The sequence below is a fragment of the Pantoea sp. sgz302252 genome, from assembly GCF_047713085.1.
Classification (GTDB): domain Bacteria; phylum Pseudomonadota; class Gammaproteobacteria; order Enterobacterales; family Enterobacteriaceae; genus Scandinavium.
Genome location: NZ_JBLFJW010000038.1, coordinates 1 through 44731 on the forward strand (window position 1 = coordinate 1; position 44731 = coordinate 44731).

At 49.3% G+C, this 44731-nt stretch carries 62 protein-coding genes and 1 rRNA gene; 45 read left to right on the forward strand and 18 right to left on the reverse strand.

Annotation, left to right across the window (positions count from 1 at the left end; translation table 11 throughout):
• The 4 genes from tuf to bfr all read left to right on the forward strand — a co-directional run.
• Positions 1-933: elongation factor Tu (tuf, locus tag ACLW56_RS21765; RefSeq protein WP_330985784.1), on the forward strand; the 933-nt coding region annotated here is incomplete at its 5' end.
• A gap of 903 nt (positions 934-1836) precedes the next feature.
• Complete coding sequence (locus ACLW56_RS21770) at positions 1837-4176, forward strand: glycoside hydrolase family 18 protein (RefSeq protein WP_330985785.1); 2340 nt, start codon at positions 1837-1839, stop codon at positions 4174-4176.
• Positions 4177-4369: 193 nt separating this feature from the next.
• Complete coding sequence (bfd, locus tag ACLW56_RS21775) at positions 4370-4585, forward strand: bacterioferritin-associated ferredoxin (protein WP_330985824.1); 216 nt, start codon at positions 4370-4372, stop codon at positions 4583-4585.
• Positions 4586-4647: 62 nt separating this feature from the next.
• Positions 4648-5127 carry a bacterioferritin gene (bfr, locus tag ACLW56_RS21780; RefSeq protein WP_330985786.1) on the forward strand — a complete coding sequence of 160 codons (480 nt, stop codon included), beginning with the start codon at positions 4648-4650 and terminating at the stop codon, positions 5125-5127.
• A gap of 11 nt (positions 5128-5138) precedes the next feature.
• On the opposite strand, the gene ACLW56_RS21785 is transcribed toward bfr, so the two are convergent.
• From ACLW56_RS21785 to gspC, 12 genes are read right to left on the reverse strand one after another with little or no spacing between them, the layout of a single operon-like run.
• Positions 5139-5951, reverse strand: coding sequence for an A24 family peptidase (locus ACLW56_RS21785; protein ID WP_330985787.1), 813 nt, complete (start codon positions 5949-5951; stop codon positions 5139-5141).
• A gap of 54 nt (positions 5952-6005) precedes the next feature.
• Positions 6006-6458, reverse strand: coding sequence for a type II secretion system protein GspM (gspM, locus tag ACLW56_RS21790; RefSeq protein ID WP_330985788.1), 453 nt, complete (start codon positions 6456-6458; stop codon positions 6006-6008).
• On the reverse strand, positions 6455-7630 hold the full coding sequence (gene gspL, locus ACLW56_RS21795) for a type II secretion system protein GspL (protein ID WP_330985789.1): 1176 nt from the start codon (positions 7628-7630) through the stop codon (positions 6455-6457). The genes gspM and gspL overlap by 4 nt, the downstream gene beginning before the upstream one ends.
• Entirely contained in the window at positions 7631-8617 is a 987-nt protein-coding gene (gspK, locus tag ACLW56_RS21800) for a type II secretion system minor pseudopilin GspK (protein ID WP_330985790.1), read from the reverse strand.
• Complete coding sequence (gene gspJ / locus ACLW56_RS21805; protein WP_330985791.1) at positions 8617-9285, reverse strand: type II secretion system minor pseudopilin GspJ; 669 nt, start codon at positions 9283-9285, stop codon at positions 8617-8619. The genes gspK and gspJ overlap by 1 nt, the downstream gene beginning before the upstream one ends.
• Positions 9282-9671 (reverse strand): type II secretion system minor pseudopilin GspI, encoded by a 390-nt coding sequence (gene gspI / locus ACLW56_RS21810; RefSeq protein WP_330985792.1) that lies wholly within the window; start codon positions 9669-9671, stop codon positions 9282-9284. The genes gspJ and gspI overlap by 4 nt, the downstream gene beginning before the upstream one ends.
• The gene (gene gspH / locus ACLW56_RS21815) at positions 9671-10192 is read right to left on the reverse strand and encodes a type II secretion system minor pseudopilin GspH (RefSeq protein ID WP_330985793.1); all 522 of its coding nucleotides are present in this window, start codon (positions 10190-10192) and stop codon (positions 9671-9673) included. Before gspH ends, gspI begins: the two co-directional genes overlap by 1 nt.
• Before the next feature lie 2 nt (positions 10193-10194).
• Positions 10195-10650 carry a type II secretion system major pseudopilin GspG gene (gene gspG, locus ACLW56_RS21820; RefSeq protein ID WP_330985794.1) on the reverse strand — a complete coding sequence of 152 codons (456 nt, stop codon included), beginning with the start codon at positions 10648-10650 and terminating at the stop codon, positions 10195-10197.
• A gap of 12 nt (positions 10651-10662) precedes the next feature.
• Positions 10663-11880, reverse strand: a complete 1218-nt coding sequence (gspF, locus tag ACLW56_RS21825; RefSeq protein WP_330985795.1) for a type II secretion system inner membrane protein GspF — start codon at positions 11878-11880, stop codon at positions 10663-10665.
• The gene (gspE, locus tag ACLW56_RS21830) at positions 11877-13403 is read right to left on the reverse strand and encodes a type II secretion system ATPase GspE (protein WP_330985796.1); all 1527 of its coding nucleotides are present in this window, start codon (positions 13401-13403) and stop codon (positions 11877-11879) included. Before gspE ends, gspF begins: the two co-directional genes overlap by 4 nt.
• A 3-nt stretch (positions 13404-13406) precedes the next feature.
• Positions 13407-15386: a type II secretion system secretin GspD gene (gspD, locus tag ACLW56_RS21835; protein WP_330985797.1), complete on the reverse strand. Its 1980-nt coding sequence runs from the start codon at positions 15384-15386 to the stop codon at positions 13407-13409.
• Positions 15370-16203 carry a type II secretion system protein GspC gene (gspC, locus tag ACLW56_RS21840; RefSeq protein ID WP_330985798.1) on the reverse strand — a complete coding sequence of 278 codons (834 nt, stop codon included), beginning with the start codon at positions 16201-16203 and terminating at the stop codon, positions 15370-15372. The genes gspD and gspC overlap by 17 nt, the downstream gene beginning before the upstream one ends.
• A 179-nt stretch (positions 16204-16382) precedes the next feature.
• Here gspC and ACLW56_RS21845 point away from each other — a divergent pair, with 179 nt between their 5' ends.
• The 33 genes from ACLW56_RS21845 (at position 16383) to ACLW56_RS22005 (ending at position 33496) form a co-directional block, all read left to right on the forward strand.
• Positions 16383-17936, forward strand: coding sequence for an ExeA family protein (locus ACLW56_RS21845; RefSeq protein ID WP_330985799.1), 1554 nt, complete (start codon positions 16383-16385; stop codon positions 17934-17936).
• A 7-nt stretch (positions 17937-17943) separates the two neighbouring features.
• The gene (locus ACLW56_RS21850; RefSeq protein WP_330985800.1) at positions 17944-18429 is read left to right on the forward strand and encodes a hypothetical protein; all 486 of its coding nucleotides are present in this window, start codon (positions 17944-17946) and stop codon (positions 18427-18429) included.
• 236 nt (positions 18430-18665) lie between these two features.
• Positions 18666-18977 carry a 30S ribosomal protein S10 gene (gene rpsJ / locus ACLW56_RS21855; RefSeq protein ID WP_001181005.1) on the forward strand — a complete coding sequence of 104 codons (312 nt, stop codon included), beginning with the start codon at positions 18666-18668 and terminating at the stop codon, positions 18975-18977.
• 32 nt (positions 18978-19009) lie between these two features.
• Positions 19010-19639, forward strand: a complete 630-nt coding sequence (rplC, locus tag ACLW56_RS21860) for a 50S ribosomal protein L3 (protein ID WP_330985801.1) — start codon at positions 19010-19012, stop codon at positions 19637-19639.
• Positions 19640-19649: 10 nt separating this feature from the next.
• Positions 19650-20255 carry a 50S ribosomal protein L4 gene (rplD, locus tag ACLW56_RS21865; RefSeq protein WP_319629234.1) on the forward strand — a complete coding sequence of 202 codons (606 nt, stop codon included), beginning with the start codon at positions 19650-19652 and terminating at the stop codon, positions 20253-20255.
• The gene (gene rplW / locus ACLW56_RS21870; RefSeq protein WP_330985802.1) at positions 20252-20554 is read left to right on the forward strand and encodes a 50S ribosomal protein L23; all 303 of its coding nucleotides are present in this window, start codon (positions 20252-20254) and stop codon (positions 20552-20554) included. Before rplD ends, rplW begins: the two co-directional genes overlap by 4 nt.
• A 17-nt stretch (positions 20555-20571) precedes the next feature.
• Positions 20572-21393: a 50S ribosomal protein L2 gene (gene rplB / locus ACLW56_RS21875; RefSeq protein ID WP_023479412.1), complete on the forward strand. Its 822-nt coding sequence runs from the start codon at positions 20572-20574 to the stop codon at positions 21391-21393.
• A 16-nt stretch (positions 21394-21409) separates the two neighbouring features.
• Complete coding sequence (gene rpsS, locus ACLW56_RS21880; RefSeq protein ID WP_001138115.1) at positions 21410-21688, forward strand: 30S ribosomal protein S19; 279 nt, start codon at positions 21410-21412, stop codon at positions 21686-21688.
• A gap of 14 nt (positions 21689-21702) precedes the next feature.
• Positions 21703-22035, forward strand: coding sequence for a 50S ribosomal protein L22 (rplV, locus tag ACLW56_RS21885; RefSeq protein ID WP_002919773.1), 333 nt, complete (start codon positions 21703-21705; stop codon positions 22033-22035).
• 17 nt (positions 22036-22052) lie between these two features.
• Positions 22053-22751 carry a 30S ribosomal protein S3 gene (gene rpsC / locus ACLW56_RS21890; protein WP_006817277.1) on the forward strand — a complete coding sequence of 233 codons (699 nt, stop codon included), beginning with the start codon at positions 22053-22055 and terminating at the stop codon, positions 22749-22751.
• A gap of 12 nt (positions 22752-22763) precedes the next feature.
• Positions 22764-23174 carry a 50S ribosomal protein L16 gene (gene rplP / locus ACLW56_RS21895; protein WP_002919759.1) on the forward strand — a complete coding sequence of 137 codons (411 nt, stop codon included), beginning with the start codon at positions 22764-22766 and terminating at the stop codon, positions 23172-23174.
• Positions 23174-23365 (forward strand): 50S ribosomal protein L29, encoded by a 192-nt coding sequence (gene rpmC, locus ACLW56_RS21900; protein WP_330985803.1) that lies wholly within the window; start codon positions 23174-23176, stop codon positions 23363-23365. The genes rplP and rpmC overlap by 1 nt, the downstream gene beginning before the upstream one ends.
• On the forward strand, positions 23365-23619 hold the full coding sequence (gene rpsQ / locus ACLW56_RS21905) for a 30S ribosomal protein S17 (protein ID WP_097164998.1): 255 nt from the start codon (positions 23365-23367) through the stop codon (positions 23617-23619). The genes rpmC and rpsQ overlap by 1 nt, the downstream gene beginning before the upstream one ends.
• Before the next feature lie 165 nt (positions 23620-23784).
• Complete coding sequence (gene rplN, locus ACLW56_RS21910; protein ID WP_000613954.1) at positions 23785-24156, forward strand: 50S ribosomal protein L14; 372 nt, start codon at positions 23785-23787, stop codon at positions 24154-24156.
• 10 nt (positions 24157-24166) lie between these two features.
• Positions 24167-24481 carry a 50S ribosomal protein L24 gene (rplX, locus tag ACLW56_RS21915; protein WP_007724317.1) on the forward strand — a complete coding sequence of 105 codons (315 nt, stop codon included), beginning with the start codon at positions 24167-24169 and terminating at the stop codon, positions 24479-24481.
• 14 nt (positions 24482-24495) lie between these two features.
• On the forward strand, positions 24496-25035 hold the full coding sequence (gene rplE, locus ACLW56_RS21920) for a 50S ribosomal protein L5 (protein ID WP_031523907.1): 540 nt from the start codon (positions 24496-24498) through the stop codon (positions 25033-25035).
• Between the two features lie 14 nt (positions 25036-25049).
• A complete protein-coding gene (rpsN, locus tag ACLW56_RS21925; protein ID WP_074780832.1) occupies positions 25050-25355 on the forward strand; it encodes a 30S ribosomal protein S14 in 306 nt (101 codons plus the stop codon).
• A 33-nt stretch (positions 25356-25388) separates the two neighbouring features.
• On the forward strand, positions 25389-25781 hold the full coding sequence (rpsH, locus tag ACLW56_RS21930; RefSeq protein ID WP_042396027.1) for a 30S ribosomal protein S8: 393 nt from the start codon (positions 25389-25391) through the stop codon (positions 25779-25781).
• A 12-nt stretch (positions 25782-25793) separates the two neighbouring features.
• Entirely contained in the window at positions 25794-26327 is a 534-nt protein-coding gene (gene rplF, locus ACLW56_RS21935; protein WP_330985805.1) for a 50S ribosomal protein L6, read from the forward strand.
• Between the two features lie 9 nt (positions 26328-26336).
• Positions 26337-26690 carry a 50S ribosomal protein L18 gene (gene rplR / locus ACLW56_RS21940; protein ID WP_039076817.1) on the forward strand — a complete coding sequence of 118 codons (354 nt, stop codon included), beginning with the start codon at positions 26337-26339 and terminating at the stop codon, positions 26688-26690.
• 14 nt (positions 26691-26704) lie between these two features.
• On the forward strand, positions 26705-27205 hold the full coding sequence (gene rpsE / locus ACLW56_RS21945) for a 30S ribosomal protein S5 (RefSeq protein ID WP_002438697.1): 501 nt from the start codon (positions 26705-26707) through the stop codon (positions 27203-27205).
• A 6-nt stretch (positions 27206-27211) separates the two neighbouring features.
• A complete protein-coding gene (gene rpmD, locus ACLW56_RS21950; RefSeq protein WP_004846568.1) occupies positions 27212-27391 on the forward strand; it encodes a 50S ribosomal protein L30 in 180 nt (59 codons plus the stop codon).
• Between the two features lie 3 nt (positions 27392-27394).
• Positions 27395-27829: a 50S ribosomal protein L15 gene (gene rplO / locus ACLW56_RS21955; RefSeq protein WP_097165004.1), complete on the forward strand. Its 435-nt coding sequence runs from the start codon at positions 27395-27397 to the stop codon at positions 27827-27829.
• 7 nt (positions 27830-27836) lie between these two features.
• Entirely contained in the window at positions 27837-29168 is a 1332-nt protein-coding gene (secY, locus tag ACLW56_RS21960; protein WP_097165005.1) for a preprotein translocase subunit SecY, read from the forward strand.
• Positions 29169-29198: 30 nt separating this feature from the next.
• Complete coding sequence (gene rpmJ, locus ACLW56_RS21965) at positions 29199-29315, forward strand: 50S ribosomal protein L36 (protein WP_000868187.1); 117 nt, start codon at positions 29199-29201, stop codon at positions 29313-29315.
• Positions 29316-29462: 147 nt separating this feature from the next.
• Positions 29463-29819 carry a 30S ribosomal protein S13 gene (gene rpsM / locus ACLW56_RS21970; RefSeq protein WP_003031135.1) on the forward strand — a complete coding sequence of 119 codons (357 nt, stop codon included), beginning with the start codon at positions 29463-29465 and terminating at the stop codon, positions 29817-29819.
• A 16-nt stretch (positions 29820-29835) separates the two neighbouring features.
• Positions 29836-30225 (forward strand): 30S ribosomal protein S11, encoded by a 390-nt coding sequence (rpsK, locus tag ACLW56_RS21975; protein ID WP_043081126.1) that lies wholly within the window; start codon positions 29836-29838, stop codon positions 30223-30225.
• Positions 30226-30259: 34 nt separating this feature from the next.
• Positions 30260-30880, forward strand: coding sequence for a 30S ribosomal protein S4 (gene rpsD, locus ACLW56_RS21980; RefSeq protein ID WP_097165007.1), 621 nt, complete (start codon positions 30260-30262; stop codon positions 30878-30880).
• Between the two features lie 25 nt (positions 30881-30905).
• Positions 30906-31895, forward strand: coding sequence for a DNA-directed RNA polymerase subunit alpha (locus ACLW56_RS21985; protein ID WP_002438685.1), 990 nt, complete (start codon positions 30906-30908; stop codon positions 31893-31895).
• A 40-nt stretch (positions 31896-31935) separates the two neighbouring features.
• Positions 31936-32322: a 50S ribosomal protein L17 gene (gene rplQ / locus ACLW56_RS21990; protein ID WP_330985807.1), complete on the forward strand. Its 387-nt coding sequence runs from the start codon at positions 31936-31938 to the stop codon at positions 32320-32322.
• 104 nt (positions 32323-32426) lie between these two features.
• A complete protein-coding gene (locus ACLW56_RS21995; RefSeq protein WP_330985808.1) occupies positions 32427-32798 on the forward strand; it encodes a DUF1992 domain-containing protein in 372 nt (123 codons plus the stop codon).
• Positions 32798-33223, forward strand: coding sequence for a Zn(2+)-responsive transcriptional regulator (gene zntR, locus ACLW56_RS22000; RefSeq protein WP_330985809.1), 426 nt, complete (start codon positions 32798-32800; stop codon positions 33221-33223). Before ACLW56_RS21995 ends, zntR begins: the two co-directional genes overlap by 1 nt.
• Before the next feature lie 57 nt (positions 33224-33280).
• Positions 33281-33496 (forward strand): alternative ribosome-rescue factor A, encoded by a 216-nt coding sequence (locus ACLW56_RS22005; protein WP_330985810.1) that lies wholly within the window; start codon positions 33281-33283, stop codon positions 33494-33496.
• Here ACLW56_RS22005 and mscL read toward each other — a convergent pair whose 3' ends face one another.
• The 5 genes from mscL to def form a co-directional block, all read right to left on the reverse strand.
• Positions 33497-33907: a large-conductance mechanosensitive channel protein MscL gene (gene mscL / locus ACLW56_RS22010; protein WP_330985811.1), complete on the reverse strand. Its 411-nt coding sequence runs from the start codon at positions 33905-33907 to the stop codon at positions 33497-33499.
• Between the two features lie 147 nt (positions 33908-34054).
• Positions 34055-35431: a Trk system potassium transporter TrkA gene (gene trkA / locus ACLW56_RS22015; RefSeq protein WP_330985812.1), complete on the reverse strand. Its 1377-nt coding sequence runs from the start codon at positions 35429-35431 to the stop codon at positions 34055-34057.
• A 21-nt stretch (positions 35432-35452) separates the two neighbouring features.
• On the reverse strand, positions 35453-36742 hold the full coding sequence (gene rsmB, locus ACLW56_RS22020; protein ID WP_330985813.1) for a 16S rRNA (cytosine(967)-C(5))-methyltransferase RsmB: 1290 nt from the start codon (positions 36740-36742) through the stop codon (positions 35453-35455).
• A gap of 50 nt (positions 36743-36792) precedes the next feature.
• Positions 36793-37740, reverse strand: coding sequence for a methionyl-tRNA formyltransferase (fmt, locus tag ACLW56_RS22025; RefSeq protein ID WP_330985814.1), 948 nt, complete (start codon positions 37738-37740; stop codon positions 36793-36795).
• 14 nt (positions 37741-37754) lie between these two features.
• The gene (gene def, locus ACLW56_RS22030; protein ID WP_330985815.1) at positions 37755-38264 is read right to left on the reverse strand and encodes a peptide deformylase; all 510 of its coding nucleotides are present in this window, start codon (positions 38262-38264) and stop codon (positions 37755-37757) included.
• Positions 38265-38395: 131 nt separating this feature from the next.
• Between def and dprA the strand changes: the two genes are divergently transcribed.
• The 6 genes from dprA to ACLW56_RS22060 are packed head-to-tail and all read left to right on the forward strand — an operon-like array spanning position 38396 to position 42187.
• Positions 38396-39520, forward strand: coding sequence for a DNA-protecting protein DprA (gene dprA, locus ACLW56_RS22035; RefSeq protein ID WP_330985816.1), 1125 nt, complete (start codon positions 38396-38398; stop codon positions 39518-39520).
• Positions 39492-39965, forward strand: coding sequence for a DUF494 family protein Smg (gene smg / locus ACLW56_RS22040; protein WP_330985817.1), 474 nt, complete (start codon positions 39492-39494; stop codon positions 39963-39965). Before dprA ends, smg begins: the two co-directional genes overlap by 29 nt.
• Positions 39966-39992: 27 nt before the next feature.
• Positions 39993-40541: a type I DNA topoisomerase gene (locus ACLW56_RS22045; protein WP_330985818.1), complete on the forward strand. Its 549-nt coding sequence runs from the start codon at positions 39993-39995 to the stop codon at positions 40539-40541.
• Positions 40538-41110 carry an L-threonylcarbamoyladenylate synthase type 1 TsaC gene (tsaC, locus tag ACLW56_RS22050; RefSeq protein WP_330985819.1) on the forward strand — a complete coding sequence of 191 codons (573 nt, stop codon included), beginning with the start codon at positions 40538-40540 and terminating at the stop codon, positions 41108-41110. Before ACLW56_RS22045 ends, tsaC begins: the two co-directional genes overlap by 4 nt.
• A gap of 4 nt (positions 41111-41114) precedes the next feature.
• A complete protein-coding gene (aroE, locus tag ACLW56_RS22055; RefSeq protein WP_330985820.1) occupies positions 41115-41933 on the forward strand; it encodes a shikimate dehydrogenase in 819 nt (272 codons plus the stop codon).
• Complete coding sequence (locus ACLW56_RS22060) at positions 41930-42187, forward strand: DUF1488 domain-containing protein (protein ID WP_330985821.1); 258 nt, start codon at positions 41930-41932, stop codon at positions 42185-42187. The genes aroE and ACLW56_RS22060 overlap by 4 nt, the downstream gene beginning before the upstream one ends.
• On the opposite strand, the gene ACLW56_RS22065 is transcribed toward ACLW56_RS22060, so the two are convergent.
• Positions 42163-42717, reverse strand: a complete 555-nt coding sequence (locus tag ACLW56_RS22065) for a gamma carbonic anhydrase family protein (RefSeq protein WP_330985822.1) — start codon at positions 42715-42717, stop codon at positions 42163-42165. The genes ACLW56_RS22060 and ACLW56_RS22065 overlap by 25 nt on opposite strands.
• Before the next feature lie 31 nt (positions 42718-42748).
• Here ACLW56_RS22065 and ACLW56_RS22070 point away from each other — a divergent pair, with 31 nt between their 5' ends.
• Together ACLW56_RS22070 and ACLW56_RS22075 are read left to right on the forward strand one after the other, a co-directional pair.
• Positions 42749-42979, forward strand: a complete 231-nt coding sequence (locus ACLW56_RS22070) for a hypothetical protein (RefSeq protein ID WP_330985823.1) — start codon at positions 42749-42751, stop codon at positions 42977-42979.
• 207 nt (positions 42980-43186) lie between these two features.
• Positions 43187-44728: ribosomal RNA gene (locus ACLW56_RS22075) — 16S ribosomal RNA — on the forward strand.
• The last annotated feature ends 3 nt before the right edge of the window (positions 44729-44731 follow it).

A 44731-nucleotide genomic window follows, 5' to 3' on the forward strand; every position in this document is an offset into this window, starting at 1 on the left:
CACGCCGACTATGTTAAAAACATGATCACCGGTGCGGCTCAGATGGATGGCGCGATCCTGGTTGTTGCTGCGACTGACGGCCCTATGCCTCAGACTCGTGAGCACATCCTGCTGGGTCGCCAGGTAGGCGTTCCGTTCATCATCGTGTTCCTGAACAAATGCGACATGGTTGATGACGAAGAGCTGCTGGAACTGGTAGAAATGGAAGTTCGTGAACTTCTGTCTCAGTACGATTTCCCAGGTGACGACACTCCGATCGTTCGTGGTTCTGCGCTGAAAGCGCTGGAAGGCGAAGCAGAGTGGGAAGCGAAAATCATCGAACTGGCTGGCTTCCTGGATTCTTACATCCCGGAACCAGAGCGTGCGATTGACAAGCCGTTCCTGCTGCCAATCGAAGACGTATTCTCCATCTCCGGCCGTGGTACTGTAGTTACCGGTCGTGTAGAGCGCGGTATCGTTAAAGTTGGCGAAGAAGTAGAAATCGTGGGTATCAAAGAAACCGCGAAAACGACCTGTACTGGCGTTGAAATGTTCCGCAAACTGCTGGACGAAGGCCGTGCTGGTGAGAACGTTGGTGTTCTGCTGCGTGGTATCAAACGTGAAGAAATCGAACGTGGTCAGGTACTGGCGAAGCCAGGCTCAATCAAGCCACACACCAAGTTCGAATCTGAAGTGTACATCCTGTCCAAAGACGAAGGCGGCCGTCATACTCCGTTCTTCAAAGGCTACCGTCCACAGTTCTACTTCCGTACAACTGACGTGACCGGTACCATCGAACTGCCAGAAGGCGTAGAGATGGTCATGCCAGGCGACAACATCAAAATGGTTGTTACCCTGATCCACCCAATCGCGATGGATGACGGTCTGCGTTTCGCAATCCGTGAAGGCGGCCGTACCGTTGGCGCGGGCGTTGTTGCTAAAGTTATCAGCTAATTATTGATATTTTTTGCAGAAAAAGGGTGCTTCGGCACCCTTGAGATCGCTGACGAACCCCATGTTTTTTGTGGGGTTCTATTTTATCAGTAACCGCAGGTCGCGAACGCGATATTCTCTCTTCCCTGTCCTTACAGGCTATTACATAGCCTTTCCTGTCTGACATATTGTCCATAAACTGCTCTGACGTTAAAAAACTAACAAAAAGCGCCCGCAGCGCCATCTTTTTCAGGTTCTGCACGTCGTTGCAAGTTGGCACTTAATGTCGCGTGCATACCGGTACTCGTGATGTTGCTTCGCATCCGTATAGCTATGCTCCACTATTTATTTGCGCTCGTACACCTTTTCGCCCCATTTCGACTACCGCGGGTTATTCGCCTGCTTTATCGCCTCGTCCCATAATTGCCGCTTATAGCCCGGTGCCAGCGCGATGCTCATCTCCTGCTTCAGGTCCATCCGCATAGGCATTATTCGCCACAGGCTGCCCATATGATCTTCGGGGAGTCGTACATCGGACGGGGGATTTCAACTTGGTGTTGCTGTGGGGAGGGGCGCTGAACATAGCGGTCAGTCCATTAATAGTTCTGACCTTATTAGATCAACGCCTCGACCTTTCGACCAGGACTTTGCCAGTAGTCTGAAGCGGGCTTCGGCACCCTTTTTGTTGTCACCTTTTGCCCCTCCGGAGGAGGCGATAATTATCGGAATTCATTATTATTTTGTATGTTAAATGAAAAGGCATTCATTTTTTTCTCTAAATTAAAAATTAAATATATATTATTATTGTATATAACAAAGTTTTGCATTGAATATTAGCATTTTTATATCTAATTATTATCGATTACATTACCCATCACATTTACTTAATGTATTGCGTATTAATTATATAAATAAGGAATGTTTATGAAGATAAAATTAGTTTCAATAATGATTGGATTGTCACTGTCGACTTGCTTAATCTCCGCAAATGCGATGGCGACATTAGTCGCAAATGATGATGAGAACCGTATGGAGGGAACCAATGGTATAACCATGATGCGTACGACAGATAATGGCGAAGAGTGGCTTGGGTTTGATACTACTGCTGACGGCGTAGATGCTGGTGTAGGTAATAATTTCCCGGGGACCACCACAGTCATTGTGGCTAACATGGATTCTAAAGTTATCCAAACTCCCCTTTATGACGCTAACAGTACCTACAGCACGCCTCAAACAACGGTCCGTTATAACGATTACTACTGGACAAATCAATGGTGGGCTAACCCAGGTGAAATCCCCGGTGAAAATTCAGTTTGGTTAAAGGGTGAGCCGACAAACCTACGAGAAAATATACTCGGCACTTTTTACTTTACTCCCTGGACTGGCCAGAAAGCATTAGATTATCAAGCTTCTCAAAAAAAGTCAGTCGCACAGCAACGTAAAGTTATTGGCTATTTCCCTGAATGGGGGGTTTATGATGCTCATAACAATTTTACACCGGATAAAATTGATTATTCACAAATCTCACATTTGAATTATGGTTTTGCTGTCATTGAAAATGGTGTTGTTACAGCTCACGATACTGCTCAAGCACCTACGTTGATGAAACAAATTGCGAAGGATTCGAACCACCAGGGCATTACCAATATGCTATCGGTAGGCGGATGGGATAATTCACAAGAAGGGGCATTCGAGGCCGCTACCGTAACACCAGAAGCCACAGAGCGCTTAGCGCAAAGTATCGTAGATTACATGTTGAAATGGAAATTCCGCGGTGTCGATATCGACTGGGAGTATCCAGATAATGATCAGGAGAAAAACCAGTTTACCAACCTGATTACTTTGTTGCGTAGCAAACTGGATGCTGCTGGTTTACAAGACGACTGGTATTATCAGTTATCTGCAGCAGTGACCACTAATTATAAGAATATAGAGTTTATCAATCCTGTCGTTACCGCACCGCTTTTGGATTCAGTAAATGTGATGGCCTATGACATACACGGTGCATTTGAGCCAGTCACGGGCCATAACGCGCCATTATATGCCAACAGCAAGGATACCGATCCTAAGCTTAACGCCTCATCTGCAATGCAGGAATATGTGACTACCTGGCAGGTGCCAAAAAATAAGCTGATGATGGGAATCCCATTCTATGGTCGTGGTTGGGGCGATGTGGCTCCTACTGAAATCGTTCCTGATCTGCCGGGGTTATTTGCTACTGGCTCCGCGACAGTTCATGGTGCATGGGATGACGTGGGCGAATTTACCGGAACTAACCCGTGGTATGTTCTTAAAGACAAAGCGGCCAGTGCCGATTACACTCGTTACTGGGATAGTGAATCTGGAGTACCTTATCTCTATAATGCCAAAACGAAAGAATTCCTGACTTACGATGACCCGCAATCTGTTCAGGAAAAAGTAGATTACATTAATACCCAAAGCTTTGGTGGGGCAATAATATGGGATCTGAGCGGTGATACATCGCAGCATGAATTAGGTAGCATTGTTAAAACAATTCTTACTTCGGCAGCTGATCAACCACATATCACAGATTTTCAGGCGGCGCGTGACGATGTCAATGATTCTCCGGTAGCGGTATTGAAATGGAAGATTGATCGCACCAGTTTCAATAATAAAGAGTTCAAGTTGTTGGTACCGAGCCCTACAACCGGTAAGGTTGGAGATTATACTTTTGGCAACGGTAAAGGATTCGGTGGTGCTGGTGATTGTACTGAAGGAGATACAGGTGGTGAGGAAGTCAGCGTTTGTATCTCGATGAGTGTTTTTCTTGAACCCAACGTGCAGGTTAGCATTGCTGATGCTGCAGATGAAAGCAAGGTTTATACCAGTTTAACTGTCACACAGGCTATGCTGAATACTGCAGAGAGCCGGGACGTAAAACAAACTTATTTCGATAAGGTTAATGGGCAACTCCACTTTAACGTTGAAGTTGATCCATCACTTCAGCAGACAAGGCAATATTTAAATATGGTTATTGACCATAAAGACAGTAATGGAAACATCACCAGCTCAGAACTTTCAGGTTCAGTTTATATGATGAACGGTGTGGCCCATCATACCAGTCAAAATAGCTATATGGTCGCGGATTTAATGAAGTCCCGCTACTATTCAACATATGATCTTTCAAAGGTAAAAGTCGGTGATGAGTATTTATTTGTCGTTGCTGATGGAAGCGAACCAAACTCAAAACGTTTGAAAGTCTTGTCTCAACTGGCCATTACGCCGGAAGTATTGGCAAAATGATATCTTACTTTTTCTGAGATATTGATCTTCGAGGATTGAGAGTGAAGTGAATGCAAGGGCTGGTTTCCCTAAAGGATTACCGGCCCTTTTTGCACAGAGAAATAACATGCTTTGAAAATAATTGTCCCTGACATTGCAATAATAACCATTCTCATTTAAAGTTAATTCAGGATTTGTTCAATGCGTGGTTTCTATGTACGTGTGTCTATGCCACAGTGTCAGTGATAAAGCGATACGGCAGGCCGTTCGCCGCTATCAGCCTAGGACATTTCAGCAGCTCAGAACGTTTGTTCCGCTGGGTATGCAATGCGGTAAGTGCATTCGAGTTGCGCGCCAGATAATGAAAGATGAATTACAGCAGATAACACAGTTTGGCAATATTGCCGAAAAATCATCGCTAAAAAGTTAGTGTTTCTTTGACTTACTCTGAACCGGATCTACGCTTTAGATACCGGAACGGAGGGGTTATGTATGAAAGGCGATAAAAAAGTCATTGCTCATCTCAATAAACTTCTTGGAAATGAACTGGTTGCTATCAATCAGTACTTTTTGCATGCCCGTATGTTTAAAAACTGGGGGCTAATGCGTCTCAATGGTATCGAATACCACGAATCCATTGATGAAATGAAACATGCGGATCTCTACATTGAACGGATCCTCTTCCTGGAAGGTCTCCCAAACTTGCAGGATCTTGGTAAGCTTAGTATTGGTGAAGATGTTGAGGAGATGCTTAAGTCTGATTTGCTGTTGGAACTTGAAGGGGCGAAAGATTTACGCGCTGGCATTGCTCACGCCAACGCGGCTCATGATTATGTGAGCCGTGACTTAATGATCAACATCCTGGCAGATGAAGAGCATCACATCGACTGGCTCGAAACTGAACTGGCACTCATAGGACGTATTGGCATTCAGAATTATATCCAGTCCCAGTTAAAGGAAGAATCCCAATAGTCTTTGCAGACTTAGCTAAACATCAGCCAGATTATTCTGCTTTGCTGGCTGATGTAAACCAGTGCACCGGCCAGCGACAGGCAAGGGCCAAAAGGAATTTGCACTAACATTTTATAACGCCCAACCCGTACCAGAGCGAAAACGATACCCGCCATCGCGGCGAGAATGCACAAGTATGGCAACATCTGCCAACCCATCCAGGCACCCAGTGCCGCGAGCAGTTTAAAATCACCGTATCCCATTCCTTCTTTGCCGCTGATTAACTTGACTCCCCAGTACAAGATCCACAACATCAGATAGCCTGCGACAGCACCATACACTGCATCCTGAAGTGTCACCTCGCTGGAAATGGAATGCATGAGTAATCCCGTCCAGAGCAGTGGCAGGGTCAGGCTGTCAGGAAGCAGGTAAGTTGCGAGGTCAATCAGGCTGAGTGCCAGAAGAAACCAAAAAAGCAGCAATGCACTCACTAAACTCAGCGGTGTTGTAAACAGGAATGAGAGGCCAAGGAACATAGTGGCACAACCCACTTCGGTAAGGGTATACCGTTTGGGGATTGTTACGCTGCAATAGTGGCATTTTCCATGTAACAGCAGCCAGCTCAGCAAGGGGATATTTTGCCAGTATTTCAGCGAGTGTTTACAGGACGGGCAATGCGATGCCGGAACACTCAGGTTAAAATTATGCGCGGACTGGGTATCATCATTCTGAATCATCAACGGCAAGCGATAGACGACGACGTTGAGAAAACTACCCATCAGCAAGCCTAAAATAGTAATACAGGTGTGATAAAACCCTGCGGGTAATGATGTGATATACGCCATTTACTGCCATCCTTCGTTCATATGAAGTATATTCCTTGTTATTTCATTGACTCGTTAATGGAGTGTAAGTTGTTGAACACTGACACTACCTACTTGCCCGGAGACTATCGTTATTGCTACGACCTGAATGCCGTAGTCGTTGTTGAGAACTTCAAGCCAGCGCAAGAGTGTGGAATAAGAAATTTGTTCCAGGCTAACAGTGACTCCTCGTTCATCAGCGAGGATTTTAGAGAATTGCAGAGATAAGCGAATGGCTGAGGCATTAATGACTTCCGTCAATTTTTCTTTCTCGGTCCTTTGCCTGGAGGGGACACCAGGGCGTTGTGTCTGCTTAACCATCCATTCCAGTTGGTTGCGTTGCGCATTGACCTGGATCCGCGATTTGGCGATCTGATTGTTGAGCGGTGTTAAAATCCCGAACCAGACAACGATCACTGCCAACATAAATGCGGCAATCAGTATCATCCGTCTCTCTCGTTCATTTTTCAGCATCAGCCACTGTTTCATGATTTATCCCGCTGAATCAGCGTTGCGGTGATACCTGATGAAGATGGGGCTAAATTAGAAATGGCAAAGTGAAAATCATTGGCTGTTAATTCGACAAAAGCATCAATCGCCGCACGATCGCCGGCAGTAATCTGCAAAGTGAACTGTTCCATTTTCTGCTGAAACGCTAATTTATCGATGGCAATTTGTGGGTTCTTCTCTTGATAAGCGGTTAGCTTTGCTAGCTCAGGAAGAAAGGTGGTTGGTGCATTTTTCATATTTTGTTCAAAATAAAACTTCAGGTTATGGGTATGTTTGTCCTGCGGGAACCAACTTTGGTACAGCGCCAGGATCTCGTGTTTTAGCAATGATTCTTGCTGTGAAAGCTGCCACCAGTTGAAAAGTTTGGCACTGATAATCAATATCAGCGTGAATATCACCATACCTGATGCCACCCGCTGCAGATGGCGGCCCCATGCCGGATCTTCTTCGCGTACCGTGAACTCGCCTTGTAGCAGGTTCACTGCGGACTGGCTGCTATTTTTCATCATAATCAGAGGATGGAAGGGCAAATCTGCGCGAATCCAGTCGGAAGGAATATTTTGTTCATGCCCGTAATAGTGCAATGCCACGGGCTTTGCGATGTCCAGCAATGTGTCGAGTAATACCTGTTCTACCAGACAACCTGAGTGTGCTGATTGTCGAAGTAGCCACTGATTATCAAGGCGAGTTATCGACCAGCCTTCATCAGGCAGAGGTAGCAGTAGCGCATCTATGTAAACGTGCCTTGCAGTCAGACCGGCATCGTTAAGTCGCTGCAGCCAATCTCTTAAAAAAGCGCCTTCCACACCAGCCACGAACAGCGTCTGCTCCTGACGATAAAGTTCAATCCAGTGCAGCGTATCAACATCGCTGGCAATGCTTTCTTCTGTCAGATACCCAATAGTCTGCCGGGTATTCTTACCCGCGCGCGCAGGCAGAATGATCTCTCGAAAAATCACTTCACTGGCTGGGATGAACAAACAGGCATTTTGTGCACCAGGTTGTGTGGACAGTTCTGATAAGTGCTTAGTATCAGGCAGGTAATGAATATATTCATCACATTCGACGGTTTCAGTTAACCAATAGAGCGGGTGATCTGGCGTTGAGCCTACTCTGATAAACAGCCTGTTGGCCGGATGATATTTTTCCATTTACTCAATTACCCGATAACGTCGCTGATAAATTTTGATTTTTGAATCCTTTGGGTTGAATTGCACAAAGCTGCTCATGGCATTTTGCTGCTCTTCAATTCTGCCCAGCGTATAGAGAACAAAGTATTGGCTTCGTACTGTCAGTAATGGTTTTAATTCATCGGTTCTAATTTCCAGACTAAATCGCTGTCTTTTAACCTCTTCCAGAAATGTATCAACGGAGGCCCATCCTTTACGCGGCCGCAGTGAAATTAATCGTGTTGCAGTCTCCTGATTGATACCGCCAAGAAATAAAGCACTTAAAAGAGGAGCTTGTTCTTCGGTAAGCGTATTCACATTAATTTGCTGGGACTCTTCGGGGAGTGTGCAAAGCTGATGACGGATCTGTTTAAGCGGCAGAAGAGGAAGGTCTGGTAGCAACGCCAGTTCATTCAAAGAAAAAAGACGCTGGTTAGCTGCGGAGCGGGGCGGTATCAGCTTTTCGTAATACTCTGATTCAGCACCAGAAGTTCGAACATTGTTATCAGCATCAAGATAATCGCTGAGGGTATCGGTGAAGCGGTCGGCTTGAACTGAGGTTGCCCGCGCATTGAGCAGCAGCTGCTTCAGTACCTGCGTATTGTATGGTTCACCCTCCATCTTCGTGTCAGGCTGGTTATTACGCAGGCTATTAAGGTTAAAGCAGTTTTGGCCATCCGTAACAATATAGTCTACTGAAAACCCGTCCTGTCCGGCGAAATGTCCTGCCTGAGCGGAAAACTGATCAAGACTATTGTAGTTAGGGTTTTCGGTCAGTTCGTTGCGCAGTTGAGGTAGGGCAATTTCTTCGGCAGCAAAGGTCAGCCAGCGTAATTGCTGTTGATTGAGTAACCAGCTTTGACGCTGCTGGCTGACCTGAAATTGCAGCGTCATTTTTGCCGCTAATGCGGCCATAATGGCAAGGATCATTAAAACGATCAGCAGTGCGACACCTTGTTGTTTACTCATTATTGAAACATTCCCCCGCTAACAGGATTTTGGGGCACGGGTTCAGGCTTTGTAACGGATGTTTTGTCAGCTATGTCCGTTTTCGTTGCTTCAAGCGTTTCGGGCAGGAGGAACAACCGGCGTATTTCGCCCATGTCTTCCAGCGTGACAACCAGTTCGATGACTTTGGGGAAAGCATCCGTTTTGCTCCAACTGTCGGTCCATTCGCTGGAGTAGAATCGCCAGTGCAGGGAATTTACCCCTGTCAGCAGGATAAAGGGAGTTATTCGCGATGCATTTGGTCGGGAAGGCAAAGATTGGGCGCTACGAGTCAGAGTATTGTCGGTAAATGTCCAGGTTGCCCGGGCAAGATCGCTGGCAGATAAAGGCGCTGCCGCAGAGTAACTGCCAATGGTAGTAAAGCTCAGTGATGTTTTAGTTGTTGATAAAAAGGCTTTTTCATCATCTGTTTGTCGTGGCAATATCTGGATAAAATCCCGTTCCAATAAAGAAAATGCAGTCTGAATTTCGGCCAGTCGTGCAGTGTGTTCTTGTGCTATTTCACTGCTTTTAACTGACGCAGAAAGGATGTGATAGGCCAGCAGGCTTAGCAGCGAAAATATCGCCATTGCAATCATAACTTCTATCAGCGTGAAACCGTGTTGTTTCGCTGCCAGTTGGCGTCTCATGGTTTACCTGCCGTTATCTGAGTCCAACTGCTGACTGAAAGGATTGACGCACGGGCATCTTCAGATTGAAGAACGAGTACCAGGTTTTGGAGCATGTTGCTCTCTTTATCAAGGGTATGATGTTGTTCAACAAACCACTGCTGTTCAGCCAGCACCACTTGCTCTTTTTCTTTCTTCCCGGGTGTAAACTGCATTTCTATTAGCGTATTTTCGGCAACCCAACTGGCAAAGAGGGAGGTTCGAAAATGATCTACTGCGCTCATTTGTGAACTCATACTGTTAAGTAGCGCCAGAGCCGCCGTGGCAAAGATTGCGAGGGCAATGATCACTTCAAGCAGGGTCATACCATGTTGATTTTGAGCTCCAGGCTTTGATGAGGTATGCATTATTTCTCAAGCCTCCTGACATTGAATATCAGTGGTAACCGTCCTTCAGAAATGATGCTGCAACAAGGTGGTTCAGATGCAGAAGATGAAAAGCTGAGTTCAAATACTGAAAGCGTTCCGTCGGGCATAAATACAATTTGCGGTGGATGATTGATATATTTATTGAGCGACAGCGGAGCAAGCGAGAGTGCTTCTTCTTCCGTAAATACACCACTGACAGGCATACGGGCAGATTCAATTTTTGCCCACTGCGGCTCACGCTTCTGCGGTATTAACGACAAAGTTGCTCCCAAAACGACAAGCTGATAAGCGTTGGGTGTTAAAGAAAGCCCGAGTGGCTTTCCTTCCAGTACTGCGCGCTTAGCAGCATATTCCATCACTTCCTTCATTTGCTCCGCGCGTTGGACTTGTGAGTTGTCGGACGGTAAAACCATGACGACAATTCCGGTGGCAATGGCGAAGATTGCCAGCACCATCAGTATCTCCAGTAGCGTAAAACCTGATTGTTTGGCCGAAGACAAGGTTATTTATCCTTCTGAGCCCAGTTCTTTATATCGTCCGCTGTATCCGGTTCACTGTCTGGCCCGGCAGAAAAGATATCAATGTCCCCATGATCACCAGGGCTGAGCAACATGTAGTCGTTGCCCCAGGGATCGACCGGTAAACGTTTTATGTAGCCGTTACTACGGTAATTAGTCGGCACTGGGTCGATAGTGGGTAAGGTGACAAGAGCTTCAAGCGTCTGTTCGGTTGTTGGATAGCGATGGTTATCCAGCTTATACATGTCCAGGGCGTTCTCGAGAGCGACGATGTCGCTGACTGCTTTTTGAGTATCAGCCCGTTCTTTGTTGCCCATCACATTGGGAACAACGAGTGCAGCCAGCACGCCTAGAATGACGATGACGACCATCAGCTCAATTAACGTGAATCCTTGTTGTCTTTTAGCGATAACTTGATGTTTTTTTTGCATGTTTAACATTGAGTTGTTCCTTTAGCTGACCAGGTTATTAAGCTGGAGAATGGGTTGTAGGATCGACATGATGATGAACAAAACGATGCTGGCCATAACGACTATCAAAAGCGGTTCAAACAGTGCCAATGCCATAGAAAGCCGGTGTTGCATCAGCTTGTCCTGGTTGTCTGCCGCGTGAGCCATGAGTTCGCCAAGGCGTCCGCTTTGTTCACCTGAGGCAATCATGTACAGCATCATGGGTGAGAAGAGACGGGTTTGTTCCAGCACCGAAAAAAGTGAGTTCCCCTGACGAACATTTTCTGCCGCCTGGGCAAGCAAATAATGGATCCGCAGATTGGTTACGCCTTCAATCGAGATTTTCATTGCGTCGAGTAAAGGGACGCCACTTGACTGTAAAATACTGAGCGTACGGGCATAACGTGCACTGTTTATCGCCTTGATCAGTGGCCCGAGAACGACAACATTGAGCAATGCCGTATGAAAACGCATGAGATGACTTTTACGGCGCAGAGCAAGCCTGAAGGTGCCAATAACCGCCCCGATCCCCAGTGCAATCAGCCACCAGGCATGCTCTAAGAAACCACTGATACCGATTAAAATACGAGTTGTGATCGGCAGCGTATGTTTCATATGCACAAACTGTTCGATGATTTGCGGGACGACGGCAACCAGCAAAATAACAATGACCAGGATGGCGACGACTGTGAGCATGGTCGGATAGATCATGGCCTGCGACAGTTTGCTTTTAATTTGCTGACGGATTTCATAGTAATCCGCCATTTTTTCCAGCACGCTGCCGAGCTGACCGGTTCTTTCACCCGCCGTAACCAGCGTTCTGAACATTGGGTCAAAAATACGCGGGAAATCGGCCAAAGCATGGGCAAGTGTATGCCCCTCCACTACTTTATTGCGTATGGCTGTAAGCACTTGCGCGAGTCCTCTGTGCTCGGTTTGCCGGGCAATAACGGCCAGCGCGGCTTCTACGGGCAGGGCCGCATTCGTCAATGTGGCGAGCTGTCGGGAGAACAATGAGACTACATGTGAAGGTACGCGGGTTTTTAATCCTTTGTTTTTAATACTGCTGGCGGTCAGCGTGTTACCGATTTGTTTTATTTCAAGGAGGGTTAAACCCTGTTCACGCACAATCTGGCGTGCCTGGCGGACAGACTCGGCGTCAATAACGCCGCGCTGCGGCTTGCCTGTCAAGGAGATGGCATGAAAGGAGAAACGGCTCATGGGGTAACTCCCCCCGTGGCTATCTCTTGTACTGCAGTGACCCTGATGACTTCTTCCAGTGAAGTTTCACCGCTAATGGCTTTCAGCAGGCCATTCTCCCGCAGACTACAGGCTGTTTTACGATGGATATTTTCAATGAAAAATTCATCCTTATTTTCATGAATAGCCTGGCGGATAGCGTTATCAACAACCATGCATTCATGAATAGCGGTCCTGCCTTTATAGCCGGTGAAGCGGCATTGTGAGCATCCGACAGCTTTAAAAACGAACGTCGGTGGTTCAGATAAAAAGTGGAACAAAGGCGTGTGGGATTCGTCTAAGGGTGACGGCTGGGCGCATTGCGGACACAAACGCCGCACAAGCCTTTGTGCCACCACGCCTAATAATGAAGAGGCTAAAAGGAAAGGTTCAAGACCCATATCACGTAAACGGGTGATGGCGCCGACCGCACTGTTGGTATGTAACGTTGACATCACCAGATGGCCGGTCAGTGAAGCTTGTACCGCGATTTGCGCTGTTTCACTGTCGCGAATCTCTCCCACCATCACGACATCCGGGTCCTGACGTAAAATTGCCCGTAACCCGAGAGCAAATGTCATTTCGACGCGTGGATTAACCTGGGTCTGACCCACGCCTTCCAGTTCATATTCAATCGGGTCTTCTACGGTAAGAATGTTACGTTCGTTATTGTTAAGTGCAGAGAGCATCGCATACAAGGTCGTGCTTTTACCTGAGCCTGTCGGCCCGGTGACCAAAATGATCCCATGAGGCTTACGGATTAATGCCGATAGCTGTTGCTCATCGTGAACGGACAGGCCCAGTTGAGGGATATCGAGGCACAAATTGTTTTTATCCAGCAGACGCATTACCACTCGTTCGCCATATTGAGCGGGAATGGTAGACACACGAATATCAATCGCCCGGTGCCCAATGCGCAGCGAAATTCGTCCATCCTGAGGTAAGCGTTTTTCGGCGATATCCAGTTTTGCCATGACCTTGATACGAGATACCAGGAATGGAGCCAGCTTGCGGGCCGGTTGCAGGATTTGTCGTAAGACACCATCGATTCGAAAGCGGATACTGAGAATGCGTTCGAAGGTTTCGATATGAATATCTGAAGCACCTTCTTTGACAGCTTCAGAAAGCACTGCATTGATTAGACGGATAATTGGCGAATTTTCATCGCTGGCCAGCAGGTCTTCGTTATCAGGCAGGTCTTCGGACAAGGACAGAAGATCAACCTCATTATCGATATCATCAATAATTTGTTGAGAGGCGCCGCTGCTGCGCTGGTAGGTTGTAGATAACTTTTCATCGAATAGGGCCGTTGCCACGATTTCAATCGCCGTTATTTCACCTATAACCCGGCGTGCTTCGAGCAGTGTCTCTACTGAAATGTCCTGCCGGCAAAAAAGCACGTTATCAACGCGCGTGACACCTTTTTGTTTGGCATAGGCGTAAGGTAGTACCGGGTCTGTTTGTTCCGCAACAGCAGCCTGTTGTAATTCGTTCTCCCTGTTCATTGCTTATCCACTGAAGGGATTACGAGGTTTGCCGTCATTTGGTGAAACCGAAACGGGCATTTTGGGTGCAGTATTCCTGGGGTAATCAGGTAATACAGTACGGGAATTTGGTGTGAGCAGATCCTGGTTATCTTCATCCTGACGCATTTGCTGAATCTTCTGGAAATGCGAGTATTTCTGATTGGAAAGAGAGGAGTAAACCTCATCATCTCGAATTATCGTTGGCCGGATAAATACCATCAGGTTGCGTTTTGCGGATTCAGTGCTGGTGTAACGGAATAAATTACCCACCCATGGGATGTCCCCCAGCAAAGGAACCTTTGATTTGGTTTCTTTGGTACTGTCGTCCAGTAAACCACCAATCACCACGGTTTCGCCCGTACGAACCAGTACCGCGTTGGAAATGGTTCGGGTATTGAAGGTGGGGCCAAGGGAAGAGTTGGTCGAGGTATCAACGCTGGAAACTTCCTGTTCGATCTCCATCAAGACTGAGTCTCCTTCATTAATTTGTGGAGTGACCTTTAATTTAGTGCCGACAGTTTTGTAAACAACACTGCTATAGATATTGTCGCCGGACGTGGTCTGTGAACCGGACAGGGAAGGGACTTCCTGGCCGACGTTGAATGAAGCTTCTTTATTATCGAGTGTGACGATGCTTGGTGTGGCGAGAATATCGTTTTTATTGCTGGTCGCCAGGGCAGTGAGTAAAACATTCCAGTCGCCACTAAAGAAACCTGCTGCCATTCCGTTGAACGATTGCAAAGTGCTGCTCAGTGGATTATCACTGCTGATAACGCCGTCTTTTTTGTATTGGCGTACCCCAGCCGCAACGGTCGATAACGGTGCGCCGGTTCCGGTAAACTGTGTTCCGCCCACCTGGTTATTGCTCCACTGGATACCCAAATTAAGCCCGTTGCCATCCTGTACTTCAACAATAATGGCTTCGACTAACACCTGTGCTCGGCGGATATCAAGCTTGGCGATGACCTGTTCGAGTGACTGCATCACATCCTGCTGAGCAGTAATAACGATGGAGTTGGTCTGTTCATCAGACGTTATACTCATCGTATTAGTAGATGAGCCCGCAGACTGAGTCGTTTTGCCTTCTTTTATCTCCTGAGTAATACCAGTCAGAACGGGAACAATCTTCTCGGCTTTAGCATATTTCAGATAAAAAACCCGGGTGTTACCTTGAGAAGACTGGTCTTTATCAAGTTGATTGACCAACTTTACCGCGCGGCTACGAACGCCTTCAGGCCCGCTGACGATTAACGTATTGGTTCTCTCATCAGCGGCGATTTTGGCTTGTAATATGGTCGATGATTGCCCTTTGGATTCTTCACGGATCAGATTGTTCATCATCTCTGCTATTTCGGGGGCAGATGCGTATCTGAGTTTAATCGTTTGCCGTTGCTGCTCACCCATCGTGTCAACGCGTTCGACCAAATCAATCAGTCGATTGACCACCGACGCCCGGCCAGTCAGCAGCAAAACATTTGAGGGTTCATAGTGAACGACATTCCCGACCCCAGTGCTGTCATTCATCTGACGGAGCAAAGGGGCCAGTTCCCTTACTGGAACATTACGGAGCGTCACGACACGGGTGATAATTTCATCTCCCTGTCCGGGCTGGTTTTTGTCCGCAACGGGAACACCTGACATTTTGGCATTTGCTGCACGCACTACCTTCAGCAGCCCGTTATCCATGGGGATCACCGCAAAACCATAGACATCCAATACACTGAGAAAAAACTGGTAGTACTGTTCTTCATTCAAAACATCATAGCTTCTGACAGAAATGGTTCCCTGTACGGCGGGATCGATAAGGATAGTTTTATTCAGATTCTTACTGACTGTATCAATAAACTCTTTAATATCCGTACCCTTAAAGCTCGCAGTAAACTCTGCCGAGTGGGCAATTCCCGGAAGGGCAACAAAAAGAATGCATGCCTTTACCAGGAGAGGGTTAATGAATTTCTTCATGACTTGATGCATCCAACGATGTTTCGATAGTAGCTAAGTTGATATAGATATTCTGAAGTTGTCCTTCTCTCAGAACGGTAAGTTGTACATCTCTTAGATTTTCAAGTTGTTCAATGTATTTATCTGCTGTGGTGACATTGTTGAGATACTGTCCGTTCAATTTTATGACTATCTCGCCTGGAATGAGTCCTGTTCTAAGATAAATGTTACTGCCTGCTCGTGGGTTGAATCTATAACCCAAAAGCACCTTGTCTTTATATACAGGATTGGCAACCAGGTAATGCATTAAATATTTTACTTGTTCTTTGCCCGCTTCCTGTTTTGGCCGCGTTTGGTGTTTATTATCGCTGGATTTTTCATCAAGATATAAAGTCGCTATTCCTTGCGAAGTCCGAATTAAAACTCTATCAGATTTAACTGACTGCAGGTATGCGTTCTCCACATCAGCAAGTTTTTCGCCCTCACGGTAACTGTGCTGGCCTGAAGGGCCTTGCAGAATAGCCAGCGAGCGTGTGCTGCTGGTACTTGCCAGAATACCTTTCAGGAATAATGGAAGTTTACTGATTCCCTTGGTGGACTGTGCTGTCTCTTTAATCACCGTTTTTTTTCGATTTTCGAAAAGTGTATCTGGTATATTGATACGTGTTTGAGCAGTGCCAGCGATGGGGTGAGCAGTCCCTGCCTTTGATGCGCCGCTCATGACAGTGATAAAAATGGTATAGCCGCAAACTATTGTGCAGATGAATACTATTGCGATATATATTGTCATTTTCAATGATATCTTTGACCAACACGCTTTATTGATGATGGCATACATGTGTTGGGACTTTCCTATGTACTTTCATTATTCCAGTGAATTGCTTATTAGGCTATATTATACGTAGAAAAACTTTGATTCACATTAATACATGCTCAATATGAGTTAGGGTTGTGCGTCTTGGTTTTTAGATTCACTCATCCCGATGAATTCTTTATTTGAATGCATTTGTTGGGTGAATGGGTGAGTGGGTAGTGATGGGGATTGGCATGTATTGTGACTATTTTAAATTTATCACTCATCCTTTTGGAGAGGGTGATTATCTCAACAATATACGTTTATTGGCCGCTCAGGATTTTCTTCTCAAGAAGTTAAATCAAGGGGGCATCGCGATAATCAGTGGAAAGAAAGGCGTTGGTAAAACGCGTCTGGCGCACGAAATTGTTAGACAGAGCCAATGTCGTGTATTGAACTTAAGTGCAGCGCCGGTGACCGGAAAGGGCAGTGAAAGTCTCGGGCAACTACTAGCCTGCTATTTTCATTTGAAGAAATGGCAAAAATTACCGCTCTCGATCCAGTCTATGCGAATTGCAGAAGCGTTTTGCCATCACGAGAGCTCCGCCGGGCCTTGGTTGGTGGTGATTGATAATGCTGAAAACCTTATGGCAGAAAGTTATGAATTTTTGCGAACATTCAAAGGGTACCCACAATCTCACGATGTTTCGTTTCTGTTGGTAGAGGAATATAAGAGCAAAATGACTCATGGTGGCAGGCGTCGGCAGTTGGATCTCCCACATGCTGATTACCATCTGTTGCCATTGAGTTTTACCGAAACCTTAGATTACCTGTCCCAACGGCTGCAATTAGCTGGTGGGGCACTTCCCCTTTTCAACGAACCTGTCGCAAAACTGTTGTACAACGCTTCCGGTGGCGTGCCTTGGCTCATTAATCAGCTTGCGGCAGATTCACTTAACAGCGCATATGCAGAACAAACACCAATAGTCACGCACCGGCAGATGAAAGTCTGCATTGAAGCCCGTGGACTAAGGCCGCGTAGAAGGCAATCTATCACGCTACTCATCGCGTGTTACATGCTTCTGGGCAGCGTACTGGGATGGATTTATTTCAGCTACGCAAAGCCTTACCTTCCAATGCCAGCGAGGCTCTCCGAAAGGCTTCATGAGATCCCTGCGTCGGCTAAAACACTGAGCGATGTTGTAAGTAATGAGCGCCATGGGATGCAGCAACTCTTTCACGTATGGGGTTATAACGTGCCGACTGTTGATGCCTTCTGTTATCAGGCTGTACGAGCACAACTGGCATGTAAGAAAGGTAAGGCAACACTAGACATCCTAATCCAGGTAGGCATTCCTTGGCTGAGTCCCATTAAAGTCGATGAACAGAGCCTCTACGTTACCGTTGTGAAGGTAACAGATGAAACGTTAGATATTCTTATTAAAGACGAAACGTGGACGGTTCAGCGAAGCTGGTTTAATGAAGTGTGGAGCGGCGAGTATATTCAGTTATTACCACAGACTCCTGGTGGCAAAAGCGTCATCAACAAAACCAGTCCTGAAGCCGATTCCGCGTGGCTGGATATGACGCTGAGCAAAATCCTTAACCTACCCTTCAGTAAAACGGGTCTGTGGGACAAAGAATTGATTGAGAAGATCACGTTATTCCAGCAACGGGAAAATCTCGTTGTTGATGGACGGGTAGGTAAAAGTACCTTGGTGCAAATCGCTAAACGCACCGGCAACGTGCCAGTATTACTCACAGAAGAAGATTTCTAGGTTAAAAATGCAAAATATTCATTTGTCGGCGTACACAAGCTACGTAAATAAACAAAAGGTGATGGTGGTCGCCCATCGTTCGTTCAGGACAAGTCTGTACTGTCTGGTGCCAGGTGGCATTTTGTTGTGTGTTGGCGCGTTAGTGGGTTCTTATCTCCATTTGGGATACTTTAACTGGCAGAGTCACCGGATAGCCATCAGTGAAGAACGCCCACTTCCTTATAAGCAATCCCCGCTGCATTACATCTATAAGAACAGGTCGCTTCCTGCTGTTAGCCAGACTAGCTATGACGACAACGCGCATTCAGAGTACGGGCTTTCTGCAGATACCCTTGCTATGGAAAACGAGACTCCTGAGGAAGCTCAGACGGATGTCATGGACGAACATGAAATCATGAAGTTAGGTAAGGAAAATCAGGATTTGCCTTTGGAAGAGTGGCTGAAAAGGGCAACGCAGGAGCAGCAACAACAAGAAGAGAAGGGCGGAAAATAAACGCAGATTATTTTTAGTTCAGATTGCGTTTTACTGGCATTTGAGTATAATGCGCGGGCTTACCTAATCTTGGTAGGACTGATTCAATGAGAATCAGCTGGCCGATGAATTTACTTATTGGCCAACAATACTCCCGATATGGGGGTTATGTGAATAACGATTACACTCCCCCATCAATCGAAATGGGTATGGGTAGTAATTTTTTTCGTTTATAAAATAATTGGAGCTCTGGTCTCATGCAGAACCAAAGAATCCGTATCCGCCTGAAAGCGTTTGATCATCGTCTGATCGATCAATCAACCGCGGAAATCGTCGAGACTGCCAAGCGCACTGGTGCGCAGGTTCGCGGTCCGATCCCGCTGCCGACCCGCAAAGAGCGCTTTACCGTTCTGATCTCTCCGCACGTTAACAAAGACGCGCGTGATCAGTACGAGATTCGCACTCACAAGCGTCTGGTTGACATCGTTGAGCCAACCGAGAAAACCGTTGATGCTCTGATGCGTCTGGACCTGGCTGCCGGTGTAGACGTGCAGATCAGCCTGGGTTAATCAGGTCATCGAGCGATTGAGAGGTTGATACAATGATTGGTTTAGTCGGTAAAAAAGTGGGCATGACCCGCATCTTCACTGAAGATGGCGTATCTATCCCAGTAACCGTAATCGAAGTTGAAGCAAACCGCGTTACTCAGGTTAAAGACCTGGCTAACGACGGCTACCGTGCTGTTCAGGTTACCACCGGTGCTAAAAAAGCTAACCGTGTAACCAAGCCGGAAGCGGGTCACTTCGCTAAAGCTGGCGTAGAAGCTGGCCGTGGTCTTTGGGAATTCCGTCTTGCAGAAGGCGAAGAGTTCACCGTAGGTCAGGACATTAGCGTTGAGCTGTTTGCTGAAGTTAAAAAAGTTGACGTAACCGGTACCTCTAAAGGTAAAGGTTTCGCCGGTACCGTTAAGCGCTGGAACTTCCGTACCCAGGACGCGACTCACGGTAACTCCTTGTCTCACCGCGTTCCGGGTTCTATCGGTCAGAACCAGACTCCGGGCAAAGTGTTCAAAGGCAAGAAAATGGCAGGTCAGCTGGGTAATGAGCGTGTAACCGTTCAGAGCCTGGACGTAGTACGTGTTGACGCTGAGCGCAACCTGCTGCTGGTTAAAGGTGGTGTTCCGGGTGCAACCGGCTGCGACCTGATCATTAAACCAGCTGTGAAGGCGTAAGGGGATAGCAATGGAATTAGTATTGAAAGACGCGCAAAGCGCGCTGACTGTTTCCGAAACTACCTTCGGTCGTGATTTCAACGAAGCGCTGGTTCACCAGGTTGTTGTTGCTTATGCAGCTGGTGCTCGTCAGGGTACTCGTGCTCAGAAGACTCGTGCTGAAGTAACTGGTTCCGGCAAAAAGCCGTGGCGCCAGAAAGGTACCGGCCGTGCGCGTTCAGGTTCTATCAAGAGCCCGATCTGGCGTTCCGGTGGCGTAACCTTCGCTGCTCGCCCGCAGGACCACAGTCAAAAAGTAAACAAAAAGATGTACCGCGGCGCGCTGAAAAGCATCCTGTCCGAACTGGTACGTCAGGATCGTCTGATCGTTGTCGAGACGTTCTCTGTAGAAGCGCCTAAAACTAAGCTGCTGGCACAGAAACTGAAAGACATGGCTCTGGAAGATGTGCTGATCATCACCGGTGAGCTGGACGAGAACCTGTTCCTGGCCGCGCGTAACCTGCACAAGGTTGACGTACGTGACGCGAACGGTATCGACCCGGTTAGCCTGATCGCCTTCGACAAAGTTGTAATGACGGCTGATGCTGTTAAGCAAGTTGAGGAGATGCTGGCATGATTCGTGAAGAACGTCTGCTGAAGGTGCTGCGTGCACCGCACGTTTCTGAAAAAGCGTCTACCGCGATGGAAAAAACCAATACCATCGTTCTCAAAGTTGCTAAAGACGCGACTAAAGCAGAAATCAAAGCTGCTGTGCAGAAACTGTTTGAAGTCAAAGTTGACACCGTACGTACCCTGGTTGTTAAAGGCAAGGTGAAACGTCACGGACAGCGTATCGGTCGTCGTAGCGACTGGAAAAAAGCTTACGTCACCCTGGAAGAAGGCCAGAATCTGGACTTCGCTGGCGGCGCTGAGTAAGTCGGAGGAGTAATACAATGGCAGTTGTTAAATGTAAACCGACATCTCCGGGTCGTCGCCACGTTGTTAAAGTGGTTAACCCAGAGCTGCACAAGGGCAAACCTTTTGCTCCGTTGCTGGAAAAAAACAGCAAATCCGGTGGTCGTAACAACAATGGCCGTATCACCACTCGTCACATCGGTGGTGGCCATAAGCAGGCTTATCGTATTGTTGACTTTAAACGCAACAAAGACGGTATCCCGGCAGTTGTTGAACGTCTTGAGTACGATCCGAACCGTTCCGCGAACATCGCGCTGGTTCTGTACAAAGACGGCGAACGCCGTTACATCCTGGCCCCTAAAGGCCTGAAAGCTGGCGACCAGATTCAGTCTGGCGTTGATGCTGCAATCAAAGCAGGTAACACCCTGCCGATGCGCAATATCCCGGTTGGTTCTACCGTTCATAACGTAGAAATGAAACCAGGTAAAGGCGGTCAGCTGGCACGTTCCGCTGGTACTTACGTTCAGATCGTTGCTCGTGATGGTGCTTATGTCACCCTGCGTCTGCGTTCTGGTGAAATGCGTAAAGTCGAAGCAGACTGCCGTGCAACCTTGGGCGAAGTTGGCAATGCTGAGCATATGCTGCGCGTTCTGGGTAAAGCAGGTGCTGCACGCTGGCGTGGTATTCGTCCTACCGTTCGCGGTACTGCGATGAACCCAGTCGACCACCCACATGGTGGTGGTGAAGGTCGTAACTTTGGTAAGCACCCGGTAACTCCGTGGGGCGTTCAGACCAAAGGTAAGAAGACCCGCAGCAACAAGCGTACTGATAAATTTATCGTACGTCGCCGTAGCAAATAATTTTAGAGGATAAGCCATGCCACGTTCTCTCAAGAAAGGTCCTTTTATTGACCTGCACTTGCTGAAGAAGGTAGAGAAAGCGGTGGAAAGCGGTGACAAGAAGCCCCTGCGCACCTGGTCCCGTCGTTCAACGATCTTTCCTAACATGATCGGTTTGACCATCGCTGTCCATAATGGTCGTCAGCACGTTCCGGTATTTGTTTCCGACGAAATGGTCGGTCACAAACTGGGTGAATTCGCACCGACTCGTACTTATCGCGGCCACGCTGCTGATAAAAAAGCGAAGAAGAAATAAGGTAGGAGGAAGAGATGGAAACTTTAGCTCAACATCGCCATGCTCGTTCTTCTGCTCAGAAGGTTCGCCTTGTTGCAGACCTGATTCGCGGTAAGAAAGTGTCGCAGGCCCTGGATATTCTGACCTACACCAATAAGAAAGCGGCTGTACTGGTCAAGAAAGTTCTGGAATCTGCCATTGCTAACGCTGAACACAACGATGGCGCTGACATCGACGATCTGAAAGTTGCGAAAATTTTCGTAGACGAAGGCCCAAGCATGAAGCGCATTATGCCGCGTGCGAAAGGTCGTGCAGATCGCATCCTGAAGCGCACCAGCCACATTACTGTGGTTGTGTCCGATCGCTGAGACTCTGGAGACTAGCAATGGGTCAGAAAGTACATCCTAATGGTATTCGCCTGGGTATTGTAAAACCTTGGAACTCTACCTGGTTTGCGAACACCAAAGAATTCGCTGACAACCTGGACAGCGATTTTAAAGTCCGCCAGTACCTGACTAAGGAACTGGCTAAAGCGTCCGTATCTCGTATCGTTATCGAGCGTCCGGCTAAGAGCATCCGTGTAACTATTCACACTGCTCGCCCGGGTATCGTTATCGGTAAGAAAGGCGAAGACGTAGAAAAACTGCGCAAGGTCGTAGCGGATATCGCTGGCGTTCCTGCACAGATCAATATCGCCGAAGTTCGTAAGCCAGAACTGGACGCTAAATTGGTTGCTGACAGCATCACTTCGCAGCTGGAACGTCGCGTGATGTTCCGTCGTGCTATGAAGCGTGCTGTACAGAACGCAATGCGTCTGGGCGCGAAGGGTATTAAAGTTGAAGTTAGCGGCCGTCTGGGCGGCGCGGAAATCGCACGTACCGAATGGTACCGCGAAGGTCGCGTACCTCTGCACACTCTGCGTGCTGACATCGACTACAACACCTCTGAAGCGCACACCACTTACGGTGTAATCGGCGTTAAGGTATGGATCTTCAAAGGTGAGATCCTGGGTGGTATGGCTGCTGTTGAACAACCGGAACCGGCTGCTCAACCTAAAAAGCAGCAGCGTAAAGGCCGTAAATAAGGAGCGTCGCTGATGTTACAACCAAAGCGTACAAAATTCCGTAAAGTGCACAAAGGCCGCAACCGTGGTCTGGCGCAGGGTACGGATGTTAGCTTCGGCACTTTCGGTCTGAAAGCTGTTGGCCGTGGTCGTCTGACTGCACGTCAGATCGAAGCAGCACGTCGTGCTATGACCCGTGCAGTTAAGCGTCAAGGTAAGATCTGGATCCGTGTATTCCCGGACAAACCGATCACCGAGAAGCCGCTGGAAGTTCGTATGGGTAAAGGTAAAGGTAACGTGGAGTATTGGGTTGCCTTGATTCAGCCGGGTAAAGTCCTGTATGAAATGGACGGTGTTCCGGAAGAGCTGGCCCGTGAAGCCTTCGGCCTGGCAGCAGCGAAACTGCCTATCAAAACCACCTTTGTAACTAAGACGGTGATGTAATGAAAGCAAATGAGCTGCGTGAAAAGAGCGTTGAAGAGCTGAACACCGAGCTGCTTAACCTGCTGCGCGAGCAATTCAACCTGCGTATGCAGGCTGCTAGCGGCCAGCTGCAACAGACTCACCTGCTGAAGCAGGTTCGTCGCGATGTTGCACGTGTTAAGACTTTACTGACTCAGAAGGCGGGTGCGTAATGACCGATAAAATCCGTACTCTGCAAGGTCGCGTTGTCAGCGATAAAATGGAGAAATCCATTGTTGTTGCCATCGAACGTGTTGTGAAGCACCCGATCTACGGGAAATTCATCAAGCGTACGACCAAACTGCACGTACATGACGAGAACAACGAATGTGGTATCGGCGACAAGGTTGAAATCCGTGAATGCCGTCCACTGTCCAAGACTAAGTCCTGGACGCTGGTTCGCGTTGTAGAGAAAGCGGTTCTGTAATACAGTACGCCTTCTCACTATGAATAAACGGCTCAGCGATGGGCCGTTTATTTTTTCTACCCTTATCTTGTGAGCGGTGTTATAATGCTGCGCCCTCGATATGGGGCTTTTTAACGACTCTGATTTTAGGGTCTCAGTAGTAGTTGACATTAGCGGAGCACTAAAATGATCCAAGAACAGACTATGCTGAACGTGGCCGACAACTCCGGTGCACGTCGCGTAATGTGTATCAAGGTTCTGGGTGGCTCGCACCGTCGCTACGCAGGCGTCGGCGACATCATCAAGATTACCATCAAGGAAGCAATTCCACGTGGTAAGGTGAAGAAAGGCGATGTGCTGAAAGCGGTAGTGGTGCGCACCAAGAAGGGTGTTCGTCGCCCGGACGGTTCTGTCATTCGCTTCGATGGCAATGCATGCGTTATTTTAAACAATAACAGCGAGCAGCCAATCGGCACGCGTATTTTTGGGCCGGTAACTCGTGAACTGCGTAATGAAAAGTTCATGAAAATTATCTCTCTGGCACCAGAAGTACTCTAAGGAGCGAATCATGGCAGCGAAGATCCGTCGTGATGACGAAGTTATCGTGTTGACCGGTAAAGATAAAGGTAAACGCGGTAAAGTAAAAAATGTCCTGTCTTCCGGCAAGGTCATTGTTGAAGGTATTAACCTGGTTAAGAAACATCAGAAGCCGGTTCCGGCCCTGAACCAACCAGGTGGCATCGTTGAAAAAGAAGCCGCAATTCAGGTTTCTAACGTTGCACTCTTCAATGCGGCAACCGGCAAGGCTGACCGTGTAGGCTTTAGATTCGAAGACGGCAAAAAAGTCCGTTTCTTCAAGTCTAACAGCGAAACTATCAAGTAATTTGGAGTAGTACGATGGCGAAACTGCATGATTACTACAAAGACGAAGTAGTTAAGAAACTCATGACTGAGTTTAACTACAATTCTGTCATGCAAGTCCCTCGGGTCGAGAAGATCACCCTGAACATGGGTGTTGGTGAAGCGATCGCTGACAAGAAACTGCTGGATAACGCAGCAGCTGATCTGGCAGCAATCTCCGGTCAAAAGCCGTTGATCACCAAAGCACGCAAATCAGTTGCAGGCTTCAAAATCCGTCAGGGCTATCCGATCGGCTGTAAAGTAACTCTGCGTGGCGAACGCATGTGGGAGTTCTTTGAGCGCCTGATCACTATTGCTGTACCTCGTATCCGTGACTTCCGTGGCCTGTCCGCTAAGTCATTCGACGGTCGTGGTAACTACAGCATGGGTGTCCGTGAGCAGATCATCTTCCCAGAAATCGACTATGACAAAGTCGACCGCGTGCGTGGTTTGGATATTACCATTACCACTACTGCGAATTCTGACGAAGAAGGCCGTGCTCTGCTGGCTGCCTTTGACTTCCCGTTCCGCAAGTAAGGTAGGGTTACTTAATGGCTAAGCAATCAATGAAAGCACGCGAAGTTAAACGCGTAGCTTTAGCTGAAAAATACTTCGCGAAACGCGCTGAACTGAAAGCGATCATCTCTGATGTTAACGCTTCCGACGAAGATCGTTGGAACGCAGTTCTGAAGCTGCAGAGTCTGCCGCGTGATTCCAGCCCGTCCCGTCAGCGTAACCGCTGCCGCCAGACTGGTCGTCCACATGGTTATGTGGGCAAGTTCGGGTTGAGCCGTATCAAGCTTCGTGAAGCCGCAATGCGCGGTGAAGTACCTGGCTTGAAAAAGGCTAGCTGGTAATTGTCACCAATTGAATCACGGGAGTAAAGACAGATGAGCATGCAAGATCCGATCGCGGATATGCTGACCCGTATCCGTAACGGTCAGGCCGCGAATAAAGCTGCGGTCACCATGCCTTCCTCCAAGCTGAAAGTGGCAATTGCCAACGTGCTGAAGGAAGAAGGTTTTATTGAAGAATTTAAAGTTGAAGGCGACACCAAGCCGGAACTGGAAGTGACTCTTAAGTACTTCCAGGGTAAAGCTGTTGTAGAAAGCATTCAGCGTGTCAGCCGCCCAGGTCTGCGCATCTATAAGAAAAAAGATGAGCTGCCAAAAGTTATGGCCGGTCTGGGTATCGCAGTTGTTTCTACCTCTAAAGGTGTTATGACTGATCGTGCAGCGCGCCAGGCTGGTCTTGGTGGCGAAATTATCTGCTACGTAGCCTAATCGGAGGAAAAAATGTCTCGTGTTGCTAAAGCACCGGTCGTTGTTCCTGCCGGCGTTGATGTAAAAATCGACGGACAGGTTATTACGATCAAAGGTAAAAACGGCGAGCTGACTCGTACTCTCAACGATGCTGTTGAAGTTAAGCATGCTGATAACGCACTGACCTTCGGTCCGCGTGATGGTTACGTGGATGGTTGGGCTCAGGCTGGTACCGCGCGTGCCCTGCTGAACTCAATGGTTATCGGTGTTACCGAAGGCTTCACTAAGAAGCTGCAGCTGGTTGGTGTAGGTTATCGTGCAGCGGTCAAAGGAAATGTTGTAAACCTGTCTCTGGGTTTCTCTCATCCTGTTGATCATCAGCTGCCAGCAGGTATTACTGCAGAATGCCCGACTCAAACTGAAATCGTGCTGAAAGGTGCTGATAAGCAGGTGATCGGTCAGGTTGCAGCAGATCTGCGTGCCTACCGTCGTCCTGAGCCTTACAAAGGCAAGGGTGTTCGTTACGCCGACGAAGTCGTGCGTACCAAAGAGGCTAAGAAGAAGTAAGGTAACACTATGGATAAGAAATCTGCTCGTATCCGTCGTGCGACCCGCGCACGCCGCAAGCTCAAAGAGCTGGGTGCAACTCGCCTGGTGGTACATCGTACCCCGCGTCATATTTACGCACAGGTAATTGCTCCGAATGGTTCTGAAGTTCTGGTAGCTGCTTCTACTGTAGAAAAAGCTATCTCTGAACAACTGAAGTACACCGGTAACAAAGACGCTGCTGCAGCTGTAGGTAAAGCTGTCGCTGAACGCGCTCTGGAAAAAGGCATCAAAGATGTTTCCTTTGACCGTTCCGGGTTCCAATATCATGGTCGTGTCCAGGCACTGGCAGATGCTGCCCGTGAAGCTGGCCTTCAGTTCTAAGGTAGAGGTGTAAGATGGCTCACATCGAAAAACAAGCTGGCGAACTGCAGGAAAAGCTGATCGCGGTTAACCGCGTATCTAAAACCGTTAAAGGTGGTCGTATTTTCTCCTTCACAGCTCTGACTGTAGTAGGCGATGGTAACGGTCGCGTTGGTTTTGGTTACGGTAAAGCGCGTGAAGTTCCAGCAGCGATCCAGAAAGCGATGGAAAAAGCCCGTCGCAACATGATTAACGTCGCGCTGAACCACGGCACCCTGCAACACCCTGTAAAAGGTGTTCACACGGGTTCTCGTGTCTTCATGCAGCCGGCTTCTGAAGGTACCGGTATCATCGCCGGTGGTGCAATGCGCGCCGTCCTGGAAGTCGCTGGAGTTCATAACGTTCTGGCTAAAGCGTATGGTTCCACCAACCCGATTAACGTGGTTCGTGCAACTATCGATGGCCTGGAAAATATGAATTCTCCAGAAATGGTCGCTGCCAAGCGTGGTAAATCCGTTGAAGAAATTCTGGGGTAATTGACCATGGCAAAGACTATTAAAATTACTCAAACCCGCAGTGCAATCGGTCGTCTGCCGAAACACAAGGCAACGCTGCTTGGCCTGGGTCTGCGTCGTATTGGCCACACCGTAGAGCGCGAGGATACTCCTGCTGTACGCGGTATGGTCAACGCGGTTTCCTACATGGTTAAAGTTGAGGAGTAAGAGATGCGTTTAAATACTCTGTCTCCGGCCGAAGGCTCTAAAAAGGCGGGTAAACGCCTGGGTCGTGGTATCGGTTCTGGCCTCGGTAAAACCGGTGGTCGTGGTCACAAAGGTCAGAACTCTCGTTCTGGCGGTGGCGTACGTCGCGGTTTCGAGGGTGGTCAGATGCCTCTGTACCGTCGTCTGCCGAAGTTCGGTTTCACTTCACGCAAAGCAATGATCACAGCTGAAGTTCGTCTGTCTGATCTGGCTAAAGTAGAAGGCGACGTAGTTGACCTGAACACGCTGAAAGCAGCTAACATTATCGGCATCCAGATCGAATTCGCGAAAGTGATTCTGGCTGGTGAAGTAACCCGTCCGGTAACTGTTAACGGCCTGCGCGTGACGAAAGGCGCTCGTGCTGCTATCGAAGCTGCTGGCGGTAAAATCGAGGAATAAGTAGCAGATGGCTAAACAACCGGGATTAGATTTTCAAAGTGCCAAAGGTGGCTTAGGTGAGCTGAAACGCAGACTGCTGTTTGTTATCGGCGCGCTGATTGTGTTCCGTATTGGCTCTTTTATTCCAATCCCTGGTATTGATGCCGCTGTACTTGCCAAACTGCTTGAGCAACAGCGAGGCACCATCATTGAAATGTTTAACATGTTCTCTGGTGGTGCACTCAGCCGTGCTTCTATCTTCGCGCTGGGGATCATGCCGTATATTTCGGCATCGATCATTATCCAGTTGCTGACAGTGGTTCATCCAACGTTAGCGGAGATCAAGAAGGAAGGGGAATCTGGACGTCGTAAGATTAGCCAGTACACCCGCTACGGCACTCTGGTGTTGGCAATATTCCAGGCAACCGGTATTGCTACCGGTCTGCCGAATATGCCCGGTATGCAAGGTCTGGTGATTAATCCAGGCTTTGCATTCTATTTCACCGCTGTTGTAAGTCTGGTCACAGGAACGATGTTCCTGATGTGGCTCGGCGAACAGATTACTGAGCGCGGTATCGGTAACGGTATCTCAATCATCATCTTCGCCGGTATCGTTGCGGGTCTCCCGCCAGCCATCGCCCATACTATCGAGCAAGCGCGTCAAGGTGACCTGCACTTCCTCCTGTTGCTGTTGGTTGCAGTATTAGTATTTGCAGTGACCTTCTTTGTTGTCTTTGTTGAACGTGGTCAACGCCGCATTGTGGTAAACTACGCGAAACGTCAACAGGGTCGTCGTGTCTATGCTGCACAGAGCACACATTTGCCGCTGAAAGTGAATATGGCGGGGGTAATCCCGGCAATCTTCGCTTCCAGTATTATTCTGTTCCCGGCGACCATCGCGTCATGGTTCGGGGGCGGTACTGGTTGGAACTGGCTGACAACAATTTCGCTGTATTTGCAGCCTGGACAACCGCTTTATGTGTTACTCTATGCGTCTGCAATCATCTTCTTCTGTTTCTTCTACACAGCGTTGGTTTTCAACCCACGTGAAACAGCAGATAACCTGAAGAAGTCCGGTGCATTCGTACCAGGAATTCGTCCGGGAGAACAAACGGCGAAGTATATCGATAAAGTAATGACCCGCCTGACTCTGGTCGGTGCGTTGTACATCACTTTTATCTGCCTGATCCCGGAGTTCATGCGTGATGCAATGAAAGTGCCGTTCTACTTCGGTGGAACATCGCTACTCATCGTTGTTGTCGTGATTATGGACTTTATGGCTCAAGTGCAAACTCTGATGATGTCTAGTCAGTATGAGTCTGCATTGAAGAAGGCGAACCTGAAAGGCTACGGCCGCTAACAGGCGCCTGAGAAGTTACGGAGAGTAAAAATGAAAGTTCGTGCTTCCGTCAAGAAATTATGCCGTAACTGCAAAATCGTTAAGCGTGATGGTGTCATCCGTGTGATTTGCAGTGCCGAGCCGAAGCATAAACAGCGCCAAGGCTGATTAATTCGCATATTTTTCTTGCAAAGTTGGGTTGAGCTGGCTAGATTAGCCAGCCAATCTTTTTGTATGTCTGTACGTATCCATTTGAGTATCCTGAAAACGGGCTTTTCGGCATGGTGCGTACATATTAAATAGTAGGAGTGCATAGTGGCCCGTATAGCAGGCATTAACATTCCTGATCAGAAACATGCTGTGATCGCATTAACTTCGATCTATGGCGTCGGCAAGACCCGTTCCAAAGCCATTCTGGCTGCAGCGGGTATCGCTGAAGATGTTAAGATCAGTGAGCTGTCTGAAGAACAAATCGACACGCTGCGTGACGAAGTTGCCAAATTTGTCGTTGAAGGTGATCTGCGCCGTGAAGTTAGCATGAGCATCAAGCGTCTGATGGACCTTGGTTGCTATCGCGGTTTGCGTCATCGTCGTGGTCTCCCGGTTCGCGGCCAGCGTACCAAGACCAACGCACGTACCCGTAAGGGTCCGCGCAAACCGATCAAGAAATAATCGGGGTGATTGAATAATGGCAAAGGCACCAGTTCGTGCACGTAAGCGTGTAAGAAAACAAGTCTCTGACGGCGTGGCTCATATCCATGCTTCTTTCAACAACACCATCGTTACCATCAGCGATCGCCAGGGTAACGCACTGGGTTGGGCAACAGCCGGTGGTTCCGGTTTCCGTGGTTCACGCAAATCCACTCCGTTTGCAGCTCAGGTTGCAGCAGAGCGTTGCGCTGAAGCCGTAAAAGATTACGGTATCAAGAATCTGGAAGTTATGGTCAAAGGTCCGGGTCCAGGTCGCGAATCTACTATTCGTGCTCTGAACGCCGCTGGTTTCCGCATCACGAATATTACTGATGTGACTCCGATCCCTCATAACGGTTGTCGTCCGCCGAAAAAACGTCGCGTATAACGCGCTCGTTTTCTAGGATTGTTGGAGAAAGAAAATGGCAAGATATTTGGGTCCTAAGCTCAAGCTGAGCCGTCGCGAGGGCACAGACCTCTTCCTGAAGTCTGGCGTTCGCGCGATCGATACCAAGTGTAAAATTGAACAAGCCCCTGGCCAGCACGGTGCGCGTAAACCGCGTCTGTCTGACTATGGTGTGCAGTTGCGTGAAAAGCAAAAAGTTCGCCGTATCTACGGTGTGCTGGAGCGTCAGTTCCGTAACTACTACAAAGAAGCAGCACGTCTGAAAGGCAACACCGGTGAAAACCTGTTGGCTCTGCTGGAAGGTCGTCTGGACAACGTTGTATACCGTATGGGCTTCGGCGCTACTCGTGCTGAATCACGTCAGCTGGTTAGCCACAAAGCTATCATGGTAAACGGTCGTGTTGTTAACATCGCTTCTTATCAGGTTAAAGCGAATGACGTCGTCAGCGTTCGTGAGAAAGCGAAAAAGCAATCTCGCGTGAAAGCCGCTCTTGAGCTGGCTGAGCAGCGTGAAAAGCCAACCTGGCTGGAAGTTGATGCTGGCAAGATGGAAGGTACGTTCAAGCGTCAGCCTGAGCGTTCTGATCTGTCTGCGGACATTAACGAACACCTGATCGTCGAGCTTTACTCCAAGTAAAGCTTAGTACCAAAGAGAGGACACAATGCAGGGTTCTGTGACAGAGTTTCTAAAACCGCGCCTGGTCGATATCGAGCAAGTGAGTTCGACGCACGCCAAGGTGACCCTTGAGCCTTTAGAGCGTGGCTTCGGCCATACTCTGGGTAACGCACTGCGCCGTATTCTGCTCTCATCGATGCCGGGTTGCGCGGTGACCGAGGTTGAGATTGATGGTGTACTTCATGAGTACAGCACCAAAGAAGGCGTTCAGGAAGATATCCTTGAAATCCTGCTCAACCTGAAAGGGCTGGCGGTGAGAGTTCAGGGTAAAGATGAAGTTATTCTTACTCTGAATAAGTCTGGCATTGGCCCTGTGACCGCAGCCGACATCACCCACGACGGTGATGTTGAAATCGTCAAGCCGCAGCATGTGATCTGCCACCTGACCGATGAGAACGCATCTATTAGCATGCGTATCAAAGTTCAGCGCGGTCGCGGTTATGTGCCGGCTTCTGCCCGAATTCATTCGGAAGAAGATGAGCGCCCAATCGGCCGTCTGCTGGTCGACGCCTGCTACAGCCCTGTAGAGCGTATTGCCTACAATGTTGAAGCAGCTCGTGTTGAGCAGCGCACCGACCTGGACAAGCTGGTCATCGAAATGGAAACCAACGGCACAATCGATCCTGAAGAGGCGATTCGTCGTGCGGCAACCATTCTGGCTGAACAACTGGAAGCTTTCGTTGACTTACGTGATGTACGTCAGCCGGAAGTGAAAGAAGAGAAACCAGAATTCGATCCGATCCTGCTGCGCCCTGTTGACGATCTGGAATTGACTGTCCGCTCTGCTAACTGCCTCAAGGCAGAAGCTATCCACTATATCGGTGATCTGGTACAGCGTACCGAAGTTGAGTTGCTGAAAACGCCGAACTTGGGTAAAAAATCTCTTACTGAGATTAAAGACGTGCTGGCCTCTCGTGGTCTGTCTCTGGGCATGCGCCTGGAAAACTGGCCGCCGGCAAGCATTGCTGACGAGTAACCGGATCACAGGTTAAGGTTTTACTGAGAAGGATAAGGTCATGCGCCATCGTAAGAGTGGTCGTCAACTGAACCGCAACAGCAGCCATCGCCAGGCTATGTTCCGCAATATGGCAGGTTCACTGGTTCGTCATGAGATCATCAAGACGACCCTGCCTAAAGCGAAAGAGCTGCGTCGCGTAGTTGAGCCGCTGATTACTCTTGCCAAGACTGATAGCGTTGCTAATCGTCGTCTGGCATTCGCCCGTACTCGTGATAACGAGATCGTGGCAAAACTGTTTAACGAACTGGGCCCGCGTTTCGCGAGCCGTGCCGGTGGTTACACTCGTATTCTGAAGTGTGGTTTCCGTGCAGGCGACAACGCGCCGATGGCTTACATCGAGCTGGTTGATCGTTCAGAAGCGAAAGCAGAAGCAGCTGCAGAGTAATTTGCAGTGAAGTAAAAAAACCCGCCTCGGCGGGTTTTTTTATACCCTCACAACCCCAATCTTCTACACTAGCTGTACTCATTTTGTTCACTCAGGTTGGTATGATGTGGTTACTGGACCAGTGGGCCGAACGGCATATTCTCGATGCTCAACGTAACGGCGAGTTTGACTCTTTGGCTGGGAGTGGAAAACGTTTGCAGCTTGATGACGACCATCATGTGCCCGCAGAATTACGTGCCGGTTACAGATTGCTGAAAAATGCCGGATGTCTTCCTCCAGAACTTGAACAGCGCAAGCAAGCACTCCAGCTTGCCGATCTCCTGCAAACCGTTGGTGAAGACGACCCGAGATTCAATGAACTTCACCGCCAATTCACGTTGCTTGAGCTAAAGCTGAGACAAGCCGGACTCAACACCGACTTTCTTCATGGTGACTATGCCGGGAAACTCCGCAATAAAATCAATGGAGAGCCATAATGTTACGTATAGGTGAGTTAGCGAAACTGGCTGGCGTTACACCCGACACCATTCGCTATTACGAAAAGCAGCAAATGATGGATCATGATGTCCGTACTGAAGGTGGCTTCAGACTTTATTCGGACAGCGATCTGCAACGTCTGCGTTTTATTCGTCATGGACGGCAGTTAGGGTTCACACTTGAAGCGATCCGTGAACTGTTATCGATCCGTATCGATCCCGAACATCACACCTGTCAGGAATCGAAAAGCATCGTTCAGGCCAGATTAGGTGAAGTTGAGGCACGCATCGCCGAATTAGAAACGATGCGGCGTTCTTTACAGCGACTTAACGATGCCTGCTGCGGTACTGCGCACAGTAGCGTCTACTGTTCGATTCTTGAAGCGTTGGAACAAGGTGCAGAAGCTGACAAATCAGGGTGTTGATTTCCCCTAAGCAGAGGATTACACTCGCGCCGAATTAACCCACCTATCGGAGATATTATGAGCCGCTATCAGCATACGAAGGGGCAGATTAAAGATAATGCCATCGAAGCCCTGTTACATGACCCGCTTTTTCGCCAGCGAGTTGAGAAGAATAAGAAAGGGAAAGGAAGTTATCAGCGTAAAGGGAAACAGGGTAATCGAGGGAACTGGGAGGCCAGTGGCAAAAGAGTGATGCACTTTTTTACCACTGGCTTTCTTGTTTCTGCAGTTTGATTAAGAGCGATTATTTTGCTCTTTCAGCAGATCGCGTATCTCAGCCAGCAAGACTTCTTCTTTTGAAGGGGCAGGCGCTGCAGCCGGCTCTTCTTTCTTACGATTCAGTTTGTTTATCAGCTTGATTGCCATAAAAATGGCAAATGCCACGATGACGAAATCAAAAATATTCTGAATAAACACACCGTAATGCATTACGACAGCAGGCACATCACCTTGTGCGTCACGCAGGGTCACGGCAAATTGTTTGAAGTCGATACCCCCAATCAGTAGACCTAACGGTGGCATAATAATATCGGCAACCAGTGACGACACGATCTTGCCAAATGCTGCACCAATAATGACACCCACTGCCAAATCGACAACATTCCCGCGCATCGCGAATTCGCGAAACTCTTTAATAATGCTCATTTTATACTCCTTGTGCTGGCTGACGTTTATAAGTTTAACAAATGTTTAGTCGATTGCCATTGCCGGGCTGATGTCAGATGGAATAAATAAGCCATGTAATATAAAGGGTTAATTAAAAAGGGCGCCGTGATGGGCGCCCTGTCGTCGTTACAGGAAGAATGGACTTGGCTGGAATAGCCTTTCGACGTCGGTAATAAACTTTTTATCTGTCAGGAACATAATGACGTGATCGCCTTGTTCAATGCGAAGATTGTTATTTGCAATCATGACTTCGTTACCACGCACTACGGCTCCGATAATCGTGCCTGGCGGCAGTTTTATATCGTCAATCACTCGTCCTACAACGCGAGAGGTGCTTTCATCACCATGCGCTACGGCTTCAATGGCTTCAGCAACACCGCGACGCAATGAAGACACACCCACGATATCTGCTTTGCGCACATGACTTAAAAGGGCAGAGATCGTGGCTTGCTGCGGAGATATAGCAATATCAATTACGCTCCCCTGGACCAAATCGACGTAAGCGCGGCGTTGGATAAGCACCATCACTTTCTTAGCGCCCATTCGCTTGGCCAGCATGGCCGACATGATATTCGCTTCGTCATCATTGGTGACGGCGATAAACAGATCGACTTGATCGATATGCTCTTCAGCCAGTAATTCCTGATCAGACGCGTCGCCGTAAAAGACGATCGTGTTTTGCAGCTTTTCGGCCAGTTCAGAGGCACGTTGCTGGTCGCGCTCGATCAGTTTTACGCTGTAGTCTTTTTCCAGACGATGCGCGAGGCCAGCGCCAATGTTGCCCCCGCCGACCAGCATGATGCGCTTGTAGGGTTTCTCAAGACGTTGAAGCTCGCTCATTACGGCACGAATATGCTGTGATGCGGCAATGAAGAAGACTTCATCACCCGCTTCGACGATGGTGGAACCCTGTGGGCGAATCGGACGGTCATGACGGAAAATAGCGGCCACGCGTGTATCGATGTGCGGCATATGTTCGCGCATCGTGGACAGCGCATTCCCAACCAGCGGCCCGCCATAATAGGCTTTTACTACGGCAAGGCTGACTTTGCCTTCGGCAAAATTGACCACCTGCAATGCGCCCGGGTATTCAATCAGACGATAAATATTGTCGATAACCAACTGCTCAGGGGCAATCAGGTGATCGATAGGTACGGCTTCAGAATGGAAGAGTTTTTCCGCATCACGCACATAGTCCGGAGCCCTGATTCGGGCGATACGGTTGGGCGTATTAAAGAGCGAATAGGCAACCTGACAGGCGACCATATTTGTTTCGTCCGAACTGGTGACAGCGACCAGCATGTCGGCATCATCTGCCCCCGCTTCGCGTAAAACACGCGGGTGAGAGCCATGCCCTTGTACGACACGCAAATCAAATTTGTCCTGCAGGCTGCGTAAGCGATCGCCATTGGTATCGACGACGGTAATGTCGTTATTCTCGCCGACCAGGTTTTCCGCCAGTGTGCCGCCAACTTGTCCGGCACCCAGAATGATAATTTTCATCAGTCGCGATCCATTAATTCATCACTGTTTGATTAGCTTAGCGTAGAAGAAGCCATCGCCTTCTTCTGCTGCCGGCAAGTTTTGTCGCCCTGGATGCGCTGTATCGCCAGTTTCAGTGAGTTTGGCATCGGGTGTGCGTTTCAGGAACGCGGCAATTTGTTCACTGTTTTCTTCGGGAAGAATAGAACAGGTCGCGTAAACCAAAGTGCCGCCGGTCTTAAGGTGCGACCAGGTCGCATCCAGAATTTCCGCCTGTAGTTGTGCCAGCTCGGCGATGTCTCGATCACGGCGCAGCCATTTAATATCCGGATGGCGACGAATGACGCCAGTTGCGGAACAGGGAGCGTCTAACAGAATGCGATCAAACTGTTGTTCGCCGCACCACTGTGAAGGGAAGCGGCCGTCACCCTGCTTGACCTGAGCTTTCATGCCAAGACGCTTAAGGTTTTCATAGACACGTGACAGGCGTTGCTCATCGACATCTACTGCCATCACATTGGCTTGTGGTGCCACTTCAAGAATGTGTGTGGTTTTACCGCCGGGTGCCGCGCAGAGATCGAGGATTTCCTCGTCGTTTTCCGGCCGCAGGAAATTCATGCAGCCTTGAGCTGAAGCATCCTGAACCGTGACCCACCCTTCGTTAAATCCAGGTAAAGCCTGGACAGACACAGGGGTTTCCAGACGCACGGCATCGGGATAGTCAGGGTGAGAAAAAGCCGTGATCCCGGCTTCTTCAGACAACGCCATCCATTCATCGCGACTATGATGATTGCGGTTCACGCGCAGCCACATTGGCGGACGCTGGTTATTCGCCTCAAGAATCGCTTCCCATTGCTGCGGATAAGCTTTCTTAATGCGCTTCAGCAGCCAGGATGGATGCAGGAAACGAAGCTCTGTTGTGGAAAACTCTGCCTGCAACGCTTCTTGATTTCGCTGAAACTGCCGCAGAACGCCGTTAATCAGGCCTTTAAGCTGTGGACGTTTAATCGCTACAGCACCTTCCACTGTTTCAGCAAGAGCGGCGTGTGCTGGAATGCGGGTGTGCAGGAGTTGATACAGTCCAACCATAATCAGGTAATGAACGGTACGCTGCTTGCCTGCCATCGGGCGTTCCATCAATTTATTGATGAACCACTCAAGCTGGGAAAGAGTACGAAGGACACCGAAGCAGAGTTCCTGCAAAAGTGCCCGGTCTTTTTCGCTCACTTTTTGCTGCAGTCCGGGCAGTACATTACTCAGTGACTGACCCTTCTCAACGACCTGCTCGACGGCCTGGGCGGCAAGGCTACGTAAATTAATATTCTTTTTCATATGCTTAAAAATGAAAAGGCCCGGCAGTACCGGGCTTGAAATGAGAACCGTCAGGCGAGACGGTTGCCGGGAATAAACCATTCCCGACGTGAATTTAACAGATCCTGAGCGCTCATTGCTTTTTTGCCCGCAGGCTGTAGCGATTGAAGATTCAGAATACCCTCCGCTGTCGCCACCTGAATACCTTGCTTGCTGACATCCACAATGGTGCCGGGCTGGGCATTCGTTTTTTCGTTGATAACGCTGGCCTGCCAGATTTTTACCGGCTGCCCGTCAATCTCAAGCCAACTCATTGGCCATGGATTGAAGGCGCGAATGCAGCGTTCAAGCTGTGCGGCAGAAAGCGACCAGTCAACGCGGGCTTCTTCTTTGCTGAGCTTTTCGGCGTGCGTGACCTGTGCTTCATCCTGAACTTCAGGTTTTGCCGTCCCGCTGGCCAGTTGTTGCAGCGTTTCTATCAGTCCTTTCGGGCCCAGCTCAGCGAGCTTATCGTACAGTGAACCGCTCGTGTCTTCTGCCGTAATCGGGCAGGAGAGCTTGTGGAGCATATCGCCGGTATCCAGACCGACGTCCATTTGCATGATAGTGACGCCGGTTTCGGCATCACCAGCCCACAAAGAACGCTGAATAGGTGCTGCACCACGCCAGCGTGGGAGCAACGATCCATGCACATTGATGCAACCAAGGCGCGGCATATCCAGCACCGCTTTGGGCAGGATAAGACCGTAGGCAACCACTACCATGACATCGGCGTTAAGCTCGGCAACGAGCTGCTGGTTTTCCTGCGGGCGAAGTGATGCGGGCTGGAAAACCGGCAGACCTTTCTCTTCAGCCAGGACTTTAACCGGGGAAGGCATTAGCTTTTTACCGCGGCCAGCCGGACGATCGGGCTGGGTGAAGACACCCACGACCTGGTGCCCGGAAGACAACAGCGCGTCAAGATGACGCGCTGCAAAGTCAGGGGTACCTGCGAAAATAATGCGAAGTGATTCTGACACGAGTGTTCTTATCCTTAAGCGCGGGCGTTTAAGCGATCCAGTTTCTCAACTTTCTGGCGGATGCGCTGCTGTTTCAGCGGTGACAGATAGTCGATGAACAGTTTGCCCACCAGATGATCCATCTCGTGCTGAATGCAGATTGCCAGCAGGCCATCAGCTTCCAGTTCGAACGCTTTACCTTCACGGTTGAGCGCACGGATTTTCACTTTCTCTGCACGTGGCACCAGGGCGCGTTGTTCAGGAATAGACAGGCAACCTTCTTCAATCCCTGTTTCGCCTTCTTTCTCCAGCAGTTCAGGGTTGATCAGCACCAGTTGCTCATCACGGTTTTCAGAGACATCAATGACGATGATGCGCTGATGAATATCCACCTGCGTAGCCGCCAGGCCAATGCCTTCTTCGGCGTACATGGTGTCAAACATATCGTCAACGATACGCTGAATTTCTGCATTCACTTCTTTAACCGGTTCAGCGATTTTGCGAAGACGCTCGTCCGGGATATGTAACACTTGCAAAACTGACATAATTATCCAGAGTTGTGTTCAGGAGTTGGAAAGATTATTACCTCTATTCTAGACAAATCCCCCTCTGATTGACAGCATCAGTGACCAATCGCAAAGATTGCTCAACGTGCATGTGGCAAGGGGGACAAAGGATGACACCCACAGAAATAGTGCTTCGCCTGATGACAGTGAAGGGTGTGTATGGCGATATCGCGTCCACCTTGCTCAGTCAGCTCTGTAATGATGAAACCCTCGATGCCGAACGGCTAAAAGCAAAGGGGTTGACGCCAAAGCAAATTCAGCAATTTTTCGCCCTCTCAGAGCGAGAGTTATCGCAGACACTGGCCTGGCTGGAAGAGCCCGATCATTCTCTGCTTAGCGCAAACGATCCTGCTTTCCCTTTTGCATTACGAGCAACAACCGATTACCCCGTTGCGTTATTTGTCGCCGGGAATGTCACTTTGCTTTCCTCTATACAGGTCGCCATTGTCGGCAGCCGTAATCATTCCTGGTACGGTGAACGCTGGGGAACCGCATTTAGTGAAGCGTTGTCACGCAAAGGGTTCACGATTACCAGCGGGCTGGCGCTGGGCATTGATGGCATAGCCCATCGAGCAACACTGGCTGCTTCAGGGAAGACAGTGGCGGTACTGGGGAACGGCCTTTTTCATACCTATCCACGTCGCCATGCTTCGCTGAGCCATCGCATTCTTGAAAGTGGGGGTGCGCTGATCAGCGAATTTCCCTTGGCTCAGCCTCCCTGGCCCGCCAATTTTCCCCGACGTAATCGCATCATCAGTGGTCTGAGTTGCGGTGTGCTGGTCATTGAGGCTGCGATAAAAAGTGGTTCGCTCGTGACTGCCCGAACTGCACTGGAACAAGGACGAGAAGTTTTCGCTCTGCCCGGGCCGCTTGGGAACCCGGGTTCAGAGGGGCCGCACTGGCTGATTAAACAGGGCGCCACGCCAGTGACCACGGTCGAGGATATTCTGGAAAATTTGCAATACGGGCGGTATCCGTTGCCAGATGAGACTGAAAATTCAAATTATTCCCCGGATAGGGAGCTCACGGCATTGCCATTTCCGGAGCTCCTGGCTAACGTAGGAGATGAGGTAACACCTGTTGACGTTGTCGCTGAACGTGCCGGCCAACCTGTGCCAGTGACGGTAGCTCAATTACTCGAACTGGAGTTAGCAGGGTGGATCGCAGCTGTACCCGGCGGCTATGTCCGATTGAGGAGGGCATGCCATGTTCGACGTACTGATGTATTTGTTTGAGACTTACATCCATAACGAAGCAGAAATGCGGGTGGACCAGGACAAACTGACTCGGGATCTCACCGACGCCGGTTTTGACCGTGAAGATATCTACAACGCGCTACTTTGGCTGGAAAAGCTGGCTGACTATCAGGAAGGGCTCGCCGAGCCGATGCAGCTGGCTTCTGATCCGCTCTCTGTGCGTATCTATACCGCAGAAGAGTGCCAAAGGCTGGATGCCAGTTGCCGGGGATTCTTGTTATTCCTGGAGCAGATTCAGGTGCTAAACCTCGAAACGCGTGAAATGGTTATTGAACGCGTCATGGCGCTGGATGCCGCAGAGTTTGAACTGGAAGACCTGAAATGGGTCATTCTGATGGTGCTGTTTAACATTCCAGGCTGTGAAAATGCCTATCAGCAAATGGAAGAATTACTCTTCGAAGTAAATGACGGTATGCTGCACTGATTCCATTGTGTAGCGACAAGAGTTGTTATGGCCAAATCAGCACTGTTTTCGGTGCCCAAAAACGAGCCCTGCCCACAGTGCGGGGCTCCACTCGTTATCCGGTCCGGTAAACACGGGCCATTCCTGGGTTGTTCCCATTATCCGGAATGTGACTATGTACGCCCCCTGAAAAGCCAGGCGGACGGGCATATTGTTAAGATTCTGGAAGGTCAACTCTGCCCGGAATGCGGGGCTGAACTGGTGCTTCGTCAGGGGCGTTTTGGGATGTTCATTGGGTGTAGTCAGTATCCCGCTTGTGAACATACCGAGCTTATCGATAAACCTGATGACACGACTATCGCGTGCCCGCAGTGCCATGAAGGGCACCTGGTGCAGCGTCGCTCTCGTTATGGCAAAACCTTTCATTCTTGCGATCGTTATCCTGATTGCCAGTTTGTCCTGAATTTCAAACCGGCAGTGGGGGAATGCCCGACGTGTCATTATCCACTGCTTATCGAAAAGAAAACGGCGCAAGGCGTGAAGCTTTTCTGTGCCAGTAAACAATGTGGAAAGCCGGTCCCGGCGAAAGATCAGTGAACAATAACCTGCAAACAGAAAGCGTGACGAAAGCTCTCATCGCGCTAAAAAACAAAGAAGTCATCGCTTATCCTACTGAAGCTGTTTTTGGTGTCGGCTGCGATCCCGACAGCGAAACGGCCGTCATGCGCTTGCTTGAACTTAAGCAGAGGCCCGTCGAAAAAGGGTTAATCTTAATCGCGGCTGATTACGAGCAACTCAAACCGTATATTGACGATTCAATGCTGTCTGACGCGCAGCGCGAAGCCGTTTTTTCGAAATGGCCAGGGCCGGTGACGTTTGTTTTTCCTGCTCGCGCCTCGACACCACGCTGGTTGACAGGGCGTTTTGATTCCCTGGCTGTACGCGTTACCGACCATCCGCTGGTGGTTGAACTGTGCAAGGCGTATGGCAAACCCCTGGTTTCAACCAGTGCAAATCTGACGGGGCAACCTCCTTGTCGCACGACCGCTGAAGTGGTCGCTCAGTTTGGTGGAGCGTTCCCTGTGGTGGTGGGAGAGACCGGCGGTCGGCTTAATCCTTCCGAAATTCGCGATGCCCTGACGGGCGAACTTTTCCGCCAGGGGTAAGCTCATGGAAGCGTATGCAGTTTTTGGCAATCCGATTGCGCATAGCAAATCGCCTTTTATTCATCAGCAATTCGCGCTGCAGCTGAACATTGAGCATCCTTATGGCCGTGTGCTTGCTCCAAGGGAAGCCTTTAACGCAGCCCTGGACGCGTTCCTGGCTGCAGGTGGAAAGGGCTGCAACGTCACGGTGCCCTTTAAAGAAGAAGCATTTTCCAGAGCTGATGAATTGACGGAGCGTGCTGCGATGGCGGGGGCGGTTAATACTCTCAAGCGCCTTAAAGATGGGCGGTTGCTGGGCGATAACACGGATGGCATCGGTTTGCTGAGCGATCTGGAGCGCCTTTCTTTTATCAAACCAGGATTTCGTATTCTGCTGGTGGGTGCAGGTGGCGCTGCTCGCGGAGTGATCATGCCGCTGCTGTCTCTCGACTGCGCGGTGACAATCACTAACCGCACCTTCGCGCGAGCCCAGGAGTTAGCAACGATCTTTGCTCATACGGGTAGCATCCGGGCGGTGGCAATGGATCAACTGGCGGGTGAAGAATTCGATCTGATTATTAACGCTACCTCAAGTGGAATCGGGGGCGATGTGCCAGCGATCCCAGCTTCGCTCATTCATTCAGGCATTCATTGTTATGACATGTTTTACCAGAAAGGAAACACACCATTCCTGAACTGGTGTGAACAGAATGGTGCCAAACGGTGTGCGGATGGTTTGGGAATGTTAGTGGCACAGGCAGCACACGCGGTATTGCTTTGGCACGGCCTGATGCCTGAGATTGCACCTGTGATCGCATCACTGAAGAAAGAGCTGGCATTGTGAACCAGGCAATCCTGTTTCCCGACCGTGAAGAGTGGGATGAAAGCCGACAGTGCATCAGCTTCCCGGTGTTAGTCTCTGGCTTCCAGATGCAGTGCGCGTTATCGGCGGAATCACTGGTGCGCCGCTTTGGCAGCGGCACGCCAGCATATTGGTTGGAGAGTTTCCGCCAGTATCGCTGGGATCTGGAGGAAGAAGCTGAAGAAGCTATCCGCGAACAACGGGAAGACGATCAGGGCTGGTTCTGGCTTTCCTGAGCCAGATAGTCATTCTTCCATTTCACATAGTTGTTGGCGGAGTACTTCAGGCCTTCGAGCTCCTTCTCCTTTAATGGGCGGATCTGTTTTACCGGGCTGCCCAAATAAAGAAAGCCACTTTCCAGGCGTTTGTTTTGCGGCACCAGGCTACCTGCACCAATCATCACATCATCTTCTACGACAACACCGTCCAGTAAAATAGATCCCATTCCCACCAGAACGCGATTGCCGATCGTGCAACCATGCAACATCACTTTATGCCCTACGGTAACGTCTTCACCCACAATAAGCGGGTTGCCTTCCGGATTGGTGGCGGATTTGTGGGTGACGTGCAAAACGCTGCCGTCCTGAATGTTGGTGCGTTTGCCAATAGCAACGTGGTTCACGTCGCCACGAATGACTACCAATGGCCAGATGCCGACATCATCCGCAAGACGGACGTCACCGATAACGACGCTGGTGGAATCGATCATTACGCATTCACCCAACGTGGGGCGCAAAGACTGATAAGGGCGAATATTTGCAGACATGTTTACCTCTATAGAGAAAGGATCGCAGGTGATGACGGCCATTATCGGCCTTAAATGGGGCTTTCACACCTCAAAAAAGCAGCAGATCGTATGGGGTCTGGGCAAAGAGAATGAAAAAACAGCTATCAGAAAAAAGATCGAAAAAAAGGGTTGTGCAAAAAATTGGGATCCCTATAATGCGCATCCGTTGAGACGACAACGTGAAACACTTCACAAGATGGTCGTAGCAACGAAGAGAAAAAATCCTGAAATTGAGGGTTGACTCTGAAAGAGGAAAGCGTAATATACGCCACCTCGCGACAGAGCGCTAAAGCGCGTCGCAACTGCTCTTTAACAATTTATCAGACAATCTGTGTGGGCACTCAAAGTGACATGGATTCTTAATGTCCTCGGACACTAAATGAATACCAAGTCTTATGAGTGAACACGTAATTCATTACGATAGTTTAATTTCATGAGCATCAAACTTAAATTGAAGAGTTTGATCATGGCTCAGATTGAACGCTGGCGGCAGGCCTAACACATGCAAGTCGAACGGTAACAGGAAGCAGCTTGCTGCTTTGCTGACGAGTGGCGGACGGGTGAGTAATGTCTGGGAAACTGCCCGATGGAGGGGGATAACTACTGGAAACGGTAGCTAATACCGCATAACGTCTTCGGACCAAAGAGGGGGACCTTCGGGCCTCTTGCCATCGGATGTGCCCAGATGGGATTAGCTTGTTGGTGGGGTAATGGCTCACCAAGGCGACGATCCCTAGCTGGTCTGAGAGGATGACCAGCCACACTGGAACTGAGACACGGTCCAGACTCCTACGGGAGGCAGCAGTGGGGAATATTGCACAATGGGCGCAAGCCTGATGCAGCCATGCCGCGTGTATGAAGAAGGCCTTCGGGTTGTAAAGTACTTTCAGCGAGGAGGAAGGCATTAAGGTTAATAACCTTGGTGATTGACGTTACTCGCAGAAGAAGCACCGGCTAACTCCGTGCCAGCAGCCGCGGTAATACGGAGGGTGCAAGCGTTAATCGGAATTACTGGGCGTAAAGCGCACGCAGGCGGTCTGTCAAGTCGGATGTGAAATCCCCGGGCTCAACCTGGGAACTGCATTCGAAACTGGCAGGCTAGAGTCTTGTAGAGGGGGGTAGAATTCCAGGTGTAGCGGTGAAATGCGTAGAGATCTGGAGGAATACCGGTGGCGAAGGCGGCCCCCTGGACAAAGACTGACGCTCAGGTGCGAAAGCGTGGGGAGCAAACAGGATTAGATACCCTGGTAGTCCACGCCGTAAACGATGTCGACTTGGAGGTTGTGCCCTTGAGGCGTGGCTTCCGGAGCTAACGCGTTAAGTCGACCGCCTGGGGAGTACGGCCGCAAGGTTAAAACTCAAATGAATTGACGGGGGCCCGCACAAGCGGTGGAGCATGTGGTTTAATTCGATGCAACGCGAAGAACCTTACCTACTCTTGACATCCACGGAATTTAGCAGAGATGCTTTAGTGCCTTAGGGAACCGTGAGACAGGTGCTGCATGGCTGTCGTCAGCTCGTGTTGTGAAATGTTGGGTTAAGTCCCGCAACGAGCGCAACCCTTATCCTTTGTTGCCAGCGGTTAGGCCGGGAACTCAAAGGAGACTGCCAGTGATAAACTGGAGGAAGGTGGGGATGACGTCAAGTCATCATGGCCCTTACGAGTAGGGCTACACACGTGCTACAATGGCGCATACAAAGAGAAGCGACCTCGCGAGAGCAAGCGGACCTCATAAAGTGCGTCGTAGTCCGGATTGGAGTCTGCAACTCGACTCCATGAAGTCGGAATCGCTAGTAATCGTGGATCAGAATGCCACGGTGAATACGTTCCCGGGCCTTGTACACACCGCCCGTCACACCATGGGAGTGGGTTGCAAAAGAAGTAGGTAGCTTAACCTTCGGGAGGGCGCTTACCACTTTGTGATTCATGACTGGGGTGAAGTCGTAACAAGGTAACCGTAGGGGAACCTGCGGTTGGATCACCTCCTTACCT

Bases quoted from the DNA above. Each gene is read 5' to 3' on its own strand.
- rpsH (WP_042396027.1), top strand. From the start codon at position 25,389: ATGAGCATGCAAGATCCGATCGCGGATATGCTGACCCGTATCCGTAAC.
- rpsQ (WP_097164998.1), top strand. From the start codon at position 23,365: ATGACCGATAAAATCCGTACTCTGCAAGGTCGCGTTGTCAGCGATAAA.
- gspC (WP_330985798.1), bottom strand. From the start codon at position 16,203: ATGTATGCCATCATCAATAAAGCGTGTTGGTCAAAGATATCATTGAAA.
- bfd (WP_330985824.1), top strand. From the start codon at position 4,370: ATGTACGTGTGTCTATGCCACAGTGTCAGTGATAAAGCGATACGGCAG.
- ACLW56_RS21785 (WP_330985787.1), bottom strand. From the start codon at position 5,951: ATGGCGTATATCACATCATTACCCGCAGGGTTTTATCACACCTGTATT.
- rpsD (WP_097165007.1), top strand. From the start codon at position 30,260: ATGGCAAGATATTTGGGTCCTAAGCTCAAGCTGAGCCGTCGCGAGGGC.
- rplD (WP_319629234.1), top strand. From the start codon at position 19,650: ATGGAATTAGTATTGAAAGACGCGCAAAGCGCGCTGACTGTTTCCGAA.
- gspL (WP_330985789.1), bottom strand. From the start codon at position 7,630: ATGGAAAAATATCATCCGGCCAACAGGCTGTTTATCAGAGTAGGCTCA.
- rplN (WP_000613954.1), top strand. From the start codon at position 23,785: ATGATCCAAGAACAGACTATGCTGAACGTGGCCGACAACTCCGGTGCA.
- gspI (WP_330985792.1), bottom strand. From the start codon at position 9,671: ATGCATACCTCATCAAAGCCTGGAGCTCAAAATCAACATGGTATGACC.
- gspG (WP_330985794.1), bottom strand. From the start codon at position 10,650: ATGTTAAACATGCAAAAAAAACATCAAGTTATCGCTAAAAGACAACAA.
- rplC (WP_330985801.1), top strand. From the start codon at position 19,010: ATGATTGGTTTAGTCGGTAAAAAAGTGGGCATGACCCGCATCTTCACT.
- def (WP_330985815.1), bottom strand. From the start codon at position 38,264: ATGTCAGTTTTGCAAGTGTTACATATCCCGGACGAGCGTCTTCGCAAA.
- rplX (WP_007724317.1), top strand. From the start codon at position 24,167: ATGGCAGCGAAGATCCGTCGTGATGACGAAGTTATCGTGTTGACCGGT.
- ACLW56_RS21845 (WP_330985799.1), top strand. From the start codon at position 16,383: ATGGGTGAGTGGGTAGTGATGGGGATTGGCATGTATTGTGACTATTTT.
- rpsK (WP_043081126.1), top strand. From the start codon at position 29,836: ATGGCAAAGGCACCAGTTCGTGCACGTAAGCGTGTAAGAAAACAAGTC.
- rplF (WP_330985805.1), top strand. From the start codon at position 25,794: ATGTCTCGTGTTGCTAAAGCACCGGTCGTTGTTCCTGCCGGCGTTGAT.
- aroE (WP_330985820.1), top strand. From the start codon at position 41,115: ATGGAAGCGTATGCAGTTTTTGGCAATCCGATTGCGCATAGCAAATCG.
- gspJ (WP_330985791.1), bottom strand. From the start codon at position 9,285: ATGAGACGCCAACTGGCAGCGAAACAACACGGTTTCACGCTGATAGAA.
- rpmC (WP_330985803.1), top strand. From the start codon at position 23,174: ATGAAAGCAAATGAGCTGCGTGAAAAGAGCGTTGAAGAGCTGAACACC.
- trkA (WP_330985812.1), bottom strand. From the start codon at position 35,431: ATGAAAATTATCATTCTGGGTGCCGGACAAGTTGGCGGCACACTGGCG.
- ACLW56_RS22065 (WP_330985822.1), bottom strand. From the start codon at position 42,717: ATGTCTGCAAATATTCGCCCTTATCAGTCTTTGCGCCCCACGTTGGGT.
- rpsC (WP_006817277.1), top strand. From the start codon at position 22,053: ATGGGTCAGAAAGTACATCCTAATGGTATTCGCCTGGGTATTGTAAAA.
- rpsJ (WP_001181005.1), top strand. From the start codon at position 18,666: ATGCAGAACCAAAGAATCCGTATCCGCCTGAAAGCGTTTGATCATCGT.
- rpsS (WP_001138115.1), top strand. From the start codon at position 21,410: ATGCCACGTTCTCTCAAGAAAGGTCCTTTTATTGACCTGCACTTGCTG.
- gspE (WP_330985796.1), bottom strand. From the start codon at position 13,403: ATGAACAGGGAGAACGAATTACAACAGGCTGCTGTTGCGGAACAAACA.
- ACLW56_RS22045 (WP_330985818.1), top strand. From the start codon at position 39,993: ATGGCCAAATCAGCACTGTTTTCGGTGCCCAAAAACGAGCCCTGCCCA.
- dprA (WP_330985816.1), top strand. From the start codon at position 38,396: ATGACACCCACAGAAATAGTGCTTCGCCTGATGACAGTGAAGGGTGTG.
- secY (WP_097165005.1), top strand. From the start codon at position 27,837: ATGGCTAAACAACCGGGATTAGATTTTCAAAGTGCCAAAGGTGGCTTA.
- rpsN (WP_074780832.1), top strand. From the start codon at position 25,050: ATGGCTAAGCAATCAATGAAAGCACGCGAAGTTAAACGCGTAGCTTTA.
- bfr (WP_330985786.1), top strand. From the start codon at position 4,648: ATGAAAGGCGATAAAAAAGTCATTGCTCATCTCAATAAACTTCTTGGA.
- ACLW56_RS21985 (WP_002438685.1), top strand. From the start codon at position 30,906: ATGCAGGGTTCTGTGACAGAGTTTCTAAAACCGCGCCTGGTCGATATC.
- zntR (WP_330985809.1), top strand. From the start codon at position 32,798: ATGTTACGTATAGGTGAGTTAGCGAAACTGGCTGGCGTTACACCCGAC.
- ACLW56_RS21850 (WP_330985800.1), top strand. From the start codon at position 17,944: ATGCAAAATATTCATTTGTCGGCGTACACAAGCTACGTAAATAAACAA.
- rplV (WP_002919773.1), top strand. From the start codon at position 21,703: ATGGAAACTTTAGCTCAACATCGCCATGCTCGTTCTTCTGCTCAGAAG.
- rplB (WP_023479412.1), top strand. From the start codon at position 20,572: ATGGCAGTTGTTAAATGTAAACCGACATCTCCGGGTCGTCGCCACGTT.
- mscL (WP_330985811.1), bottom strand. From the start codon at position 33,907: ATGAGCATTATTAAAGAGTTTCGCGAATTCGCGATGCGCGGGAATGTT.
- ACLW56_RS22070 (WP_330985823.1), top strand. From the start codon at position 42,749: ATGACGGCCATTATCGGCCTTAAATGGGGCTTTCACACCTCAAAAAAG.
- rplQ (WP_330985807.1), top strand. From the start codon at position 31,936: ATGCGCCATCGTAAGAGTGGTCGTCAACTGAACCGCAACAGCAGCCAT.
- gspF (WP_330985795.1), bottom strand. From the start codon at position 11,880: ATGAGCCGTTTCTCCTTTCATGCCATCTCCTTGACAGGCAAGCCGCAG.
- rplW (WP_330985802.1), top strand. From the start codon at position 20,252: ATGATTCGTGAAGAACGTCTGCTGAAGGTGCTGCGTGCACCGCACGTT.
- gspM (WP_330985788.1), bottom strand. From the start codon at position 6,458: ATGAAACAGTGGCTGATGCTGAAAAATGAACGAGAGAGACGGATGATA.
- rplE (WP_031523907.1), top strand. From the start codon at position 24,496: ATGGCGAAACTGCATGATTACTACAAAGACGAAGTAGTTAAGAAACTC.
- rplR (WP_039076817.1), top strand. From the start codon at position 26,337: ATGGATAAGAAATCTGCTCGTATCCGTCGTGCGACCCGCGCACGCCGC.
- ACLW56_RS21995 (WP_330985808.1), top strand. From the start codon at position 32,427: ATGTGGTTACTGGACCAGTGGGCCGAACGGCATATTCTCGATGCTCAA.
- rplO (WP_097165004.1), top strand. From the start codon at position 27,395: ATGCGTTTAAATACTCTGTCTCCGGCCGAAGGCTCTAAAAAGGCGGGT.
- ACLW56_RS21770 (WP_330985785.1), top strand. From the start codon at position 1,837: ATGAAGATAAAATTAGTTTCAATAATGATTGGATTGTCACTGTCGACT.
- rpmJ (WP_000868187.1), top strand. From the start codon at position 29,199: ATGAAAGTTCGTGCTTCCGTCAAGAAATTATGCCGTAACTGCAAAATC.
- rplP (WP_002919759.1), top strand. From the start codon at position 22,764: ATGTTACAACCAAAGCGTACAAAATTCCGTAAAGTGCACAAAGGCCGC.
- rpsE (WP_002438697.1), top strand. From the start codon at position 26,705: ATGGCTCACATCGAAAAACAAGCTGGCGAACTGCAGGAAAAGCTGATC.
- gspK (WP_330985790.1), bottom strand. From the start codon at position 8,617: ATGAGTAAACAACAAGGTGTCGCACTGCTGATCGTTTTAATGATCCTT.
- rpmD (WP_004846568.1), top strand. From the start codon at position 27,212: ATGGCAAAGACTATTAAAATTACTCAAACCCGCAGTGCAATCGGTCGT.
- smg (WP_330985817.1), top strand. From the start codon at position 39,492: ATGTTCGACGTACTGATGTATTTGTTTGAGACTTACATCCATAACGAA.
- gspD (WP_330985797.1), bottom strand. From the start codon at position 15,386: ATGAAGAAATTCATTAACCCTCTCCTGGTAAAGGCATGCATTCTTTTT.
- ACLW56_RS22005 (WP_330985810.1), top strand. From the start codon at position 33,281: ATGAGCCGCTATCAGCATACGAAGGGGCAGATTAAAGATAATGCCATC.
- rsmB (WP_330985813.1), bottom strand. From the start codon at position 36,742: ATGAAAAAGAATATTAATTTACGTAGCCTTGCCGCCCAGGCCGTCGAG.